The following is a 56098-nucleotide window of genomic DNA, read 5'->3' on the forward strand; positions in this document are numbered from 1 at the left end:
CTGGTTCACTTGGACAGTCGCTGCCATCGTTCCAGGCCTTGTGCATCTTTCACTCCTTCCTTATGTCATTTATAAAATTTATCCACCTCACATTAAAAAATCCCCAGATGCGGTAATTCACGCCCAAGACAAGCTCAAAGAAATGGGGGATCTCAAGTCTGAAGAGTGGATCATGTTGGTTACATTTTTAATGGCGCTTTTATTCTGGATGTTTTCTGAAAGCTGGGGGATTGAGGCTACAACCACGGCTATTTTTGGAATTTCCATTCTTTTGTTTACAGGCGTTCTTGATTGGAAGGATGTCATCAAAGAGCACAGCGCTTGGGAAACCATGCTTTGGTTTGCTCCCCTTTTGATGATGGCCACATTTTTAACAAAATTTGGAATGATGAGTTGGTTTTCTGATCAAATGCAGGCTTCTGTTTCAGGATTTCATTGGGGGCAAGCTTTTATCATATTATCCCTGGTTTACTTTTATTCTCACTACGGCTTTGCAAGTATTACCGCCCGCGTCACAGCTTTATACAGCGCTTTTTTAGTAACCATGATCGCACTCGGTACGCCCCCAATGCTCGCCGCCATGAGTCTTGCGATATTGTCCAATTTGGCGGGAACTCTCACTCATTTTGGGACAGGTTCTGCTCCGATATTTTTTGGAGCAGGCTATGTGAGTGTGGGGGACTGGTGGCGTCTTAGTTTTATCTTAAGCCTTCTTGGGCTCACCGTTTGGGGCATTGTGGGTGGCATTTGGTGGAAAGTTTTGGGGTATTGGTAAGGGTTATTTCGTTAAAAAATTTTCAAGGAAAAACTTGACGCATTGAATTGTAAATTCTATGTAAATTTTATCTTAGAAAACTTATATTGATGTTTAATTATGAAAAAATTTAATTATTTTATATTTTCAACTCTTCTTCTTTCCTCGGCTGTTACATACGCAGCTCCTCCGGAAGGGGATTTGGATGTTGCGATTATTGGCGGTGGATTTTCCGGTTTATCCGCGGCAATCAAAATCAAAAAAGATACAAAAAATTTCGTTATTTTTGAAGGAAGGGACAGGCTGGGCGGTCGCGCTTGGACTCAAATAATCAATGAAAAACCTTTTGATTGTGGCGCTGAGTATGTTGATAAAAAAGAACAAAATGAAATGTGGCAATTGATTAAACGATATGGGGTCAAGACCACGGATGTACGTTTACAAGACGAGATTAAATTTTTGGTGGGGGGTGAGGCAAAAGCATTATCTGAAATGAAGTCCGCAATTGACTCTCTTGAGGAAAAATTACATTCAAAATTAAAATCGATTCGTAATGAAGATTATTCTGAACTTAAAAATGGAGAATATATCTCCACAAATCTTTTTCAAGCCCTTGATCTTAATGAAAATGAAAAAGGAATTTTAAATGCTCTGATTCAGGATGAAAGTGGAATTAATGGTGACGAAGCTCCTTTAACATCTATTTCCGCATGGGCTGAAAAACTCAAAGAGTATAAGTCAATCACAACTGCAAAAAAATGGTTTAATCCATTGCTGTCTTTATACCATGAACAATCTCGTATTGAGGGGGGCACGAAAACGCTTGTTCAGGAAATGGCAAAGGAGATTGGTCAAGACGATCATATCGTAACAGGCAACCCTTTAAAGCAAATCGTTTGGCAGTCAGATGAGAAGCTTTTTAATATGACATTCCAAGACAATTCTACACGACGTGCAAAATCTGTTCTCATGACAATTCCATTTTCAGTTCTTTCGGAAAATACAATTTTGGAAGATACATCTCTTGGAATCACCAACGAGATGAGAAAATACATTGATTCGATGGTCTATGGAACGAATAGCAAGGTTATCGTTCCTGTCTCAACACCCTTAAAATTAACATATGGGATCGATCTCAATGGACCCACTGCTTGGGCCAATGCAAATCAAGACATGCATATTTTATTGGGTGGCACACCTGGAAAGAATGTCACACAAGAATCTGCCTCAATTCATATCGGTCGCTTTTTAACTGCTACCGGAAAAATAATGCCGCAAGGGCAACAGGCGACAGTGATCAACTGGTCTCAAGACCCATTTTCAAAAGGAAGTTATCGAGCTTGGAAATCAGGCGTTACTTTTAGTGAGTTTGACCACCCAAGTCCATTGGATAAAAATCTGAATGCCTTTTCAACCTCACTTTTTGAGAAAAAAATTCCATTGATATTTGCTGGTGAACATATGGTTTATAGAGGTGGTGGTACCATGAATAGTGCCGTAAAAACTGGATTTGCAACTGCGGATCTTATGAGCCAATTTTTAAAGAAAAAATAAAATGTTCAGTTAAATTGCTGCTAAAAAAGCCCCGCTCTTGAGGAGGGTTTTTTTATGTCCTCCTCACCAATTTTCCACTCTCGGTTTTATCACGGTACAAGAGAGTGTATTATCTTTGATATTGCGCTGAATGTAAGCGTCATAGGACCCGCATCTTTTAGGTGTGAGGAAAATAGGACAAGGTTGACTCCGTAAAACAACTACGGAGATGAAAATGATGAAGGAGAAAAGGACGGAGCAACGTCAAACGCGAGATGAAAGATCCGCAGGGAAGCTGAAATATTGGGAAGAGCAGATCGAGAGCTGGCGTAAGAGCGGATTGAGTCAGGAAAAATTTTGTACGGCTGGAGGACTGAGTTATTCGTCCTTTAAGTATTGGTTTCCCCGCGTGGGAAGAAGGCTATTTGAGGGGTCATCGGTCGGGCGCTTTGTGGCGACTGCTGTGGTGGGGCACGAGAGTCCAGAAACATTAGATTTATTTGAGAGTCCTGCCCTTCAAGCAGAGGCTCGCCAAGCTCCCGTGCCCCTTGAGATTCGCTTTATGTCCGGGGAGAGGATTGAGATTGTGCCGGGATTTGATGGGATTACGCTTCAGCGTGTAATTGCAATACTGCGGAGTTGCCATGTTTGAGCAGACGCGAGGGGAGATTCTGTTTTATTCCGCCCCGATGGACATGAGAAAATCGATTGATGGACTTGCGGCTTACGTGGCCTCTAGCTTAGGTCGTGTGCCGTGTGACGGAACGATGTATGTTTTTTGCAACCGGACCCTGACCAAGATGAAGATCTTGTATTGGGAGACGAATGGATTTTGTCTTTGGTACAAACGCCTTGAAAAAGAGAGGTTTCAGGTGAGTTTGAGGGGAGATGTTTTGGAGTTGACCTCCCAGCAATTGAGATGGCTGCAAGAGGGTCTCAATTATCAAAAGCTCAAAGGCCATAAGGCGGTCCATTTTCAAGAATTTTCCTGAGGTTTTTACCTGAAAAAACTCAGAAATACATTGACGTTTTAGGGGGTTTTGGGTAGAGTTCCTCATGAAAAATGAGCCCCAAACTTCACTCAAAATCTCCTCTGTTTTCGACGCTGTGGCGCTCTATAAAAACTTGCAAAAATCAGAAAAAGACAAGGCTATTCTAGCCACACAAAATGAACATCTGGTGCAAGAGGTTGATCGACTGACTCATTTATTGCTTCAGATGAAACAAAGCAAGTTTGGGCGGAGCTCTGAGAAGATCAAGTTCGAGGAATTTCCCAAGCTCCCCGGGTTTGAAAACGTCTTTGATGAGGTTTACGAAGAGCCGCCTTTAGAAGCAGAAAAGGCTGGGGCTGAAAGTGAAACAGAGAATGACTCTGGAAAGGACAAATCCTCCTCGACTCTTCTCAAAAAAGGACGTCGTCCGTTGCCGGCTCATCTGCCGCGCGAACGTGTCATCCATGATATTGCTGGTGATAAAATCTGCACCTGTGGACATCCGTTGCATCAGATGGGCGAGGAGATCTCTGAGCAGCTGGATTACGTTCCCGCACAGTTAAAAGTCATTCAAAACGTGCGCTTGAAGTATGCCTGTAAATCTTGCACCGAAGGGGTGCGTGTGGCTGAAGTGCCCAATGCGCCTCTTCTCAAAAGCATGGCATCTGCGAATCTATTGGCCCACATCATCGTCTCCAAGTACCAAGATCATCTACCCCTTTATCGACAATCTCAGATGTGGGAGCGGTTTGAAGTTGACTTAGGTCGGGCCACGATGAGCCGTTGGATTCTTCAAATAGGTGATCTCTTGAGCCCTTTAAAAGAGCTTTTAAGATCTGAGATTCTCAAGGAGACTTATGTACGGGCAGATGAAACGCGGGCTCAAGTTTTAAAGGAATGTGACCGCAAGGCGCAAACGCAATCCTATATGTGGGTGTATATGACCGGGTCGTCATCTCATCACGCCATTTCTTATGAATACACGCCCACACGCAAAGGTGAAAATGCCAAAGAATTCCTGAAGGGTTTTAAAGGTTACCTTCATACGGATGGGTATGGTGGTTACAAAGCCTTGGCGCAAAGTCAAGACATCACGGCTGTGGGATGTTGGGCCCATGCGCGGCGCAAGTTTGCGGACATTATTAAAAGTACAGGCAACACCACGGGCAAATCTGCCGAGGCGCTCACCATCATCAGAAGCCTTTATAAAATTGAAAAAGACGCCAAAGAGGCTCAATACCCGCCCGATAAGATCCAAAAGCTCCGACAAGAAAAAGCCAAGCCCATCCTTGAGAAATTCAAGGTCTTGCTTAAGGAGCACAAAAAAGTGATTGTTCCCAAAAGTCCCTTGGGGCAAGCGGTTGGCTATGTTTTAAGGCAATGGGGCCCCTTGACAGAATACCTCAATGATGGCCGCTTGGATATTGACAACAACATGGCAGGACGCGCCATCCGTCCATTTGCTGTGGGCCGAAAAAACTGGCTTTTTATGGGCAATGTCAAAGGTGCCCACGCCTCAGCTGTCATCTATTCCCTCATTGAGACCTGCAAAGCCAATGGCGTCAATGCTTTTGACTATTTCCGCTACGTCCTCGCCAACATCAATTCCACACCTGAAAATAATTATTCCCACCTCCTCCCCTGGAATCTTAAGTATTCCCTTTCTAATTTACACCAATAAGACGCTTACAGTTTATCCGGCGATTGCCAAGCGGGCGCGCCTTGAAAATGCCGAGATTCATTGGGGAGATGAGGCGGGTTTTCGTTCCGATCATCAGACGGGCACAACTTATAGCCCCAAGGGTCAGACGCCTGTGATTTCAGGAACGGGAAAACGATTTCGAATCAATATGATCTCGAGCGTCACGAATCAGGGCACGTTGCGGTTTATGCTTTTTGAGGAGAATTTTACGCGAGAGGTTTTTCTTAATTTTCTCAAAAGGTTAATCAAGTCTTCCAAGAAAAAAGTGTTTCTGGCTTTGAATTTAGAAATCGTGATTATTTTTTTGTGGGAATATCAGTTATGAGGACATGACTCGGTAATTGTTAAGATTCCATCACAGTTCTGAACTTGAAGACTCAACGCTTTCCATAGGTCAGATACTGATCCTGCTGGAGTATGGAAATTACTCAAATTAAGACTTGAGTCAGCATTTTGTTGATTTTTGTTTTACATTCACAGTTCAAAAAACTATCGGATCTAATATGACAATTTTACATGTAATTAAAAAACTCTTGTTATTGATAGGGACAGGATTAGGATTTGTAGCTTGCAAAGCAACTGCTCCAAAAACAAGAGATCCTAAGGTTAGAAACCTTGCAAAGTGTGCATAATTTATTTCTCCTTGTTGTCTTTTATGCCATTTTTATTGGAAAGTAAATTCAAAAGACATTTTGGCAAAAAACGTATCGGATCTTGGGAAAAAACTAGAACCGGGAATCTGGCAGGGCCACCTCATGAAAATTTTTGAGTGAGGATATTGGAAAGGATGTTGTCATCCCAACCGGCCATTTTTCTAAGCCTTTTAATAGACTGACGCTTCATTTTATCTTTGGTAAGCTGTAAAAGATTTAAAGCCATATGTCGAATAATAGCCATAACTTGAGGGGCGTTTTCTTTCCTGATGCGAGATTGATCTTCTCCAAAAGACATGTCTAAAACCCAATGAAGATTATTTTCTATCTCCCAATGACTTCGAATAGCCCCCAGGACCTTCTGAGGAGTTTCTTGGAGAGAAGAGATATAATATCGTGTTTCGTAAGTGGTTTTATCTTTGGTTTCTCGTTTAGAATCAATACGAATGATACTATGAATTGAGCTCCAATGAGGATGCCGCTCTCGCAGCCAGGCCACATCATGTGTGACCCAACATTGCCTTGTCTCAAGGCGGCCATGACCTTTATCGTAATCCTTAAAAGAGCTGATATTGTTAATTGTTTTCAATTCGCTATCACTCAAGCAGGTTGTTACATCTTCGCAAAGAGTTCCCTGATTTCCTTTTAAAGAAAAAATATAGTTTCCCTCTTTCTGAATGATTTGATCGGCAATGTCATATTGACATCCCATTGCATCAATGGTGACTGTTGTTCCTCTCAGGTCTAACCATTCCAAAAGCTTAGGAATCGCTGTGATTTCATTGCTTTTTTCTGAGACTTTTTCCTGCGCTAACACCAATCTGGCTTCTGACGCATAAGCGCTAACCATATGTAACATATCAGTTCCCTCATCAAAGCTATGCCGTGATGATTTTCCATCGATAGCAATAACTTTCTTTTGCATTTGAGATTTAAGACTTTCGACCCAACTTCGAAACAGCTCTTGAAATTCCTTGGGATCTATTGCTCTAAAAAATCGACGATAGGTATCATCGCTGGGAATTCCGTTCTTGTAAGGTAAGAATTGACGAAGGTAGTCAATCTTTGCCTTTCCAAAGTCTTCAACATCCTGCCATCCTTCTGCTCCAGATATTACAGCGCACAGAGTGACAAGGCGTATTTCTGACATTGTGTAGTCTCGATTACGCTCAGACCTTGGATCTTCTATATCTTTAAAATGATCTAAAAAACTAATTTCAACTTCTATTCCCATTTCTACCTCCTGTTTTTTTGAGGTAGGCTCTCATTTTTTCTATCTCTTAGCTATTTTTTTTTCATGAGGTGGCCCTGATTTCGGCCCCCCCAAGCGTGTCGCTTTCAAAAATCATCCCATATATTAAGGGAAAAAGTAGTAGAAAGCGGCTACAAGAATTTGAACACCTTAGGAAGAGATACTGGGGTCAATATTTGTGGGCAAGAGGATATTTTGCTGTAACTGTAGGGAATGTGAATGCAGAGGATGTTCAAAAATATTTAGCAAATTACGTAGATATATGAGGAGCTGATGTTTAGTCCCATGTGATGGTTTAGATTAATGGTAAACTTTTCAGGATTTTGTAAGATGAATAATGTCTGTAGGGTTAACCCTTTGATAGTTTTAGTCTTTTGCAAGTATAAGCATGATGAAGTTGTAAATGTTTTCAATTGATCGGAGATTCATAGAGATATGTTTAACGTAGCATCTTTTAGAGTCCATTCATTCGTTCAACCTGGCCATTTGTCCATGGATGGTCACTTTAGTGAGACGATGTTCTATTCCATGCTCATAGCAGACACGATAAATATATGCGCGAAAACATTCTACTTTACTCCTATTCGTAAATTGAATGCCATTATCAGTCAGAATCGTATGTATTTTGTGGACGACTGAATCACATTTTTCAAGAATTCAGCAGCAATCATCTTTGTTTTTTGGCATGAAGCTCAGATAAGCAAATTTACATGTAGATCAATGGCAAACAGACTTCTTCTGTGGAAACCGAATATCAATGTGAAGTAACCAATGGGGTATTTTTTGAACTTTTCTTAGGTTATCTTATCTACCTCGCAAACGGCTAATGCAGCGCTGCAAGCAACATGTAAGGAAGAACGAGTTAAATGAGGAATACTGCTTTCAAAGCCTACAAGGGAATCGTCCAAAGGAATAAGACATGTTTGGAAAAGCTACGATGATGGCTTATCTTGACTTAAAGAGGTGGAATAGGCCTGCCCCATACGAAATCTCACATAACTCGCTTCTTCCACTTAGCAATGGTTTTAGGGTTTAAGTCAAATTACAGTCGTGCTATGCTCTATTTTGTATTGTTCAAGACGCCCAGTCGTGCGGGCGCTCCTGTAATAGTCATAGGGCCTCTTAGATGGTATTTTGAAATAATACCATCACACTATGGATAAACATCAATGCCTTACGTCGAAAAATGCTGCATCATCTCATACATCATATCAAATTATTGCCGCTATATGTTGAAAAGAGGCCCACTTCGCGCCTCTTTATTCAAATAGGCGACAATTTTATCCAAATTTCTCCGGCATTTCCCAAAGCTGCTTATTCCCTTTGGCTGGATGAAGATGGTCCACGGAAAGCCTGAGAATGAGCAGTTGATAATGAGGTGTTATCCTCACCCATGTGGATGGATCGGAAGCGAGATATTTCAAGACGAATTTGATTTTCTTCAGTTGCAAGTTCGTTTTTGTGATATCCAGAGTTCCTGTTCAGCAGTGAGTTTATGTGGGAGCAATGTGCAAGGGATTCCTGTTTGGAAATGATGTAGCCATGGTAACGGCCCGTGAAGACAATGTGGGGATTAAACGATCCCAACAGCTTCTCAGAGTCAGTCAGAAGAACGTGTTTTTTCGTTCTGTATCTCGTTCCTTGAAGTTCAGAGCATTCGAATTCAAAGACTTTGGCATTGGGATAATATTCCTTTGTTTTTCGCAGAGGTACGAAAGCCTTTCTTCAGGATCTTCAGGGCCACGTTCACAAACAAGCTCGCATCGAATGTTCTTTGAATGCCTTATAGAGGTTTCGTATATCTTCTCCAATCGACAGAACCGGTTGAACAAACGATTTGGAAAGGTTGGACGGAACGCATACTGGGGTACAGATACCCAAGTCAGGCGCCAAGCTTGTGATCAAGTCCCAAACAGACTTGACGAGTGCCCATCGCGGCACTTTCAAGAAGATGAGAGAGTCTTTAAGACTATGGTGAGTCCAGAATCGCTGCATTGTCTTCATGGTCTTGATCTTTGTTTGAAGGCCGTTGAGACATGACGAAATCTTTTCTACAGCTCGTCATGTAGTGGGACAAAGTGGTTTAGGAAGGGAGACCTCCACCACCTACGAGAGGATCAAGCAACTTGTCTTGAAAGCGACCCACACTTATCTGTCGTTGATGCGGTATTATCCTCAACAAAGTGCATCTCGAAGTCTACCCAGCATAACTCCTGAGAGCCTGTCCGATATTGCCGAGGAGGCCGATGAAAGAACTTTTCGTTTGTCCGTATTCCTTGCACTTCTTATAGCCTTTTTTTATCACCAGATCTCACGCTTGCTCCAATCCTGCAGAGAAGTCTATCACCTGTAGACAAGGCCGATAGAGCATCAATCATTGGCGTATGTGATGAAACAATCCGGAATCTTGAGTATCCTCAATTCTTTGGGAAGGAGCGTCGTTGAGGTTTAGAAGGCCTCGGCAGGAGTTTCTGCAAGAAGCATGTTTGTAGCCAAACGTCATCAGCTACCGCGTTAGAAGCTTAAGTATCATAATCGAACGTTTTATGCAGCGAGTTTGGTGGAAAGAACAAAACCCGTAGGCAGTTGGGTCTTCATACAGAAATAAGGATTGGGTAACAATGTGTGGGAATCTTGTCACCTCTTGCTGAGTTGGATCCATTCATCTTGTTTGAGGAATTTTGCAACTCTGAGTTTGTCCAAGGTAAGTATGAGTCGGATAAGGATAGGTGCAGATAAACGTAGGATTCTGAGACTCAGTCCGTTGTATTTCTATTCCAAAGAATGTGTGTGCAGTGAAGAAATGTTATCTTTGGGGTTTTGTATGTTCGAGAAGATCCAGAGTCGATCAATCGCAAAACTGAGTTTTTGGATTAATGCGTATTTGTGGACTTTACCGGAATTGGTCCCTTTGTCTGAAAACTCAGCTCTCCTCTTCCTCCCGAATCCCCAATGTTTGCAATGTTTTCAATGTTTGCAATGTTTGCAATGACCAGAAAATGGCTTGCTGGTACGCCCGATCTTGTCGCGCTCTTTCTTGTAATGCGGAAAGTCCCGCCGCAAGACTTCCTGAAAACTTTTGAGACTCGAGCTTTTGCAAATAAGCGTCCAGTAAAAGACTCTGTTCTTTGAGGCTTTGCTCATAAGCGCAGGCAACATCTTGAAAAGTTTGCCACGCTTCAAGCTGTTTTTGTCTGGTCTCAGACGGCTTGGATGATGATGAAGTGAGAGAGGTGGTCACAATTGACTCCTAAAGTTGCTGAAGGTTGATAAAGGATAACGTCTTTGTCCTCCCGCTGTTCTTTCGGGAACAAGGCGACTCTCTTTTTCCCATCGCCTTAATATGCCATTTGACACTCCAAGAATACGACTGGCTTCTCTGATACTCAATAACTTATCCATAATTGGATAACTATATACAAGTTTAGATAGGTTTTAAAGAGCAGTTGTAGGAGCAATTTGAAAATGTCCGGTTAAGCAATTTAGAAATGTCCGGATTTGTCCTTAAGTTTTATGCTGATGCAGTCAGCAAGCAGGAGGATGAATGGAGACATTGTATAGCGAGGCCGAGATGGAAAAACTAAAGATATTGGATGACATAAAACGAGGTCTGCTGCGCCAAGGTGAAGGTGCGGCAGAGTTAGGTTTGAGTGCTCGGCAAGTGAGGCGTTTGCAGGCGAGAATTTCTGTTGAGGGACCTTCCGGGATTAAACGGCGTGCTATATCGGGCAGTAATCGTGCGCATTCAGAGGGCTTCAAAGCCAGAGTTCTTGAGGCAGTTCGGAATCGTTATGCGGATTTTGGTCCGACGCTAGCCAGCGAGAAACTGTTGGAGAATGAGGGGCTTAAGATCAACAAAGAAACTCTGCGACAATGGATGATAGCCGATGCATTATGGAGCGGGAAAATTCGGAAAAGCTCGCCTCTGCATCAATCCCGTCAGCGCCGCTCGTGCTTTGGTGAGCTTGTACAGATTGATGGGTCGCACCATGATTGGTTTGAGGGACGGCGTGCAAAGTGTTGTTTGCTCGTCTTTGTAGACGATGCCACCAGCCGCATCGTATCTATGCGATTTGAAGAATCGGAGACCACTGCCGGCTATTTCCGAGCCATGGAATCACACCTCGAGCAGCATGGTCTGCCTCTGGCCTATTATAGTGACCGGCACAGCATTTTTAAAACAACGCGCACAACTGACGGATATTACCAAGCTACTGAGCTGCATCGCGCCATGAAAGATTTAGGAATTGAGTTGATTTGCGCTTACTCACCCCAAGCCAAGGGCCGTGTCGAGCGGGCGAATCAAACGCTGCAAGATCGCTTAATCAAAGAGATGCGTTTGAGAGGTATCTGCGATATTGCGACTGCCAATGCCTATTTGCCGGCGTTTATCGAGAAGTATAACCAAAAGTTCGCCGTTGATGCGGCAAACCCGAAAGATCTGCACCGTGACGTACCTATCGACGCGCAAAGGTTGCGACGAATTTTATCTCATCACGTCACGCGCAAGCTTTCAAAAAACCTTGAATTCTCTTTGGAAGGGCAGGCCTATCAAGTTCAAGTGCCTGGAAAAGGCTATCGCTACCAGAATAAAAAAGTCACAATTTATCAACATTATACGGGGGCAATAGAGGTGATGCTTGGAGAAGAAGTCTTAAGCGTGATGGCGCTGGATAGGGTGACAAGGGGGCCCATTCTAGCTGATCGTAAGGACTTAGATCATGTTTTTGACCAGGAAATCTTCCCCAAAATAAACCCAGACTTCTTATTACCCACAGGGTCCACAGCCCCAAGTCTCTCTTGCGCTTGAGAGCGCGAGAGAGGGCTATGGACTTGTGGATAATAATTCAACTCAAAGCGGACATTTCTAAATTGCCTTGACAGGTTTTAAAGAGCAGTTATTAACCCCTAGACACGGCTCTCTTCTCGTTTCAAGCTTGAATTCACTCTCTGAACCCGTAAAGGATATCCGCTATGCTGAGCAAGTTTCTCGATCCTAAAAACGACATTGCCTTTAAAAAAATATTTGGCACCCCTAAAAACAAAGATATTCTCATTCATTTTCTTAATGATATGATCGTCTTTAAAGGCGGCAAACCCATTGTCGAGGTCACATTCCTCAAAACTCTGCAAGATCCCGAGGCCATGGCTAAAAAAACAAGCCTTGTGGATGTTCTCTGTGAAGATCAAGATCATAACACTTACATCGTCGAGATGCAGGTCGCCCAACATCAAGGTTTTGAAAAGCGGGCCCAATACTACGCAGCCAAAGCCTACACCAGTCAAATGGAACGCGGTGGCATTTATGAAAACCTGAAAGAGGTCATCTTTATCGCCATTGCCAACTTTACCATGTTTCCCGAGAAAGCCGCTTATAAATCCGATCATGTCATCTTTGATCGCGAGAATGGTCAGCATGATCTGAAGGACTTCTCATTCACGTTTCTTGAGCTGACAAAGTTTACCAAGACCAAAGATCAACTCCAAACCATGATCGACAAATGGGCGTACTACTTTAAGCATGCCGAGGCCACGCCTGAGCAAGAGATTCACACGATCTTCGCACATGACGCCATTATCTTAAGAGCTTATGAGGAACTCGATCGGTTCCATTGGCCAGAAGATGATCTGCGCGCTTATGACGCTGTCATCAAACATGAAATGGATTATCAGGCCTCCCTCGATTTTAAGTTCGCAAAAGGGCTTGAAAAGGGCCGTGAAGAGGGTATCGAAAAGGGCCGTGAAGAGGGTATCGAAAAAAGGAATCTAGAAATCGCTAAAAAGATGCTGAAAAACGGTCTCGCGCTCTCGTTGATTGGGGAGATGACAGGTTTGGACGAAAAAAGACTGTCAGATCTCAGAGCAGAATTGGACGCTGAGTCTCAGGCCCAGTCAAAGAGCCGAAGCTGACCCGAAGGCGCTGGGAGCTTTTCCAGTCGGAGGACGAGATCTGACATCTCATTGAGTGTTTTCTGAAGCTTTCCTTCGACATCTTCTGTTTTTAAAAAGAGCGCAAGATCGTCTTCAAGAGAGGTTGGAAAGAGTTGTTTTTCAAGAGACTCTCTGACAAAGGAGTCCCATAAGATCCGTGTCAAAAAATCAAATGACTCCCAAGGTGCAGGACTCTCATTGCGGATCAAAACCGGATGGCTCTGCTTTTCCTGATGCTGGCAAAACGCTTCAAACAGGACTTCTTTTTCTGAAACGCTCAACGTCTTTTCACGCGCAAAGATCTGACGGCTTCTTGATCTTAAGAGTTCAGCTTTTTTATCCTCTTGAAGAGTCATGAGATGGTCCCTGCGATCGAGCAGCGTGCGGTAATGCAACTCCAGCTGAAGACGTTCGTGGGCCGCATTTGACAAGGGAATCATGATTTCAGATTCCCTCCAAAACACCTTCGCGCAAGAGCGCACAATGTAGCTGAATCGTCAGATCTTCATATGTCCACCACTCATCCAGATGCGCGACTGCACAGTGAAACCGTCGAGCATATTCTTTCACTTGAGGATCTTTTTGACGAATGGCCTCTTGATACCGGTGCCATTCCGGCGTTTTCTCAGCCGCGGCATGATAAGCGGCCTCCGCACGATCACACCTCAGCTCCAGTTGCGTAATACTCATGGACCTTGTGGGTTCTTTTTCTAAAAGCTTTTCCTGTCTTTTTGTGAGCATCGTGGACTCCTCCCGGGTTCCTATTTAAACAGAATCAAGAGTCCCGCAAAGATCAGGAGCGCCGTTACCACATCACTGAATATCACGTGTCTTAAAGCTGCGTTTTACATCTCTCATTTCGCGCTTTTTTAAGATCAAAGATTCCGTGCAGTCAACACCTTCCGTCTCACGAAACATATCATTCCTTTTTGCATGACACAGAATAAAGCTTACGCGTTTGTAACCGAAAACTCGATAAAGATTCGATTACAATCAAACCTTTATTTTTTATGTGTTTATGACTATTTTTGTTTTGTAACCGATGTCTTATTTTTTACGGTTACAATTTTTGAGAAATATTTATAAAAGGGCTTTGAAGGATGTTTTATGAATTGTAACCGTTGTAACCGTATATATTATAATATTATATGGAAAATTTTTATTTTTACACGGTCACTCATCAAGTTTTTTAATATTTTTTCTTTTCTATAACTCTTATCTCTCGTCACGGTTACAACGGTTACAGATGCAAAAGCAGCCCTCAACACAGCAGAAAAGCTGAAAAAAATGTAACCGAGACGATCCGATCCTGGCAGTTACAAAAACAAAAACAGTCATCTACATAAAAAATAAGATTTGGCTGTAATCGAATCTTTGTCAGGTTTTTCAGTTACAAAAATCTGTTAAAACCAAAAAAAGCATACAATCTCGTGTTGCAAGGGTTTTTGTTTTATAACCGTTCGTTTTGAAGTGCTTACAACTTTATATTAGGATTAATCTTGTAGCTTCGCGTGAAATTTAAACCAAACTTTTCATTCACTTGTGTCGTATAACGATCTTTAAAGGGAGAAATCAGGATTTCTTTCTTTATGAAACGAAAGTGCCATTTTGTCGGCTCCTTTCAGCACTTCATCGTCCATCACATCCGGTAAAAATACAGTAGTATGTTCTCTTTCCGTTTTTTTCTTTAATCGAATCGGCACGCTTTGAAATCGGACGTGAGGTAAAAGATGTGTCTTTAAATGCTTCTGCTTCAAAACGATCCGATTCTTGATAAATGGAGATGTCACAGGTCTTTTCTCCACTTTTGGTAATTCATGGGGCAGGGTGCCTCCACGCGGTCTTCAATCCAGCTTTCAAGAGAGATCCCATCATCTCAAAGAGAGCACTTCCAGAGGCATTCCATGGCAAAATACCAGATCGATACAGTACTCGCCAATCGACATAAAAGTTCTCGCCCACACTGAATCTGCCCATCCGAGGTCTCGGTGACTTTCAAAGGGCTTCAAGATGCCTCTCTTTCCAAAAACGGATGTCTCATGAATCTTCATCTCAGTCTCTTCATGATCGGCTGTTGTCAGATGATGCAAAGCGCTTCCAGACATACGCCATAATGACGGTGGACAGCCTTTAGATGCAACACAAACTGATCCGGCGTTCAAACTCATGCGTATTAAAAGCACCTCACATCCAGCATCGCCTCTGCTCAATACACCTGACAGACTGTCCGGCGGTCTTTTCTTTTTTGACGTTCCTTAAATTGGTCTCAAACGGAATCTCACCTCCACTTAAAGACAGTTCTAAAACATGGCCATTATTTTCCGTTTTTAGCAGTTTGTTAGCTCTGTTTTGGTTTCTCCATTAGACAACATATAGGCCATGTTAACTGCGCATCCATACCAATAACTCATCAATCAAGAACGATTGCATCAATTCCAGCCGTATCGGAGGAACAAACATTTCAATCTTTAGCTGAGGGCTTTCTCATATTTTTTACAAAAAAAGGACTGCCGCCATTCAAGTACGTGAAATCTCAAAACGTCAGGGCGCCGTGAATACAATAGACGTGTTGCCAAAACAATTTTGTGAAAATCTACGAAGAATTCTGCTGCAAGCTTTCAGAGCATGAAAAATTACGCAAGTCCTAATGATAATGGAAATTTGCAGATCTGGGTCAATTCGAAGAACAAACGCCCAACCATTAGTGATTTGTCTCGGACATTGCATCGCTTAGAAAGCGCAAAGCTCCCCGTTGGTGAATGAGTTTCCCTCAATCCCAGATCCCAGCGTGACTCAGCCTATTTTCTGCTGGCTTGGTATTTTTCAGGCTCTGTGAACAAATTTCAACATAACCATATAAGCGTTGCCACAAAATTTTAAAAAGACATAAACACGTCTGTTGTTTTATCAAAGCGAGAAAATATCAAATCTGAAGTAGCACTGTTTTCCAAAAGAAGCACTCAGATGTCGTTGTAAGCATGTTTATCATAATCTCTGGGGTTTCGGTTTGAACGGGCATGGAACTCTTAACTTTGCATCTCTTTCTTCAAGCCACTCACAAACTGATTACTGTCATATCCTTTATCAGCGATGATTCCAGCATCTTCAGTGAGGGTGCAGCTTGCGTGATATCGTGTCTTTGCCCAGACGTGAGTGTAGAATTTCAGGGGTTTGCCAAGAGCGCCATTGCATGAATCTTGGTTGTAAATCACCTCTACTGCGACCCTAAAGCCTGATCCTCTCTACACTATCTTTACATATCCTGATGCACAAGCGTGACGCGAACGGATTGCATCAATCATGCAGATTCAAGTCTGGTTCTTTCTTACCCAATGCTCAAGGAAGCCACCCTGATCGCTCAAAGCTTAAAACGTCTATGAATTAATATAATATCCATACTGTTTGGGCAGTAAACGCCATTGACACCCTGTGCGACATATATACCAAATCCTTCAATAGATTTCCGTAGGCTGATTCATCTTTTGTGTGAGCCTTTTATACTGTTCAAAAAACAAAATAGTTTTCATGTCTGATCTTCAATGTAATAATTCATTCGGTAGATTTCTGTGTCGTTTAAACAGAGGAATGTTACCACCCCAGAAAAATATATATATTTATCAAAAATTTTGTTCACAGAGCCTAAAAACTCCTAACAAAGATTGGAGAGAGACTTGCAAATGCGATCTGTTTTCACAAAAGTCGCTCGTGAGTCTATTGTGCAGGAGAATGTTCATAACATTACGTTCTCAATAGATGAGCCCAAAGGCGCGTCTTGTACAATCGCCGGTGAACTCACTCTCTCAGTCCTGTCTCACACCAGAAGGTTATGGGGAGCTATGGAGTTTTCTATCATGACGACGCCAAATGACAACGACTCAGTAGTTCAAGTCTTTCGTCATTTGAGAAAACTCTGATTTGCAGCCAACTCCATGACTCTTGTAAACTCCTGCATAGAGTTTTAGGCAACAGCAAGGATTTGATGCCATCCTCCACACTCAACGATGAGCTGGCGCCCGTTGTTTCAAGCCGATCTGATCATTTCGCTCCCTCATCATGCAAAATATCAAAGGCAGTTTTGGGATACAGACCATCTGTACAAAAGACATTCCATAGTGCGGGGAAGAAGACCGCCCGTGAGCGTTTGTTTTGGCCAGCAACCATTGTAGGTAAAACCATGCGTGCGCTGTTGAGACGTCTATGCATTTGACTGGACACTATCCGGAGTGGTGGGAAGGATACCGTTTTGCGGAACATATTCAAGCTTGGGTTGTGGGTCCTTCGTGGGAGATCACAGGACAGCTTACAAAAGCAGTATTATCTGGGCGACACTCTCCGCAAGATCACGAGGTCTCGTGATCACTCACTGATCATCAAAGAAGACGGTATTGATGGAAATTCCCGAGGCCATCGCGCTCTCGTGCGTCATCGGACAGGCGGCATCTCAATCGTCTTTAAATCTTGATCAGGCACTGGACAAGTTTTCAGGCACTTTCGTAAGCATTGATTCATCTCGATGAAGAACTGGAGATTACAATCCTCAGTGTGCGATGCGAATTATGAGCACGCGCCTCAATACGGAATGATGATGATTTCGATGACGCCGCACAAAAGTCATCAAGAGACTTTGGATCGGTTCCAGGTGGACAATGGCAAATCCGGTATAGTTTCCAAAAACAAGCGCTTTTATCTTCAAGCGGGCTGGGAGGATGCACTGCATCTGAAGGCCCAAGAAAAAGAAGATTACATCAGTGGATCCAGTGATACTCAGATTGAAATCCGTACCCAAGGCACGCCGCGCACAGGCAGCGGACAAGTCTTTCGAGAATCGGAATCTCTCTATACACAAAGCGCACCTCGGTATGATGTGATGTCAACCTCATCCAGCATCTTCATTCCACCATCTTGTCAAATTCTTTATGGCGTACAGATGGCGGAATCCTCTTCAGGCACCTGGGGCATGGTTCTTGTCATCAAAGATCCTCAAGGCGTCATCATAGTGGTGAGCGACTATAAAGGATCCGATCAGCGCTTTGATGACCATGCGCAACGGCTCAAATCTCAACTGCCGTCCAGCTATGTCGGTGCCATTCCAGGTTTTGTATCTGTGCCAGATCATGAGGAAGAACGGTATCGTCTTTTAGAACAGTTGAGTCAGAACCATCATTTACGACTACAAGGCATGGAACCTCTCGCATCACGCGAATACGTGATTGATCAAATCCGCAAGATGATGAAAGAGGGCACTTTTAAGATTGTGTCCTTTGAAAAAGATGAAAAGCGTTATGGATGTGTGAATCTCATGAACGAGATCCGCAAGTATTCTCGAGATTTGAAAGGACGCATCATCGCGAGAAATGACCAATGCATCGAAGCTCTTTTGAGTGTGATGAACATTCTTTTGCATCATCAAAATATGGTGCAGACGGGAAGTGAATTGTGTGACGAGATGCCCCAATGGGACTACCGAAGATTCCGACACTTAAGAGACCGCCCCGCGTTGTATTTGCCACCTTATAAAGAGTGAGAACCAAAGAGGACATGATCTCCAGTCGCTCGTGTTCGCAGCTGTCTTTCTATCATCGTTGATGAATTGCTATCACGAGTTCATCCTGAACCTCAGATTCGACAAACCTGCATCTCTTGAAAAACTCAGTCATTTTATCATGTTTTCTTGAGAAGCGCGCCTAATTTGATCTTTCAAATCCTATTTGCTAAATTTTAAGTCAGGACTCTCTCGTGGTGAGAGAGGCACTTTTTAAGGGCAAGCTTATCATGGAAAAAAATCATCATCAGAACATCGGCGCAAAACAGCATTTTCAAGAGAAAACTGCTGCGTTTTGTGCTGCGCATTTTTTAAGGAATTTCCAATGGACTGAGAAAACACTTTGTGCAGAGCACAAAAGAAAGACTGAGAACAGCAATTTGCGTTTGAAGTTTGAGGATTGTGTGGAGGCTGCCTTCATTTCTGAAAACAGCCACACAGAATATTTGAAAATAATCAACACATCTACAGTCTCAAATGAGATGTGCGTCAAGGACAGCGACAGGAGGAGCGTTAAGCGCTTATATCCATATGCGCAAGACAAAAGCAGCTTTGTGCAGTCCTTCTTGAGCGCAGTCCAAGACCTTGAAACAGATGTGTTGATCCAAAGGAACAAGGAGAACACATATGTCTCAAATTTCCAAAAGAATATCACAAGGCTATAGCTGTACGGAAGCAGAATTTTTAAAGATTATTTCCCACCTGAGAGGCACTCAACAAGGCGCGGGATCTCACGCGCATGGCAACTGGAGCGTCCATTGTCCAGCACACGATGATCAAAAGCGCAGTGCGTCATTCAAATGGGAATCACCGGACAAACTCATTACCAAGTGCTTTGCGGGCTGTTCGCATCAGGCCATTATGGAAGCGCTTTTCGTGCAAGGTCTTGTCTCTGAAAGAATGTCCTCAAAAGACAAACCTTCCAAACCGGAGACCTCTTCATTCCAGGTCACACCTGCGCGTCTCAAGGCGCTCTGGGAAGCATGTGAAGTGAACACGGCCAGATCACCGGTGGAAGAGTATCTCACGCGTCGCATTCCAAACCTTGCTTTTCTGCCATCATGTGAATCAGTTCGATATCATTCCGCACTCCTGCATCGAGAAAGCGGCAAGGAGTTACCTGCCATGGTGTCTCGCGTGCAGTTTCAAAAGAGCGATCGTATCGCTATTCATCGGACGTGGCTGGATCCTAACACACACCAAAAAGCAGACGTGTCCAATCCTAAAATGATGATGGGCAGTGTGAAGGGCGGGGCTGTTCACTTAAGCTCTCACTCCAATCCAGAGATTTTAGCGATCGGCGAAGGCATTGAGACTATGCTGAGCTTCCATCATATGACAGGCATTTCGAGCTGGGCAGCGCTTTCAGCGAGCAATCTGGGTGTATGTGAGCTGCCCGCTTTGCCGAATGCACGAGTTCTGGTTATTGCCATTGATAATGACAAGAATGATGCCAGCCTCAAGAATGCAAGACGTCTTCAATCCAGAGCTTTGGCAGAAGGCAGGGTTGCTATTATCGTGAGACCGCCTCGTACTCTCATAAGTGAGCATTCAAAAGAAGGCACCGAAGAAAGCATTCAGGAGACCGCCTTTCAATTCAAGGACTTCAATGACATCGTCGCTCAACAAGATTGGCAAAGCCGAACTCTTGCCCACTGGATTGAATCACAGGATGGAGACGACATTTCTTGGATAGTTGAAAAGACCAATGATGTTGAGCGCATTTGTGAAAAGTTCTTGGAGGAACACACATCTATTTCAACACACTCCTCAATTGAAAGTGCTCATCAATCGCTGAGCTTTGATGAAGCCTTTGATCACATTCAAAACACGCGGCACAACATCTGTCTTCTGGGTGCAGGTGGTACTGGTAAAAGCACCTTGATCCAAAAACTGATGTCGGAAGGAGCTCTTTCCGGTCACACTGTACTCTTGGCACCGACAGGTCTTGCGGCACTCAATATTGGGGGTGAGACCATCCATAAGTTTTTCCATTTCTCTCCCGATATTACGCCGCATACGGTACGTGTTTCGAAAGACAAAATCTACCGAGAGATTGACACCATCATCATTGATGAGGTTTCGATGCTCAGAGCCGATCTCCTCGATGTGATTGATATCTTTCTCAAGAAGAATGGCAAGAGCAACACCAAACCATTTGGTGGTGTTCGCATGATCTTGTGTGGGGATTTCTTCCAGCTTCCGCCTGTGCTCAAGGATATTGATGTGAAAGAGTTTCAGGAGGGCGGATACAAAACGACGTATGCCTTTGGCGCGCGTTCTTTTGAAGGTATCGAATGTATTGAGATGAATCATGTCTTTCGTCAGAAGGATGAAGCGTTTTTGAATCTTCTGAAAAAGATCCGATGTGCGGATATTGAGCCTTGTGATCTGGCGCCTTTAAATGCGCGCGTTCAGGATCCCGAGATCTTCCTGCAAGAAGGGCTTGCGCCGTTGCTCACAACCACCAACAAAAAAGCGGACTCTTTCAATCAGGAAAAACTGGAGAGCATTGACGCATCAGCCTTTGTTTATGAAGCCAAACTCAAAAACTGGGACGGTCATGCAGAGCCTGCGCCACAAAACCTCATCTTGAAGACAGGTGCGCTGGTGATGTTTCTCAACAACGATCCCGCAGGCAGATGGGTGAATGGGACGTTTGGTGTGGTGAGCGATCTTTCAAAGTCTTCTATCACCGTGAAGATTGGAGAAACTGAAGTTGATGTCGAAAGACATACGTGGGAACGCAAATCAACGCGACTTCATAAAAAAGAGATCCAGCGCAAGACAGAAGGTGAGTTTACTCAATATCCACTCCAGTTGGCATGGAGTATCACCATTCACAAAAGTCAGGGACAGACGTTTGATCGTGTAGTGATTGACTGGGACAAGGGAACCTTTGCCGATGGACAAGCCTATGTGGCTCTGAGCCGGTGTCGGACGCTTGAAGGGATTTGTTTTCAGAGCTCGACATGGCCGGAGCATCTTTCTGTTTCAGAGGATGTGATCACATTTATGTCAGAAGCCAGAGAGACAGAGACGATTCAAAGCCATTCCCTGTCCTTTGAAGGCACTATTCACGATCAGGATGAAACGCTCTACTCTCATCAGGAAGACGAGAGTGACGTTGTAGATGAGGACAAACGCTTCAAAGTCAATGAGTACGGGATTTTTACTCGTGAATCAGGGAGTGCGCACTGGGTACAAATCCACGGGCATCCCTTACGGTTGCAATCGCGATTCCAGATGGAGGATGGGAGCGGATGCGGAAAGATCTTTGAGTTTGAAAATAAACCGTTTGGAAAGAAGAACTTTGTGCTTTTTGATCGTATGATTAACACAAGAGATTCCATTGAGATCCAAGAGGGACTCAGAGATCTGGGATACAAAACACCGCAAGATCCGGCGCAGATGAAGCTTTTGGTGCAGTTTTTAGATGCATGGGACACGCCTCACGTACTGACGCTCTCTGAAAAGACAGGTTGGGTGGGCCAGAAAAGCTTTATTTTAAATGGAAGATCTTATGGTGAGGAGACGGAGAGCTATATTTTCAAACCACGATCTTTTGCGATACCGCAGTATGAGATGAAAGGCACTCTTGAGGGATGGAAACAAGAGGTGGGGGTCTATTGTGAAGGCAACAGTCGTCTCATGCTCTATGTGATTGCCGCCCTCAGTGCCCCGTTTTTGAAGATCACCCATCGTCAAGGGTTTGGTGTGCACTTGTATGGCACATCGTCCGTTGGCAAGACAACAACATTGGAAGTGGCAAGCAGTGTGTTTGGCAGCAAGATCCACACATGGCGCACGACGGATAATGCGGCAGAAACGTTAGTCCTGCAATCGAATGATGCACCGTTCTTGATTGATGAGTTGGGACAGGCGGATGCGGGCAGTGCGTATAACATGGCCTATATGTTGTCTAATGGAGAAACCAAAAACAGAGCTAACAAACTGGGCAAAAACGGAAATACGGCTGTGAGTTTTAGAACTGTCTTTTTAAGTGGAGGTGAGATTCCGTTTGAGACCAAATTTAAGGAACGTCAAAAAGAAAAGACCGCCGGACAGTCTGTCAGGTGTATTGAGTTGAGAGCAGATGCTGGATGTGATAAAGGTGCTTTTAATACGGTGCATGAGTTTGGAACGCCGGATCAGTTTGTGTTGCATCTTAAAGAAGCCGTCCACCGTCATTATGGCGTGGCGTCTGAAGCGCTTTTGCATCATCTGACAACAGCCGATCATGAAGAGATCGAGATGAAGATTCGCGAGGACATCCGTTTTTGGAAAGAGAGGCATCTTGAAGCCCTTTTGAAAGTCACCGAGACCTCGGATGGGCAGATCTTGCGTGTGGGCGAGAACTTTGCGTTTCTGGCGTCGATTGGCGAGTACTGTATCGATCTGGGTATTTTGCCATGGAATGCCGGAAGTGCCTTTGAGATGATGGGATCTCTCTTTGAAAGCTGGATTGAAGACCGCGGAGGCACCCTGCCCCATGAATTACTGCAAGTGGAGAAAAGACTCAGACTTCTCATTTATCAAGAATCGGATCGTTTTGAAGCAGAAGATGAAGACATGACCTTTACCTCACGTCCGATTTCAAAGCGTGCCGGGATTCGATTGAAGAAAAAATCTGAAGAGAAAACATACTACTGTATTTTTACGGATGTGATGGACGATGAAGTGCTGAAAGGAGCCGACAAAAAAATGGCACTTTCGTTTCTCATAAAGAAAGAAATCCTGATTTCTCCTTTAAAAGATCGTTATACGACACAAGTGAGAATGAAAAGCTTTGGTTTAAATTCTCACGCGGGAAGCTACAAGATTAATCCTAATATGTTGTAAGCACTTCAAAACGAACGGTTACAAAAACAAAACCCTTGCAACACGAGAGTTTGTAAGGGTTTTTTTATGGTTTTAACAGATTTTTGTAACCGAAAACTCGATAAAGATTCGATTACAGTCAAATCTTTATTTTTTATGTGTTTATGACTGTTTTTTGTTTTTTGTAACCGCTTGTAATCGGACGTCTCGGTTACATTTTTTTTCAGCTTTTCTGCTGTGTTGAGGGCTGTTTTTGCATCTGTAACCGTTGTAACCGTGATTTGAGAGATAAGAGTTATAGAAAAGAAAAAAATATTAAAAACTTGATGAGTGACCGTGTAAAAAATAAAAAAATTTTCCATATAATATTATAAATATATACGGTTACAACGGTTACAATTCATAAAACATCCTTCAAAGCCTTATAAATACTCAAAAAAATTGTAACCGTAAAAAAATAAGACATCGGTTACAAAAAACAAAAAATAGTCATAAACACATAAAAAATAAAGGTTTGACTGTAATCGAATCTTTATCGAGTTTTCGGTTACAAAACGCGTAAGCTTTATTCTGTGTCATGCAAAAAGGAATGATATGTTTCGTGAGACGGAAGGTGTTTTCGACTGCACGGAATCTTTTGATCTTAAAAAAAAAGCAAGGAAATGAGAGGGATGTAAACGTGTTTTTAAGACACGTGATATTCAAAGGGATCTGATGGAGGGCGTCTTGGGAAAGTCAGAGTATATTTTCCAATTGACAGGCTCTCCTCTTTAAGAGGAAAGTTCTACAGTGGGATTGACTCATGGAGACATCAATCCGCACTGTAGAGATGAGAAGATTTATCTAAAATGTCGATGTGGTGACTTCGACACCTTGAAAACAGACCGGCAAGAGTTGTTTTCAAGCCAATATTTCTTCTCGATGTTCGGAAAGGCTCTGAACATAAGAGGACTTTACAGGACTCTGATGAGAAGATCAAATCACGGGGGACGCCAGAAAAGGCCTTCCCCTTTTTTGTTGTGGCAACTCCAAAAGGCTAGGAATCTCTTGGAGTTGGAAGAGTCTCTGTTTCTTTTTAAAGCCTTCATTTTGGGTAGAATCCTTGTGCGTCTCTTGAGGTCTCTTGTGTGGATAATTTTCGATTGACAGGCGAAAGAGGATCTATACACTAAAACAAGAACGAAACATACGCGATATAAGATGTCAGGAGGTCCTGATGGCACCTACAAAAAAAGAGCCGACAAAGACAGTTCGCAAAACTCAAAAGGCGAAGACGACAACGCCTGCGCTCAAGACCAAGGGCGCGAAGATGCTCACACTGTCTCTTGAGAATCTCGCCTTTCTCAAAACCATCCAAGGACAATCTCTTTTTGTAGATACGCTTTTAGATCGCTGTCGCACACAAGAAACTTTATCAGGATCTCAGCGCACAGCTGAACTTGTGGATCGGTATTACGCTCTGACAGGTGTTCTCCCTGAAAAGGCCTATCAGAAATTTCTGCAAAAACGCATTGCTCTTTTAGAGAAGAATCGGACGCAAATGAAATCCCCGTCTTTGGCCGGTAGTCATCTCTCGGGCTCCGCTTTTCTAAAGCTTGATCAGGCCTTAGAACACCTTCAAGCAGAGAACGCCACAAAAGACCTCAAACAGGCTGTCACCTATGGTGTGATGTTTCGGATGACGGGCTGCAATCAACAAACGATCCGCAATTGGTTCCAGGCGAGAAAACAAGATATTGCAGCTTATCACAAGAGTCTCGGCGTGGAGGATCCTGGGATTCATAATCGTCAGGTGGCCGTTGTGGAACGCGTGCGGCGTGCCCAAGCTTTACGCGAGAGCCGCACCTCCCAAGAAGATAACTCACAAGGCGAGACCGTATCATGTCAGAAACTTCCTTTGTCTCCCCTTTAAGCTATTTACCGCCCAATCAGTTTCAAGTGTTTGAGAGAGATCTTAGAGCTATCTCAACCTCTGAAGAGCAGATCTTGGCCCTGGTGCACAAGACCCAAGAGCGATTGCGCCGTGAATATCCTAATCTCAAGAGTCTCAGGCGTATTTTGACGCATTACCGCAACATTTGTCGCAAAGTGCTCTCAGGGGATCTCCTGAGAGGAGCACTGGGAGTTCTGAATCTCAAAGATCAGGAGATTGTGTTTTTAAACACGAATTATATAGAGACGGTGGCGCAAGAACACCGCAACTTGCGTCCTCTTCAGAATTATCTGGAGATGATCAAACATGCCGAAGATCTGCTCATTACCCGTCGTCCTTTGGATTGGGTCTTGGGATTGTGTTTTTTAACAGGACGCAGAGCCGCTGAGATTGGATCGACCGCGTGTTTTGGCGTTGTGGACGCCGATCACGTTCGGTTTTCAGGTCAGCTGAAGACCAAGACGCGAGAATCTCGTCCTTATGTCATTCCGGTTTTGACGCATTCAAAACGTATCACGGAGACCTTGGCGACTTTACGCAAAGAAAAGCCACGCTGGTTAGATGATCCTCGTTACTTTAAAGACAACACGTCCTCACCTTTATCTCAAAAGGTGAAAAAGCAGTTTGGGGAGTTCATTTTAAATCCCCGTGTGAAAGATCTTCGGGCAGCCTATGCGGAGGTGGCTTATCACCGGTTTGGATCTGAGGAGATTGCAAAATCTCGTTTCTTTTCAGATATTTTGGGTCATGGAGAAAACGATATTGTCACAGGCCAATCTTATCTGGACTTTTATCTGGCGTCTTGATTTTACAGATATCTCCGCAAGTTCTAAACTGTCGCACAAGACAAAGTAAGGTTGCAATCTGATGAGGTTCAAAAAACGACGCAAACGCATCACCCAGGCTCCGTCATTGATATTGACGCCTTGGGCTTTTGAGGAGAAGAGTCGACCGCTCTTACAAACTTATCCAAACCTAACCATATTTTACTAAAGTTACGCATGGTGTTGTATTCCTGATTCAACGCAGGTAGTTTCACTTATTTGACGAGCAAATGAGCCAGAGCTTCCCACTCCACAGGCATAAGTTTCGGGCGAGCTGCCCGTACATAAACGTTGTAAATTAAGGGCTGCATTCACATCTCTGTCATGAGATTGGTTGCAATGTGGACACGTCCAATGTCTCTCCGACAACTTTAAATCCGCATAAACACATCCGCAGCTATGGCAGAGCTTGCTTGACGGAAAGAACCGATCAGCAACAAAAATTTGAGCATTATAGAGACCTGCCTTATATTCCAATTGACGCCTGAATTCATAAAAAGACTGATCTAAAATATGTCGAGCTAATTTTCTGTTCGCTGACATACCTTTGACATTTAGGTTTTCAATGCCAATTTCATGATGATTCAGGACAATATCGGTTGTTGCCTTATGGAGATAATCACGTCTGATATTAGCGATTCGGGCGTGAAGACGTGCCAGTTTTTGAGTATGCTTTTTAAAATTCATACTCTTTTTATCTTTACGAGATAGCTGTCGAGAAGATCGTTTTAACTTCTTCAGCAAAGCGGTATGTGCCTTTGCTCCCTCAACAACCATGCCATTGGATAAAGTTGCCAGTTTTGTAATACCCAAATCCACACCCACAATACCTTGGTTCTTGCGTACATGAGGCAGTTTGTCTATTTCAACACTGATGGATGCAAACCATCGGTCTGCAACTCTTGAGATCGTCAAGGATTTTATTTGTCCTTGAAATCTCAAATTCTCTGTTATTTTGACCCATCCCAAACAAGGAATTTGAATCTTTTTACCTGTCACACGAATGGCAGACTCTCCTTTTTGGGGCGGACCATTGTCCGCTCTAAAGCTATCCCTGATTCCTTTCTTTTTAAACTTGGGATATCCTCCCTGTTTGCGGAAAAAGCGGTTAAAAGCTGATCCTAAATTTTTGATGGCTTGTTGAGGGGCATTTTTAGTGACCTCTTGCATCCAAGGATATTCTTCCGCCTTACAAGCATTGAGAAGTTTACGCAGGCTTATTTCTGTAGGCTTCTCACCATTCTGGTATTGTTTCTTCCATTGATCTAAAGCCCAATTATAAGCAAAGCGTGCAACACCGCAGGCTTTTCTAAAATAAGTCGCCTGCTTATTATTTGGCTTCAATTCTACTTTATGAACTAACAGCATCGTAGGCTTCTTTCAGACCTTCCAATAATTTCTTGTTCTTTTTACTTCTCGCACCATACAATCTGGCCGAAAAAACAGTGATAATTTCCAACACATCTTTGGCGAGTTCCTCTTCAAAAGAGGGTTCTTTCCCTTGATTGATAATCACAACTTCTACCTGATTCATCTCACAAATGGAAAAGATTAATTCTGCTCCAAATCTTAACAGCCTGTCTTTATGGGTTAAAACCAATCGACCTGCTTCTCTGTCTAAAATGGCACTAATCAGGATCTTCAGACCCTTTTTGTTGTAATTCATACCACTGCCAAGATCCGCAATGGTCTCAAACTTCCAACCTTGAGCTGCACAATACATCTCAAGGACTTGTTTTTGTCTTTCCAAATCCTGCCGTTGATCGTGACTGGAAACACGAGCATAGCAAAGCGTTTTTCTATCTATCTTTTCAGTGCGAACAAGATGAGGGCGCAAGGCAGATAAAGGATAACGTCTTTGTCCTCCCGCTGTTCTTTCGGGAACAAGGCGACTCTCTTTTTCCCATCGCCTTAATGTGCCATTTGACACTCCAAGAATACGACTGGCTTCTCTGATACTCAATAACTTATCCATAATTGGATAACTATATACAAGTTTAGATAGGTTTTAAAGAGCAGTTATTAACCCGTATTGAGAGGCGCGTGTGCTCATAATTCGCATCGCACACTCCTCGAGGATTCTGTAATCTCCAGGTTCTTCATCGAGATGAATCACGTTTACGAAAGTGCCTGAAAACTTGTCCAGTGCCTGATCGTAAGATTTAAAGACGAGATTAGAGATGCCGCCTGAACGATGACGCACGAGAGCGGTGCTGATGGCCTCGGGAATTCCACTCAATACCGTCTTCTTGATGATCAGTGAGTGATCAATGAGACCCGTGATCTTGCGGAGAGTGTCGCCCAGATAATACTGCTTTTGTAAGCTGTCTCGTGTGATCTCCCGCGAAGGACCCACAACCCAAGCTTGAATAGGTTCCGCAAAACGGTATCCTTCCCACCATTCGGGATAGTGTCCAGTCAAATGCATAGACGTCTCAACAGCGCACGCATAGGTTTTACCTACACGGTTGCCGGCCAAAAACAAACGCTCACGGGCGGTCTTCCCCGCACTATGGAATGTCTTTTGTACAGGATGTGGTCTGTATCCCAAAAACTGCCTTTGATATTCTTGCGCGATGAGGGCGCGAAAATGATCAGGATCGGCTTGAAACAATCGCGCCAGCTCATCGTTGAGGTGTGGAGGATGCATATCAAATCCTTGCTGTTGCCTAAAACTCTATGCAGGAGTTTACAAGAGTCATGGAGTTGGCTGCAAATCAGAGGCTTTCCTTAAATGTGACGAAAAGACTTGAACTATTTTTGAGTCGTTGTCATTTGGCGTCGTCATGGATAGAAAACTCATAGCTCTCATAACTTTCTGGTGTGAGACAGACTGGAGAGAGTGAGTTCACCGGTTGATTGTACAAGACGCGCTCGCGGCTCATCTATTGAGAACGTAATGTTATGAACATTCTCTTGCACAATAGACTCACGAGTGATGCACTTTTGTGAAAAAACAGATCGCATTTGCAAGTCTCTCCAATCTTTGCTTTGTGAGTGTTTTTAGAAAATGCATCGCTCGTGCAGAAAATAGGCCGAGTCACGCGATCTGGGATTGAGGAAACTCATTCACCAAACGGGGAGCTTTGAGTGCCTCTAAGCGATGCAATGTCCGAGACAAATCACTCAACAGTTGGGCGTTTGTTCTTCGAATTGACTCCAGATCTGCAATGACATCATTGAGCTGACGTGTTGTGGTTTGAGAATTGGAAGCGATGTTACGGTTGAAATGGTTGCCGTTCTGGCGTAAAGACAGGTTAGTCATTTGCAGCTCTCCTTCAAGAGTTGTGAGTGATGAGTGGCGTTGGGAAATTACTAGTTTCCTAATGCCACGCTGAGGTTACGATCTGATCCGCGCGACAGTCAACACAAAAAATCACGACACTCGAAAAAAGTGAGAGAAACAGAGCCTTTGCGAGGCTTTAAGTGACCGAAATCCTCAAAAATGATAGGTCAAAAAGTGCTATCTGCTCAAAACCTTGTCAAGTTTTTATCCGCCTTTGAGACGTTAAGTCGGCCATACTATCGAGATGGAAAAATTCGGATGACTTTTTTGCGCACCTTCGCTAGAGTGAAGTCTCATATTTTTATATTTCTTTGTTAAGCCTTATATGTAAATGAAACTTCAGCCCTCTTGAAAAAGAGGGTTATTTTTTTGCGTCGATCGCAATTCAGCAGATATCTTGTGATGAGCCTCAAATTGAGGTAAACAGAAACAGTATAACTTTTAATGGAGACACTCATGACCAAAATTCAATTCGCATTCGTAACTTTACTTTCTGCTGTTGCAGCTCAAAATCTGTCTGCTGTTGATCTTAAGGTGATTAACGATACCGGTTCACCCGTTAATGTGTTTGTCAGAGGGCGAGATGCATCAACATTTTATCTGGAAACAGTTCCTCAAAACACAACTCATCACGTTGCGGTTTCTTCAGAAAAACTGGAAAATAAGCCAATATTTGAAGTGATTTCCGCTAAGAATGATACCAATATTCCAGACTGGAAACTCTTGAGTGGAACGTGTTTCAATCTTGATTCTACTAAAGATCATACAATTCTGATTGAAAACAGCACATTAGGAATTGCAACCAGCTGCAAGATTGTTGAATAACCGATTTGTTAAAGCGAGGTATTTTTCTCCCAACTTTAGCTTCTAGAAATGGGAGCTTTTTTGTTGTCGACATTTTTAAAATGAGAGTTTTAAGTTAGCAGCTAGTTAGCGTCACTTTTTTAGCTGACTACTATATTTTTCTTCGTAGAGGCTTAACGCTTTTTCTAAGATCTCAACAAGAAGAACGCCTTCATGAAGTGCCAACTGACGAATTCTCTCATCCCAATCAGGTGTCACGCGCGTTGCAAACTGCACCGTTCGTTTTGTGCGACGTGCACTTCGTCCATCAATACGTCCATCACGTTTTCTTTTTAATTGAGAATCTGAAATAGCCAACACTGGCAAAGGAGCGATCTCTGGAGCTGTTAAATTGTGACTCGCTTCTTGCAATGGAGGTGGTTCCCCCAATATTGAGTGACGTTGAGTTATCTTTTTGAGTTTCGAGACATCAGCCATATGTAGGAATCCTATCTATTAATGATTGAATCAAAGCATTAGATTGTTTGTTGAGTTTAGAATAATAGGTTTCAGTAATCGCCTTTCCTCCATTTTGTGCCTGACGATAAGCAGGTCTATCTCGTAGAAAGCCCTCTAGCACGTGATATCCAGCTTTCTCTAGATATCTACGAGCAGAGCTTTCCTCAGCTGCAGTACCAACTCGATTGAGAGAAAACACCAAACGTTCATGAGGTATGCTTTCATTGATCAAGGCATGAAACTCGCGCACAGCAGGAACAAGATCATCTCGGGATGTCCCGGACGGTTGCACAATCAAATTAGCTGCGCTTGCTATTTCAAGCGTGGCCTGACTCGTGCGAGCAGGTCCATCAATGATCAAAAGATCAAAACCTTCACTCGCCGCCAAAGCGTGAGATGAACTTGAAAACGCTTCCACAGAAATCGTTGGCTCAATCCCTCGAGAAAGTCGCAAACGATGCCAATCGACAGAAGTTCCTTGTTGAGTATCCAAATCCGCTATCTTGACATTGACCCCGCCAAACGTGGCCTCACGTGCTAATGCGCGCGCCAGAGTTGACTTTCCAACTCCTCCCTTCTGCGAAACAAATGCGACGATTACCGTCATGCGACAGACTCCCAGTTGATAAAAACTAAAATCTATTTATAAGATATCCGCTATATAAATCAACTATAACATCTAGCGGCTAGGTTTTGAACCTCAGCTCTTCATAAACCGCTGAGAATTGAAACTCAGAGTCAATCTGCCCAGAAGCTGCGAAGTATTCTAGCGCGTTTCGGGTGTCTTAGCTTTCGTAATGCCTTCGCTTCGATCTGACGTATACGTTCCCGTGTCACACCAAAGATAGCACCCACCTCTTCAAGAGTATAACTGGTGTCCATCCCAATCCCAAACCGCATCCGCATGATTCTTTCCTCTCGCGGGTTGAGAACTTCAAATATCCGTGTTGTGGCCTCTTTTAAGTTTGTCGCAATCACGCCTTCCAAAGGATCTTTGGCATTGGTGTCTTCAATGATATCTCGCAAATATCCTTCTTCTCCTGATCCAATGGGCGTATCGAGACTGACAGGCCCTTTTTCAATTGCCAAAATTTCCTGAATATGTGAGAGAGATCCTTCAATTTTTTGAGCCAGCTCCTCAGGCGTTGGATTGCGACCCAGCTCTTGAAACAGGGAATGTGAGACTTTCCTGATCTGAGAAATCTTGCTTTCCACATGAACAGGAATCCGGATCGTTCGCACTTTGTCCTGAATCGCACGAGTTATGTGCTGTCGAATCCACCATGTTCCATAAGTCGAGAACTTATGCCCCCGGCGATAGTCAAACTTATCGACAGCCTTCATCAAACCAAGGTTTCCCTCTTGGATCAGATCTAAAAAGGACATCCCGCGATTCATATATTTTTTGACAATCGAGATCACCAACCGCAGGTTGCCTTCGATCATTGCTTTTTTCGCGCGCATCATGTCGCGTTCGCCTTTTTGCACTCTTCTCACGATGTGAGTGAATTGGGCAAGAGGTATCCTCAACTCGATTTCAAGAGATTCCAGCGCTTGGCGGAGAGAGACCACTTTTTCTCTCCGATCCTCAAGTGGCTTGTTCTCTGCGCTGGATGGTCCGTCAACAGGCTCAATGTGCAGGGAGTCACGCGGGTCCTCCTCCGCAGAGACAACAGGAGAAGCAGATATGGCGTCTCTACCTTCTGTCAGCGTGAGCAGCTGACCTTCAAGGTCCATCCGTCTGCGATTGAAGACATCTAGTTGATCTTTCAACTGCGCAATCCGATCTGACCTTAAATGAAGACTCTCACAGAGTCTGATCAGTTCGGCTTTGTGCGGTGTCTCCGGTATAGAAGACGGTGAATTGTTTTGAAAAGATCCTGGTTGATATGGATCGTGAAAGGCATTGTGATACGTTTCTTCAATCTTGCTCAAGATCTCCAGTGTCACAAATCCTAAAGACTGATGAAGGGTGCGATAGGGAAGTGTCGTCTCTTCAGTCTCCGTGTCCGTATCTGATGCCTCATCCTCATCACCAGCATCGGGAGCGGGTTCGGTGTCCTCAGGATTGAACTCATCCTCCTCCTCATCTTCAGATAACGGTTTAGGCCGCGCCGCCTCTACATCAATGAAGCTTTGAAGAAAGATTTTCTGATTTTTCAGTTCCTCACCCCAAGCGATAATTTGACGAATCGTCAAAGGCCACTCATAGAGCGCGTGTTCCATCATCTCCCGTCCTTGGATAATCTCTTGACTGAGTTCTATTTCTTGAGATTGTGAGAGCAGACCCAAGCGACCCATCTCATTCAAGTAAAGACGCACGGGATCCTCCGCAGCAACCGCTCTTTTGCGATGAGATGTGTCCTCATCATCGGCTCTGTCAAAACCACTGCCATCTTCTCTGGGCTCTCTTTCCTCAACCTCAACGCCCATGTCAGAGAGTGCCACCAACACCTCCTCTAAGGGAACAGAAGGGGCGCGCCGGGAGACAATCTTGGCCACATCTCTCTCCTGAATGACACCACCCGTATCCGCGCGTCTGATTAATTTTTCCATCTCTGAAGACGACAACACTTGTGTCACAAGATCTATCGTCTCTTCGGCTTCTGAGCTCAGATCCGTCTCAGTTTGCGTGATTGTTTCGTCTTGAACATCGTGCCTGTTTGTCATTACTGCACACCTCCGCTGACCTGTACCTCTTCCAGCAATGGAATGAGGTTTTTGTATCCCCACCTCAGGTAATCAACTATCTCATCTGAGGAGATCATAAACCAGTCCACACGTCTGGAGCGGTTAATAGCATTTTCGATCTCTTGAAACGAAACCGCCTCCAAAACACGCTGCGGTTTCCAACCGTAAGCAAAACGGAGTAACGGCGTTTCGGTTTTGGCTTGAATCTCATAGAGCTGCTTGAAATACGAATGATTGTCTTTTGTCATCAGCTCCACCGTATCTTTAAAAACGCACTGATGAATCTCGTGCTTTTGTCTCTCTGTCAATCCAAAAAGCTTTCGGTCATTTTCAAAAAAGACTTTGGCAAGCGGTGTGTCTTGATGCGCAAAGGCTTCAAGATCGACCTCTCGATTGTCTGCACTGACGCACGCGCAAATCAAGTCCCAGTTGAGTTGATTGATGTCTTCCAAGACTTCCTCAATCTTTTGTGTTGCAATCACATTCGCGCTATAGATCACTGTCATATCCTGGAGCCACTGAACTCCTTTTCTATCCTCGTAATCAGGAAAATAGTCTTGATAATCCACGAGTTACGCAGTTTGCAGGAGAAGAGAGAAGAGATAAGGTGAGAGGGAATATTTATTAAATGAGAAGAAATGATGTCTCGACACAAATGCACAAAATCACTTTATCGTTCATTTTTACAAGCCAGCAGTGTGCGCTATTCAGGGTTGGCACTTTCGGAGGTGTCACCGATTCCATTGTCGCATGACAGCGTCAATCGATGGTTGAGTTCTAGTGCATTGCGTCCGAGCGGAGTGTGGAATCTTACTCAATCTCTTATTAACAAGAAAGAACCTTGTTTTTTAGTATGTGACGATACAATTTTGGATAAAAATCGGAGCGAGAAGATAGAGCTTGTGCATTATCAGTATTCTGGGAATGCCCATGATGTTATTGCGGGGATAGGTCTTGTCAATTTGGTATGGCATGGCCTGAGGAGTCATGACTCTATTCCTGTTGATTATCGTATTTATGATAAAGCCAGCGATGGCAAAAGCAAGAATGACCATTTCAGGGAAATGTTAAAGCTGGCTCAAGACAGAGGGATAAATCCGGATGACGTGGTTGCAGACGCTTGGTACTCGAGCTTGAATAATCTGAAGGCCATTGAATCCATAGGCTGGACATGGGTGATGGGGTTGAAGAAAAACAGGAAAGTGAATCGTGGAGAAACTCTTGAAAAGCTGGACATTCCAGATGAAGGACTGAAAGTTCACTTACGCGGATATGGATGGATTACTGTTTTCCGGTTTGTTGCCAAAAACGGTCGCACGGATTATATCGGAACCAATAGGGATAATCCCTCTCGTGATCATATTGAACTGGTCATGAAATCGCGTTGGAAAATCGAAGTTTATCATCGGGAATTAAAGCAAACATGCGGTCTTGAACGCTGTCAGTCTCGCACGGGACGAGCCCAAAGAAATCATATATTTCTTGCCATTTCGGCTTGGATTCAAAGATTTAAAAGACGACTTGCTGGAGGCTTCTCTTTTTATCAGCAGCAGTGGGATGTTATTAAGCATGATATCTCTAGAGAAATAACAAAACTCATGTCTTTCGCTTAGATTCCCACCCTTTTGCTGCAAACTGCGTAACTCGTGTAATCATATTGTGCTTTCAATTCTTCAAGAATTGCCTCATTTCGCTGGATTTCTGTCCTGAGCTCTGAGATTTCTGCCCAGATCTCAAGATCTTTAGCGGCCATGCCAGAGGCTGCTGGACTTGAGCGTGTACTCGATTCTGGTTTAATCATGTTTTTCACCTGGCGAGACTCCTTTCGGCTTTATTTGCGCTCTGAGCGATGAAATGGCGTTTCTTGGTGGGGGAGGAGGTGACTTCACCAAAAACCGCTCTTAAATCGCAAAATATCGAGAGAGTGATCATGTTATGCCTCATACCCTGCGCCGGTGTTGTCTTGAGAACACGTTGCTTCCTCCTCATAGTCGCTCAAAGCGTCTCGCGTGCCATACTCTTGGGCAATCCACTCCTCATCAAAGAGCGCTTGTCGGGTCTCAAAATGGTCGTCTTCACAGGGATCTCTGAACTCTTCCCATCTCTCGTCTTCAAATGTGACGTCGTCTTCTGGTCGAAGGTCTTCGGAATCAACCTGATCTTCCAGTGGGATTTCAGTTTCTTGAGAGGATACTGTCTCAGCGGAGGCGTTCTCTTGGCATGAGTGGAGAGAAGAGGATGCAGCATCTGCCTTTGCGCAATCCATCCGGCCTAACGCCTCTTGCTGGACATTGAGAACCTCAAGGGCATTTGTGATCTCAGCCAATCGCGCCTCCACACGTTCTTCGAGAAGCTTTCGTTGGACAGCCTCATCGATATCCTCTGGAAACAAGCGTGGTCTTGCAAAGTCCGCCAAGGTCGACTCCCACATCAAACGATCCAAAAGACTCAAGCCTTGCCAGGGCGTCTGACAATCCGAAGTTTCAATCTTTTGACCTTGTGCTTCTTGGGCCTTCACAAACTCAGGAAACAGTTTCGTTTTGTCCTCTTCACTGGTCTCGGCAACGGCTTTTCTGAGCGCCGCTTCGCGAGATTCCTGAATCTCGGCAGGGAGCTCCTCTTTGCGGCTCAAAAGGGCTTGTCGTTGGTCGATCAGTTCCTTGTGACGGGTCTCTATTTGGAGCTCTGCTTCTGTTTTAGGAATGACACGATGGGTTAATAACTTCTCTTTAAAACCTATCTAAACTTGTATATAGTTATCCAATTATGGATAAGTTATTGAGTATCAGAGAAGCCAGTCGTATTCTTGGAGTGTCAAATGGCACATTAAGGCGATGGGAAAAAGAGAGTCGCCTTGTTCCCGAAAGAACAGCGGGAGGACAAAGACGTTATCCTTTATCTGCCTTGCGCCCTCATCTTGTTCGCACTGAAAAGATAGATAGAAAAACGCTTTGCTATGCTCGTGTTTCCAGTCACGATCAACGGCAGGATTTGGAAAGACAAAAACAAGTCCTTGAGATGTATTGTGCAGCTCAAGGTTGGAAGTTTGAGACCATTGCGGATCTTGGCAGTGGTATGAATTACAACAAAAAGGGTCTGAAGATCCTGATTAGTGCCATTTTAGACAGAGAAGCAGGTCGATTGGTTTTAACCCATAAAGACAGGCTGTTAAGATTTGGAGCAGAATTAATCTTTTCCATTTGTGAGATGAATCAGGTAGAAGTTGTGATTATCAATCAAGGGAAAGAACCCTCTTTTGAAGAGGAACTCGCCAAAGATGTGTTGGAAATTATCACTGTTTTTTCGGCCAGATTGTATGGTGCGAGAAGTAAAAAGAACAAGAAATTATTGGAAGGTCTGAAAGAAGCCTACGATGCTGTTAGTTCATAAAGTAGAATTGAAGCCAAATAATAAGCAGGCGACTTATTTTAGAAAAGCCTGCGGTGTTGCACGCTTTGCTTATAATTGGGCTTTAGATCAATGGAAGAAACAATACCAGAATGGTGAGAAGCCTACAGAAATAAGCCTGCGTAAACTTCTCAATGCTTGTAAGGCGGAAGAATATCCTTGGATGCAAGAGGTCACTAAAAATGCCCCTCAACAAGCCATCAAAAATTTAGGATCAGCTTTTAACCGCTTTTTCCGCAAACAGGGAGGATATCCCAAGTTTAAAAAGAAAGGAATCAGGGATAGCTTTAGAGCGGACAATGGTCCGCCCCAAAAAGGAGAGTCTGCCATTCGTGTGACAGGTAAAAAGATTCAAATTCCTTGTTTGGGATGGGTCAAAATAACAGAGAATTTGAGATTTCAAGGACAAATAAAATCCTTGACGATCTCAAGAGTTGCAGACCGATGGTTTGCATCCATCAGTGTTGAAATAGACAAACTGCCTCATGTACGCAAGAACCAAGGTATTGTGGGTGTGGATTTGGGTATTACAAAACTGGCAACTTTATCCAATGGCATGGTTGTTGAGGGAGCAAAGGCACATACCGCTTTGCTGAAGAAGTTAAAACGATCTTCTCGACAGCTATCTCGTAAAGATAAAAAGAGTATGAATTTTAAAAAGCATACTCAAAAACTGGCACGTCTTCACGCCCGAATCGCTAATATCAGACGTGATTATCTCCATAAGGCAACAACCGATATTGTCCTGAATCATCATGAAATTGGCATTGAAAACCTAAATGTCAAAGGTATGTCAGCGAACAGAAAATTAGCTCGACATATTTTAGATCAGTCTTTTTATGAATTCAGGCGTCAATTGGAATATAAGGCAGGTCTCTATAATGCTCAAATTTTTGTTGCTGATCGGTTCTTTCCGTCAAGCAAGCTCTGCCATAGCTGCGGATGTGTTTATGCGGATTTAAAGTTGTCGGAGAGACATTGGACGTGTCCACATTGCAACCAATCTCATGACAGAGATGTGAATGCAGCCCTTAATTTACAACGTTTATGTACGGGCAGCTCGCCCGAAACTTATGCCTGTGGAGTGGGAAGCTCTGGCTCATTTGCTCGTCAAATAAGTGAAACTACCTGCGTTGAATCAGGAATACAACACCATGCGTAACTTTAGTAAAATATGGTTAGGTTTGGATAAGTTTGTAAGAGCGGTGTCGATGATACTGAAGCTGATGTCGGAAATCCGTAAGATTGCTCTTGTGTGTTTTGATCTGACACGGTCTGTCTCCTCGTGTTGTTTTCAACGGTTTCAAAAGTTTTGATTGTCTTCATCGCGATATCAAGTCACTTTTTTAACAAAGCGCATATTTTTTGTCTTGAGTGGTGTCACTCTCACATCTCTTTTGATCAATCAGAGACAGAAAACTCATTGGAGTACACACTTCAAAAACTGACACCTCATATGCTGAGGGGATGTACGTCAGTCCCAAGATTTCATGTAAAGCTTTGCGAAACTCAATGTTTTCCCAAGAATTAACGCTAATTGCGTCTTGAGTTGCATGAAAATTGATTGTCATTTTTTGAGTCAGCATCTCAGGAGTTCCTTTCTCAGAGGTTGCAATAGCTTTCGGAGTGTCTTCAGGTGCAGTCGCAGAAGTGTCTTGTGCAACGTCGCCCAGTGCCATGCCACGATACTGCAGAGCAAGTTCTGCGAGTTCTTGCTCAACCTCCCGCAATCGATCTGCCGTTTTTTCTTCAAGAAGCTGCCGTTCAACCTCTTCCGTCACGTCGCCTTGAAACAGCGATTTTGAGATCCATTGAGACAAAAATGAAGTCCACAACAAACCATCCAGATAACTCAGCTGATCCCAAGGCGTCGGGTTGGTTTCCGTTTGCAGCGAATTTCCCTTTTGGTTTTCGTCTTCAACAAACATCAAAAACACATCCGCTTTTTGGGCGTCAGTGAACTCACAAACGGCTTGTCTCAAAAGCGCTTCTCTCGCGTAGAGGATTTCTGACGTCAATGTGTCCTTGCGGTTGATCAAAGTCGCGTGTTGTTCTCTCAGTTGGTGTTGTCTGAACTCAATGCGTTGCTGTTTTTGGTATGTCCCTATCATCATAAACGAAACCTTTTTTGTTCAGGATGTTTTCGAGGTTTTCAGACTTCAAAACCCATGACAGATAAGCCCCATTCCATTTGGAGCCGCCTTCTCCCATGAGATATTTTGAGCGTGCAATGCGAATGCAAATTGCGCCCCACTTTTCAAGGTCTCCGCTACAATAAGTGTTGAGTGTCGCTTCCATACGTTGCGCGAGATCTTTTGTGATGGTTTGACTATCTCCTTCTCCTATCGGTTTTCCGACCCAGGTCTTCCAAATGGAAAGCATGCTTTTGCCGATTTCTGAGAGTGTGTAGATTTGTTCTTCTGGTTTTTTGTCTTTCCGCGCTGAGTTGGCATGACGTGCGGTGACGGTTTCCGTGTCGTTTCTCCTTCTTGCGAGCTCTTCAGACTTGACGTTTGGTTTGTCGGTTGAAAGTGTAACGGATGTTTGTGCCGCGTTGCTGCCCTGTGTTTCGTCAGACCCAGTGGGGCTATCCTCTCTTAAGATAAGATTGTTATTAAAGACTGTATATAAAGGACTGGCCAATTCGGACTCTGCGTAATGGCCATTTTGGCCGTTACAGGGATTTTCCTGGTTTTGCGAGGCGTCGGAAGGATACTTGAGCTTCCGAGAAAAGGGCGAGACTTTTGTCTCTTCAATGGGCAATTGTCGCGTTCTTGGAAACACCACATCGGCCACAGGATCGTTCCGAAAATAATGTGTCAGATTTGTATCGCGATCATAATAACTGAGATAGAGTTTGCCTCGAAAAAGATTCCCTCTTTTAAGAGCCTCAAAATAAGCAGATTTGCTGGTGTATTTCACACCGACTTTGGCAAACTCACGATTAAATTTCTTGCGGCGCATATGCACCTCTTCGCACATCGAGTCACCTTCTCGATATAATGGATGATGTGGTGCTGGTTCCGAGAATTTGTGAAACGTATTGCGTCTCAAGAACCGTTGCTCAAGATAAGTACACAGCAGAGCAGTATCATTTCTCAATATTTTGGCCATATCAAAGTTGAAGTTCCCCGATTTGGGAGAAATTTGTGTTGGATTAATGTCTTCATGAGTGCTCCACAGGCGCGGAGTTTGACGTTTTGGCTTTTCATTGAGAGACAGGATCTCTCGGCAACGCTCCGCAACAGCGGCTTTAAAATTAGAAACGGTCGGAAGTGACTGTGTTTCGAGCATTCTTATTCTCCTCTAAGTTGAGGTTCAGAATGCTGTGGGTCTTTGAAAAGTGAGAGAAAGCCTCGGATGCAACACACATAACATCTCCAGCGACTTTTTGCTGAAAAATATTATTGTATTTGTTTTGCATTCGAGATATCCTTCTCTCACTAATTCAAAAGCTGGATCGCATTCTGAACTAGGATTTAATGGTTAAAGAGGCGAAAGCCTCTTTTTCCATGTTTGGGTTAAAGTTAAGATGAATCTTAACAAAAAATTTAACATTGAGTATTCGCCAAACATTTACATTTTACAAGTTATATTTCGAGTTCCATGGGATTGAATAGAGGAAGTCCTTTTTGTGTTTGATTCAATTGCGAACTCTCTAAAAATAAGATTGCATTTTTCTGATATGAGTTTTATACATTTTTAGTGTGTATTCAGTATTTTATTAAAACTGAAAAGATATCAAAATGATTATTGTTGTCGGTGGCATTAAAGGTGGTTCTGGTAAAACAACTATTGCCACAAATCTTGCTATCATCAAGGCTTTGAATGGATCGGATCTGTTGTTAATAGATGCTGATGACCAAGAAACGGCCACAGACTTTTCAATTTTGCGTAATGATGTGGCTGCTGCAAGGCCACGCTATACCAATATTAAACTCACAGGGGCGGCCGTCCGTACAGAAACGCAGCAACTCTGCCAAAAATACAAAGATATCATTATTGATACCGGCGGTCGTGATACCTCGAGTCAAAGAGCAGCATTGTCTGTAGCAGATATCGTTTTGATTCCGTTTGTTCCTCGATCTTTTGATATTTGGACATTGGGACAGATTGAAACGATTATTACAGAAATGAAATTAAGTAATCCCTCATTGCGTGCTTATAGTTTTCTCAATCGAGCAGATCCAAGAAGCCAAGACAATGCAGGAGCCGCTCAATTGCTTCAAGAGAATACCTCTTTGCACTTTATTGATACACCCTTGATAGCCAGAAAAGCATTTGGGAACGCCTCTGCTCAAGGGCTGTCTGTTGTTGAGATTGTTCCTTCAGATAGTAAGGCTCTTGATGAGATAATGAATCTATATAGATATATATATGATATCAAATCAAAATAAAAAAAGCATTAAATTCATGGAGATTTAATCATGGCAATTGTAGGTAAACCAGAAAAAAAATCAGCATCGGAAAAAGATATTTTTGATCTTATTAACAGAGGAGGCAGTGTTTCTACGCAAGCAAAATCAAGCGCAGATTTAGAGTTAAAAGAAAAACAACTCTCTTTAAGAGTGCCGCTTCCCCTCATAGACAAGATCGCCACAAGTATTAAAAAACGGACAATTCGAATTCCAAGACACACTTGGATTCTTGAGGCAATTATAGAAAAGCTTTCTAAAGAAGAAGAGGCAAAGAATAATATGAAACCCTAGCTCAAATCGCAAAATATCGCGATTAAAGGCTATTTGGCGTCGTTAGTTTTCGTCTGGTTTACACCTCAGCATTTAGTTCATCCACAAAGCTCTTGCTGGGCTTAACCCGGAGACGCTTCTTAGCGGGGATATCCAATAGCTCGCCAGTCCTTGGATTTCTGGCCTTTCGGGACTTGGAGGTCACCATCTCCAACTTGAGGAACTCTTTGATCATCACAGTCTCGCCGGCTTGAATGTGCTCTTTGGTCTTTTTCAAAAACTGCTCGATCACAATGTGCACAAGAGATTTGCTGACTTTACCGCTCGAGAAAAATCCTGCGACTTCCTCAATTAGGTCGGGTAGATGAATCGTCATGGGGATCTCCTTCTCGTCAAATGCAATTGTTGCTTGATGTTTCTCACAAAAGCGCCTGAACAATCAACTGATTTTTTTCTGATTTTTACGCTCCAATGGTCACGCTTTTACTTCTGGGCATCGGCCTTCAGGCAGTCAGCCATGGTCTTCTGGTCGGATGCCTTTTTAGCGTTTGTCCTCTGAGTTGTGATCCGCTCTCGTGCGGGCACTGACAACACTTGTGTCTTTGAGCGTTTTGGCAAGTCGATTCAGACGATGATGAATGATGCCTTCTTTGGCAACGGGCGTCATGAGGATGGTTGCAAAGTCTGGATTCTGCAATGCTTTCTGGAGGACTTCCTCACGAATATTCCTCTTGTTCTCGCCCAGATGTGCGGTCATGAGATCAACGACTTTTCCGCCTAAGGGCAGCTTGCGAAAGGCCTTTTTAAAAAGAGCTACAGGCAGCATCTGATAGGCTTCAAAGGTGGGGAGAGTTCTGGCTTTTGTGGTGATCTCGTCGGTCAGTCGTTTGGCATTCTCGAGCGTGTCGATCTTGTTGCGCAACTGAGGGTAGAGCGTGAAAATGCCTGGGTGATCCTTGCGGTATTTGAGAAGACGTCGTGTGCTGACCTCACCGGTTTCACTATCGAGAATGGTCTCCAACAGATCTCCGTGGATGTAGCGTTCCAGCTGTCGTCGGATCTTGGCCTTGGGATTGTGTTTGAAGATCTCCATGAGATCCTGTGCCGTTTGTTCGGATTTGAGGGATGACGTAATCACCTTTTCTGGCAATTCTGCATCAGCGAGTTTGTAGCGACCTGTCCGCGGATCCTTGGCAACCAGTGCTCCAAAAATAGGATGATTCCGAATGGCGTTGAGCGGTTGTGATAATTTGGCGTAAGTCTCACGGTAATGGCGTCCAACAGGCACCGATTCGAGATCCTGTGTGAGAGCGCGCTTGACGTCTTGGAGCTCTCTGGCTTTGGCAAGAGATCCTGAGCTTGCGGCGGTCTCGATCTCATCGCCGAGCCATTGCAGTGTTTTGTCGATTTCAAGAGGAGAAGGATTGCGATTGCGGTGAGGGAGTGAGTGTTGCGCTGCAATCTCGGGATTCCCGCCGGAGCTCAGAAACGCATCCCAGAACTCTCTTTCCTGTCTGTTTTGAGGGGGCAGGCCATTGGTATTGGAGACCAGTTCTTTTTTGACTTTTGCCAGTGAAGCGCGGGTCGATCCCTTGGCGGAGGCGAGTTTGTGATCAAGGACTGATTGGGCGTTTTCAGGTGCAATACGTGTTGTTGAGGTTTCAAGATCGCGATAGAGAGGGGCGGTGGCTTTCGTGCGACGCTGCTTGTGCTGATCGATGGTGCCTGTCAGATACTGCCTGTCAGATACTGCCTCAGCGCAGAACCTGTCTCGCTGGCATTGGAGGTTGCGTCTTGCAAGGGTTGGAGTGCGCGCGGCACAGAAATCTCTTGTGCACGGGAACGCATGACATCTGGAGATGAGATCTCTCCGCCCAAAAGCTCTTGTCTTAAAAGCGATCCGATGTCCTGTTCTGCACTCTTTTTGTCAACAACCTCTCGAAATGCAGGTGAGACTGCCCATTGTGCGCCTTTCCCGACGTTTCTTGCAGAGCCTGTGAGTGCTCTTTTGGCCAGTGGCGCTCCGTAGGCCGCTGTCAGATCAGCCACAAGTGGTGAGACGTCCTGCGTTTGAAGCCCTCCAGAAACTGTCCCAAGACCCGCATCGCGCAAGGCTTCCTTTCCAGCCGTCTTCAGCACTTGAGGCAGGATCTTGGTTGCGGCTTTTGTGGCTGTGGCAGCTGGACCCATCATGGGAAGCGGTGTCGCAAGGCCAGACCCCACCCAGTTACCGGCAGTTCTTGCGGTATAGGCCAGTGGGGAGAGCGATGCTCTGGCATGTTCCCGCTCTTCCATCAGTTGCTGCTGGGCGGCATCCAGCACGCTCTGATGAGACGCAAAATCATCTCGGCCTGTCATGCGATCGGAAGAATGCAAGATCATGCTCGCATCAGGATCCGACTTCGCAAAAGCAAGTCCCATCTCCTTGATTCCTTCACCAACACCGCTGCCAAAGGCTTTGACGGTATCCCAAAGATCCGTTTGAGGCTTTTGACGACTTGCGATTCTGGCCTCAAGCTCTGCTTTCCGCCGGAGCAACGCTTGCTTGTCTGAGGATGCGACTGGCGTGGATGTTGACGTTTGAGATGATGTCCCAGAAATTGGCGCAGCAGAAGACGGAGAGGATGTTGATCTTGTCCGAATCCGCGCCTCGAGTGCGGCCTTGCGTTTGAGCAACGCCTCTTTTGAGGCTTTCATTGGTTGAGGTGTGGTCATGAGGTGTTACTCCATTTGTGCCAATTGCGCATTGATGGCATCAAGTTCGGCCTGATCAGGATCGATGTCAAAACCAGCGTCTTCTGACTCTTGGTTGGATCTATGAGACGTGTCCGGGCCTGCCATCTCCTCGAGATCCCAGGGCGACAAGGCACGTCCCGTCTGAAGAGCCAGCGTTGCCGCCCGTTCGTATTTTAAAACCTCACGCTCAATATCCCTGAGCTTGAGATCAAACGAATCTGCACGCTGATTGAGGTCTGGAAGAATTTCTTTGTCATCAAAATGTTTGCGCAGACCGTCTGAAAGAACGCCTCCTTTAAGTTTTCTTTCCATCTCCACTTTGAATCTGCCAATTTTACCTTGAAGAGCCTCGCGTTTGGCGGTTTGTTTTTTCAATTGTGGATTCCCTGTTATCGTTCCCATCAAATCGCCGGCCTTGTTCGCCACTTCTCCAAGCCAGTAAGGAGCCTGAGGATCAATGAAATCATCTTTTGAGAGTTCTCTGAAGTCATTCCAGCTGGATCTTATCGATTTGAGTTCACTCAAGACATGTCCGAAGTTCTTGCGATCCCGCACATATTGGGAATGTTCCTGTTTGGTTGCAATCGCCGGCAGTGTGTCAAGGCCGGGCATCTGAGCCAGAAGTTCTGGACTGACTGAACCACTGCCATAGGACATTCCCTTGGCCATTCGTCTCCAGTTGGCCTCTTGCGCCAGATTGTGCCTGTGTTTTTCCTCTTGCTCGTCTCTCCACTTGTTTTGCTGCGCTTCCATCTCAAGGATTTTGCGGTTATATTCCCGGAGTGCCGCGTGGTCTTCCATGAACGCCTTGAGATCCTCCATGTTTTGATTGCGCTTTTTGTCGAGGTGTCCTGTATAGGAAGACATGGCCTCAGGAATATTTTGAGAAAGCGCGCCCAGCGTGCCCCGGATTCCGGAGCCATAACCTGTCTTCGACATTCCTGAAAAAAGACGCATCAGTCCCATGCCCATGCTCTGTCGCTGATCGTCTTCTGATATGCTTGTGAGGTCTCTGACGGAGCGCATGCCTTCCCTTGCACCATCATAAAGACTGCCCACGCCGCCAAACCCTTGAACATCTCTTGCAGGCTGTGAGGGAATATTCCCGAGCGCGCCCACGCCTTGAAGGTGGTCACCACCCTGAAGTCCACCACCTTGCAGCAGCATCAGCATCTGGGGCGTCATCATGAGAGCCTCCCGAGTGCACTGACGCCTCTCATGTGTCGGGATCCCTGACGCTTCTTTTTGCGCTTGATGAGACCGCCGCTTTTAAAGCCACCAGCCAGCTTGGCGCCATAGAGCGTTCCGGCTAAAGATCCCAGTTGTCCGAGAGTGTTGAGCTGTGGTGGTTGCGGAGATTGAGTGTAAGACGCTGTGTTTTGAGGTGCTGGGAATCCATGGACTAACGCGCCGTGCTGATTGAGCTGTTCACGCGGATAATTGAGTTTGCGCAGGTAATCGTTATAAGCCATGTCTTTTCCTTGTTGATTTAAGGCTTGCTGCTGGAGTCCCTGTTGTCCCAGAGTGGCCACATCGGTCAGATGTCCCGCATGGTGCATGCGTCCCAGTTGTGAGAAACCGGATCCTGTATGCAGCATTCGTTCCTGATCACGGGCAAAGTTCTGACCGGCTTGATCATAGCCGCGATAGAGGATCTCGTTTTGCTGGTGGGCCATTTGTTTTTGAAGATCAAGACCCATTTGATTGGCCAAGGCGTGATGGCGCCCAGAGCCCATCTGACCTTTTGAGACGAACTGCGACTCAATTGCGGGCAGCATGTTGTCTTTAAAATGTTTGAGTCCCGACTCTGTCGCTTGATCGGCTACAAGACGCGTATAGGGATTCATGTAACTGGCCGCCTGCGTTGGAAACCGCTGTTGCGAGGTGTCATACGCAGATTGAGAGCGTGTCAGCCATGGCTTGTAAGTTCCCGTTTCTCGACCCATTTGAAAGGCACTTTGAGAATCAGGATGCCAGTCCTCAAGTCGTGATCCCGAATAGGGTGTATAAGCGGCGAGAGCTTCTTGTTCTGAGAGTTCTCCGAGCTTTTTGTAAAGCGACTCCAGCCAAGGAGGGAGTGTTTGGTTTTGTAATTGAATTCCAATGGGCATTAGATTCTCCTTTGAAAGTAGTGACCGAGTGAGAGCGCTTGCGGCGGATGCGACTTCCGGTTTTTGTGCGCACGCACGTTTTCGATAAAGGCGTTGAAGTGACGCGCGCCTGCCATCGAGTTACCATCTCCAATGTCGCTGACAACATCAGCAGGAATGACATACTCGCCTTCGGAAAGAAGAGCGGGGACATCGTCTTCTTGACCGTCGCTGTCGCCCATCAGATATCCGCCATCGGCATAACGCGAGATGTAACCACCGTGTGCCAATTGCCAAGGACTGTCGTCTTCAAAGGCTTCTTCTTCTGGGTCAAACCCAGGTCGATAAGTGGGAGAGAATGGCTTATATTTACGCTTGAGCGGCGTGAGATTGGCCGTTGGGAACTGATCAGGTCGCCATTGGGGCGCAGAAGAAGCTGCAACGGCTTCCGCAAGACTTTGAGGGCCTTGAGGCTTTTCACGACGGCCCAATGTGCCAACAACAGCCGTGCCCAAGAGTGCTGTGCCGAGGGGATCGCGACCCAGCATGGTTTTGACGCCGCCGAGAAGACTCCCAACACCGCCCATAAGAGAAGAACTTCCACCAGTTGGCGACAGACCCATCTTCTTGAGATAAATGGCATTTTGGATCTGATCCTGCGGGGAACTGCTGCCTTGAGTGAGTGTTTCCAGATCAGGATTCCACGCCGGAGATGCCGTTGCGGATGGCGCTGTGCCACGATTGGCCACTTGTGCACCTGTAGCTCCACCGAGCAAAGCGGAGACACCTTGCTTGAGCACATTAACGCTTTGCCCAAATCCCTGTCCCATGCCAGAGACCACACCGCCCAGTCCTTGGCCAGCGACGAGAGCTTTTCCGCCTTCAACAAGCGCCGGTCCTCCAAAAAATCCACCGATGCCGCCCACAACAGGACCCACCTTGCGGTTTTGAGGTCCCAGTGATCCACCGAGGGAGCCACCTATGGCGCCGCCTACGGGGCCGCCGATCAGAGTTCCTCCAATTGAACCGACAACGGGCCCTATGACTTTTTTGACGGGTGCTGGCACCCATTTAAAGGCTTTCTTGAGACGTTTTTTCCACCCATATTCTGGAAGACCGGTCATGGGATTGCGCGAGCCCCGACCGCCTAAAGCCTTCAGGAGTGCGGCCTCTTGCGGATTGATATGCGCGAGAATCGTGTCGCCATCTCGACCTGCCGATCGCAAGAGACTGCCGACACCTTCAAGGACGTATCGCGGGACGTAGCCACCTTTGGCGTACGTTTGGGGACTCCAGGCGTTTTCGTCATCTTCCCGCATGGGGATGGAGTCTTGAGAGCCATCGTCCCAGCTCATGTCGTCGCCTTCAATGGACGGGAGATAGGTTGGCGCTATTGGATTCAGCGGATGCGGCGTGTCATAAAAATAAGGATTCCATTGTGTCATTACGTTATTCCTTTACAAGTTCGAGTTATTGGCAAGGCTCATTTCACAAGCATTGACCCAAAGATCGCGCGTTTCAAATCCGAGAGGCGACGGACATCCGGCTTTCTCGAAAGACAGTTCCTGCACCAGCTGTGCGCCCCAAGACCTCCAGTCCTCTTCCGACAACAGCTGCGGGATATCGTCATGGGGAAAGGCCGTGACCATAAGAGCGGCCCAGCGCTCCAGCGTCATGCCATTGGAAAGGAGATTTTGAGAGGCTGCGAGTGTCATCAGGCGCGTCCTTCTCCAAAGTCGAGTGTGAGCAAGATCTTTCCCATCTCGTAAGTGTCATCCACATCTTCACAAGAGAACCTGAGACGCATCTCGCGACCTTGCGCGCGCAGATCCAGTTTGTCTGTTTGAGGTGCAATCACGGAGTGTTTGGACGTTTGTGTGAGGCCTTGTGCATAATCGCGCGATAAGATTTCGAGTTTTAAGGTGCCGGTCATCTTAAAATCTGGTTCAAGACGCGAGAGGAGAACCTGACGATCGAGACCCATCCATTGGCCATTGGGACCCACACCACACCAGCTGAGATCGCCGGTTGTAAAATGAGAGGGAATACCTTTTTGGTCGCCATTATTCCAGAGCTGGCACCAACCATATTCGTGTTGCCAGAGCGGATACCCGCCACCTTCATTCACAGAAGACGCCCAGACAGGATGGGCAAACACCTGCTCAAAATACCCGCAACATCTGGGAATAACACAAGAATACCACGTCTTCTCTCTCAGGTTAAAAATGACGGCCTCCGTCACGTGGGTTTCGGATCCTCGCGGAAAGAACCACCAGATCTCACCATATTGCGGGACTTTGGTCGCCCAGACCTGCTGCCGGTGCGCCATGTTGACACCTTGCTCGTGAGTTGAGACATAAAACCAGTCGAGATTTAAAGGATTGGGGATTTCTTGCACGACACCGTTGTACATCAAGAACCGATCGACACCTGTCCAGAAAAACAGACCGTCATACTCAATGACGCTTTGACTGGAGAGAATGGAGCTTTCGCTCGTGACCGTATCAAACCGGAAGTTGGGTTTGCCGTCAGCATCGGGATGGAAAGTCACGCGCAAGAGACTATCCAGACTCCAGAGGAGACCGGCCGGACTTGCGGTGCCACCTCGAGCGGGAAGACCTTTGACAATTTTCCGGTTCGTGACAACGGCAAAGTTTGCATCCGGAAACACCCGCGGATCCGTGGCGTCTGACCACTGCACAAGACCGCCATTGCCAAATACCATGAGATAAGGACCTAGAGTTACAATACCGCCTGCGGTGACAATAGGTTTTCCGGAGACGGTGGTTAATGGCACCAGCGGCTCTTGTGAAAAGAGCTTGCCGATATAGACTGGCGTTTCTTGAGAGCTCGCAATGGACGAGAGGTTAGGAGGTCCTGAGGCGATCAGCCATTCGGTCCCATCGCTTTGTGTGAGAAGCGTTGCAAACTGCCAGAGTGTGTCTGCGCTTCTCACAAACTCACGCGGTGTTCGGTCTTTCAGATCTGAGGTTTTGAGACCCGATCCGTTCATCGTAAAAGTCTGAATGCCGTGACTGTCACCCAAAACCACAAGAAAAGACTCTTCTTGAGGAACGATCAGCAGTCCTGACGGCGGACGGGTGAGAGATACAATCTCTTGATATCCGCCCATCTTGCGGGGAAGCCCGCGCTGAAACCGGCACCATTGACCGTCGGTATAATGGGAAGAGGCAAAGGTTGTGCCATCTTTCTTAATACCTGGAAGGCTGGTGAGAGGATAGATGCGACTGGCCATGATTTAGTCCGCCTGATTGTCGGCCGCTCTGTCGACTTGTCGTGCGGCATCTTCTTGATTGAGACTGGCGATGCCACGCGCGTACGCACTTTCCCAAACGGGAATCCGCTGATCCGTCATGACAAAGGGAGTGGCTTCGAGGAGAATCGCATAGAGCAAAACGTCGGGCGCAAAGTCAGTGAGCCAGTTGGTTTGTTGAGTGTCTGAAAGCGGAACCGGGAGCTCCATATAGGCATATTCAAACTTGTAAGGCTGATCGGGCGCGGGACTTAAGAGCAAGCTGGCGTAGTTATAATCTCCATAAAACTGAGGTTGTGCGGGACCGCGGATGGCCGACGACCACATGCGCAAGAGTTCATAATTGCGAAACTCAAGCTGACGGTACCGATCCTGCTCGTCCCAGATGCCAAAGGAAAGACTGCGTCTCCACCGTGCAGGCTTGTTGAAGACGGCCTGATTTGGCTCAAGTGTTCCACTAATGTAAGTCTCAAGACCAATGGTATGCGCTTCTCGACAGATGCGTTGCTCGGCCTGATTGATGAAGTTGGGCAATTGATCAAAGACTTGCTCATTCTGGGTGCTGAGATAGGTCATGATCTGGCCAGGTGCCTCCCGTGTACCGACCAGTGTGTGCCAGGTCATCGTGCTCATGCTTTGACCTCAGCCGAGGTGACGGCAAACCATTTACCGGAGGCGTAGACTTCAAGTGTGTTTGTATCTGTATTGAGACCGACCGATCCTGGAAGAGGATTTTGCGGTCTGGTTTTTGTTGTCCACTGCGGCAGCGTCGTTTGGGCATTGAGTGACACCACGGTTTGCGAGAGAGCCAGCGGTGAAGAATGTCCTTTGCCGTCCTCAACACCGCTCGGATCCGTCTCAGGCAGACCTTGTCCCTTGTTAGTGACGGTCAGAAGATCGCCGTAAGTGTCAGCTGGCGTTTTGCCGGTTAAGTTTGTCATGTCTGAGTCTCCAACGTTAAGCGCCAAAGTAAGTGTTGCGTAAGGCTATCTCACGCGTGCTGTTGGGCAGAGCCTCTACGGCCTCTTGGGCACGACCCCAGCCTGTGACTGTGGCGTGAATTTCGGGTGAAGGTTTGGGATGTCCGAGAGGATCTTCTTCCCAAGGAAATCCCTGAAACTCCCAATTCCCTAGCCATTGTCGCTCCCAAGGAATGGGTGCCACCACGGGAGGTCTTGGAAAGGCGACTGGAATCGGATCAGGACCCAGCTCTGGGGATTGGCCTTGGGGATTGGGGATATCGAGAAACGGTTTTCCGACCCAAAGACCTGTCCACACGAGAGAATTGCCCGCCCAGCGCATTTGTTTTTTGAGATCCTTGCGATTAAAGAGAAAGCCTGAGCGATCACAAATGCCCATGGCTTCCGGCTTGAGAGGATTGACACGGGCATAACGCCCCGTGGGCTTTACCATGTCATGCCCTCCTGCCAGGTGACGCCCAGTCGCAAGGGAACGTCTTCTGTATCTTCTTCAAGCGCTTTTTGCAGTGTTTTCTCGTAAATGGCTTCCAGCTCACCGATGCGATAGGGCGCGACTTTTGAGGCGAGATAAAAAGCGAGTCCTGCCATGGCTGGCTCCCAGAAACGAGAGGGCAGCGGAATGCTCTCGTCCAGTCTCTCCACCCTGTCCATCATTATCGATGTGCTGAGAATCAGCTTGTGCTCCGCGATGGGTGCCGGCCAGACATAGACTTTGGGTTTGATGAGTCTGTCCAAGTAATAACAGGTGGGCAGTCCCCGCTGCCGTTTGTTGGGCAGGCTCATCCATTCCTGTCGTGACAAAGGACTCATGACGGTGTCTTCCTCGATCCCGATCGTCAGCTCTCGCCGTAATAACGCTTCCAAGACATTGCACGTATTGGGATCGAGAGAATATTCGACTTGAAGAGGAAAGAGCGGTAACTCTTGCTCGCGCACCGTCCAGAGATTGAGTCCTCGGTTCATCCAAGACGTCAACATGACGTTCAAGCTCCGAATGGCGGATTTGACTTGTTGGGCTGTGATAAGCTCTGGCAAAATCCCGAGGCGCTCATACGCTTCTTCGATAATAGCCATAACGGGAATGGTTTGTTCCATGGGACGCTCTCCTTGACTGATCTCACTTCAACTTTAACTCTATTCTTCCATCCAGCTTCAATTAATGCCTTGCTGCACGAAGGTGGCACTCACGGTATCGTCTGGAGAGGCATTTTCAATCTGAAGGCCCACATAGCGCAAAGGTCCCGCAATCCCTGTCCAGAGAGAAGAGTCCGCCTGCTTGGTTTGTTGGACAGGTGTGCCAAACGTAAACAGTTTGGGATTTGAAACCTGATTGAGATCCTCGAGTGTTCCCACCATCTGCCAGGTGATTTTGGAGTCTACTTTTTTCTTGAAATCTGTTGAGAGGCTCATGGCCGGATAAGGACTTTGGAAGTTAAACAAAAACCAGCCGAGAATGCCTTTTGCGCCAAGAGAGACTGAAAGGTCTTTAGCAGTTTTATTGAGAACTTGAATACTGGTGAGACTGGAAAAAAGTTGTTTTGTCTCAACAGTTTGATCCTTGGCGGGACCTTTGAGAGCTTCTTCAACAATTTGTCCATTCAAAAGACCCTGTACAAGAATTTCTAAACCGGCGCCGTCTTTGGAAGAAGAGAACGCAAGCGTTCTTGAAAATCCTGGGAAACAGCCGCTCATCTGCTGAAAGTCGGGCGTCAATTGCAGATAAGCATTTTGTTGAACTGTTTGCCGCTCCGCAATGGTGGCGAAGGTCGCCGCAGGCCAGATGTAAGTTTGAGGAAGTGCCATAGTATTCTCTCTTAAAGTTGTAGAAAGGTTGTTTTAATATGATCGTTGGGTTCAGCTTCAAAAATATTGAGACACACAAATCGAAAAGGGCCGCGAATGCCCGTCCAGAGATGAGAATGATGCTGAAGATCATGAGAGCGACCAATGGGACTGAGGATACTCTCCACATCCTTGACGTTTGCAGGATCTTCCAAAGTCCCCATCAGTTGCCATGCACATTGACTGCCATCTTGTTTGCTCATGAGTGTTTGCATCGAAAAATTGCTCAAAGGCTGAAACCATCCAAGCCTTCCGCGAGACCCGAGACCTATAGAAATATCTTTTGCGGGTGCGCCTGACAGCGTGATGGAATTAAGACAAGAAAAAGCTGAAATCGTCTCAACAGTATTGGCGTGAGGACCGGTGACTTCGATTTTGAGAGGTTTGCCATTCACAATCCCTTGAATGGCAATCTTGGAGAGCGTGCAGTTATGAGGAGATGAGATCAAAAGCGTACGCACGAAATGTGGAAAAGGGATTTTGGGTTTGTAAAGGGTGCCAAACTGAAAGGCCTGCCCAGGCATCACGTTTTGTTTAGGGCACACAGAATCCGCGCCCGATTGTGGCCACAAGAAGCTTTGAAGTTGTGCCATGATTACTTTCCTGTTGTTTGAATGGTTGAGAGTTCCAGTTGAATCGAGGTCAATTCAGATTCAAGTAGCGCTTTTTGTGCATTGAGATTTGCGAGCTCCTGCGCCTTGGTCATCTCTTGATTTTGTGCGGTTGCGTCTGTGACGGAAGGTGTCGCAGGTTGTGCAATCGGATAAAGAGAACTTGCTGTTGACATCTCATGGTGAGTTGAAATCGGAATAGAAATCACTGGCTCTACGCTTGGATAAACAGTCTCAAGATCTGATCCGATCTCACTCGCAGCAATAGCATAAGATTCTGGCAACTCTCCATTCATCTGAGCGGGCACTAGTGTCAAGGGAGGTGGGAGATCCAAATCCTGTGTGAGGACGGCTTTCCAGCGACCTTGAGAAAATACAACTAACTGATCGCCTTCTGGGTTATAAGCCAGCATGCCATTGACACCGAATGAAACGTCATGCGATGTGGCATATTGAATCTGACTGAGCATAATCCGGGTGAGACGCGGCAAAAGCAGCGTCCCATCATCAGCTTGGATCTCGACAATGACCGCCCGACTGCCGCAAGGACGCGGTGTGATATCATCAGATACTAAAAGCGCATTCAATGTTGTGGGATTGCGAGTGTTCATGGAAGCATTCCTTTCTGTCTCAATGATTTAAATGCCCTTTGAGCCGTAAATGGCACGGAAGTTGGAGCATCCAAAGGAATAACGCTCTGTGGCTTTAGCCATGACATTATCGGTGAGGAAGTCCGTAAACATATCCGTCTCATAAGGCTGACGCTCAAAATGCTTCATGCCATTATCGGCGTCTGTTAGCACAAACCAAGCCTTAGCATTGGTCAGGAATTGGTTGACGGTATATCCCTCAGGCAACACCGACATGCTCACAATCGGGTTGATGGCGTTGTTACTCGTTGCGGGTGAATATTGAGACTTGAGCAGCACTTCTGCAACGAACTGCAACTGAGGAGGAACCACAAGTTTGCGAGGCTTTGTCATCTGAATGAGACCGGCTTGATCCTTAAACTGTTGGATCGCAATAATCGCACTTTCAAGAGAGGCCTCATTGAGATCAGCAGGAACTGAGGGACAGTTGGCCACAACACCGGTATCAATAGGATGCTGGGTGCTCAAAAGCGGTTGACCGTCGCCTAATGGAAAGTTCGTTTCAAATCCATTATTCAAAACGCTTGCGGCCAGAATTTCTTTGGTTTGTTCCATGGATCGCTTTAATGACCGCGCTTGTTGAGGAAACTGTGCCTTATAGAGGTTATCGGCAATAGCATTCTTGGTGATCTGAAATCCAATCGAGATCGTTTTGTGGTAATAGTTGGTTTGAAAGCGTTGACCCATGCTATCAAGCTCTGTGGGCGCACCTTCGCCGCGAACAGTTGCAAGACCCAGCATTTTCATTTCGATGTCAGTTTCGAAATCTTTCTGAGAATTGTGGGTTTTAAAGATCTGCGAATACTGAGGCGGATAAGCGGGGGACTCTCCGAAGACGGAACGCAGCCCGGGACGCAAAAGATTGGCAATGGCGCCTGTGTTAATCATGATTTTGTTTCTCCTTTAATTAGTTTTAGGTTGGAAGTTTGGATTCCAGCCGACGATGACGTTGTTGAAGGGCAGACCTGGCGCATTACCAGGCATTGGCACGAAGTCGAGGATGATAATGGGACAGTTGACAAAACCAGCATCTGTTGAGGATTTAATCGTTGCGGCATCGAGATAAACGCCGGACTGACCGGTCTCAATCGAGCCTGTTGTCGGATTGGCGGAGATATCTTGCCCATTGACTTGGTTAAAAGCCTTTCCATCAATCGCCCATTGGGCACCCGATCCGATCTGCTCCTGCTTGACAGTGGCGTTTTTATAGTCTCCCCCTGCTGATGAAGACACCTGGATATTCCAAGTGGCATTGGGATCGTTAATGACCCAGGCATTCGCTGGACTTGCCACTTTCGTTTGCGTGTTCGCAGGCCAATAGGGAGATTTAGAAGGGCCCATGACGTTGGGATCGGTACTCCACCATTCACATCCCTGAAAGACACCAATGGGAAGACCGGTAATATTCGATTGACCGTTGGCTTTCATGGAACTTGTCGCCGGCACGAGATATCCGGCGTCCAGAAATACGGGATCGCCTGTAAAGATGGATGCAGTCATGCCACTTTTAATCGGATACTGGATGATTTGTCCTGTGAAGCTTGCGGCGGTTTTAGAACCTGAGGACTTAAAGCCCTGCGGTTTGTTTTGTCCATATGACATCGTGTGTTCTCCTGATGTATAGAGGTTAATGGTTTGTCGTGAATTGTTTTAAAATTGGTTGTGCGCGCTTTACCCTCCCAAATACACAATGACTGAGAAGGAAAACATATAAACTTGATCCGCGCTCATCCCCTTGTCTTTGCGTGTCCAAATGTTGCAGCGTAATGTTTTGGGAGTCTTCTCATAAATAATAGGATAGAGCACGGCGTTCTCTATTAGGTTGGGTGCGATTTCAAGCGTGACAGACGTGATGAAATGTGCGTGTGGAGCCGCCTCTATAAACACCAAGACGTATTGAGAGTCAGTGCCGCTGACTTTGGTGGCATTTTGAAAGTTAAAGCCATTTAAAAGCGTGCCAGAATAGTCAAAAACACCCATGGCAAAGGGAACCATGCGGCCTGAGTTCTCGAGTTGAGCGACACCGACAGACTTGTCTGCAAGCTGGAGGCTTGTAATGGTTTTATTGGCAATTTGAGCATGGGTTATGGTTTGGTTTTGTAATTGAAGTCCAGAGATGGTGGTATTTAGTAGTTTAGAACCACTCAGGCTGGTATTCTCCTGGGCGTTCCAGACATTGGTGAAGGGCCGAAAGCCCGTGCCGAGTTCACTGCTGCCTGAAAGGACAGAGAGTTTGTTGCCAGAATTGCCCACGGGCGCCAGTTCAATGCCACCTTTGCCGTTATCAATCACCGCTCCTGCTATTGTGGTGCCTTTGAGCGTATCGAGAGGAAGAGATCCTTTGGGGATGGCATCACCTGTGATGGGTTGCTTGACTGTCAGTGCCTGAATGGTGGCATTGCCGGCCATGAGTGTGTTCACGGCCAAAGGATCTCTAAGAGCAATCGTGGGATTGCCGTTGTATCCTTGAGGATCTGTGACTGAGATCTGATTGCCGCCTTGAAGCGTGCGCGTGAGCCAGTTGCCGTCTTTGAGGATTGCAAGCCCATTGCCAGCGATTTTTACAAGACTTTTGAGAAGACCGCCTAGCTGGAACTTCAAAG

General features: G+C 45.5%; 58 protein-coding genes and 1 pseudogene (1 of these 59 cut by a window edge). 22 read left to right on the forward strand and 37 right to left on the reverse strand.

What is annotated here, in order from left to right:
* The 6 genes from Bealeia2_RS09370 to Bealeia2_RS09395 form a co-directional block, all read left to right on the forward strand.
* On the forward strand, window positions 1-775 hold a 775-nt coding region (locus Bealeia2_RS09370), incomplete at its 5' end, for a DASS family sodium-coupled anion symporter (RefSeq protein WP_331256766.1).
* A 99-nt stretch (window positions 776-874) separates the two neighbouring features.
* A complete protein-coding gene (locus tag Bealeia2_RS09375) occupies window positions 875-2308 on the forward strand; it encodes a flavin monoamine oxidase family protein (RefSeq protein ID WP_331255534.1) in 1434 nt (477 codons plus the stop codon).
* 214 nt (window positions 2309-2522) lie between these two features.
* Entirely contained in the window at window positions 2523-2939 is a 417-nt protein-coding gene (tnpA, locus tag Bealeia2_RS09380; RefSeq protein ID WP_331255535.1) for an IS66 family insertion sequence element accessory protein TnpA, read from the forward strand.
* The gene (gene tnpB, locus Bealeia2_RS09385; RefSeq protein WP_331255536.1) at window positions 2932-3279 is read left to right on the forward strand and encodes an IS66 family insertion sequence element accessory protein TnpB; all 348 of its coding nucleotides are present in this window, start codon (window positions 2932-2934) and stop codon (window positions 3277-3279) included. Before tnpA (Bealeia2_RS09380) ends, tnpB begins: the two co-directional genes overlap by 8 nt.
* Window positions 3280-3343: 64 nt before the next feature.
* On the forward strand, window positions 3344-4960 hold the full coding sequence (tnpC, locus tag Bealeia2_RS09390; protein WP_331255562.1) for an IS66 family transposase: 1617 nt from the start codon (window positions 3344-3346) through the stop codon (window positions 4958-4960).
* On the forward strand, window positions 4845-5306 hold the full coding sequence (locus tag Bealeia2_RS09395; protein ID WP_331256767.1) for a transposase: 462 nt from the start codon (window positions 4845-4847) through the stop codon (window positions 5304-5306). The genes tnpC and Bealeia2_RS09395 overlap by 116 nt, the downstream gene beginning before the upstream one ends.
* A gap of 428 nt (window positions 5307-5734) precedes the next feature.
* On the opposite strand, the gene Bealeia2_RS09400 is transcribed toward Bealeia2_RS09395, so the two are convergent.
* On the reverse strand, window positions 5735-6868 hold the full coding sequence (locus tag Bealeia2_RS09400; RefSeq protein WP_331255183.1) for an ISAs1 family transposase: 1134 nt from the start codon (window positions 6866-6868) through the stop codon (window positions 5735-5737).
* A 68-nt stretch (window positions 6869-6936) separates the two neighbouring features.
* On the opposite strand from Bealeia2_RS09400, the gene tnpA (Bealeia2_RS09405) reads away from it, so the two are divergent.
* Entirely contained in the window at window positions 6937-7152 is a 216-nt protein-coding gene (gene tnpA, locus Bealeia2_RS09405) for an IS200/IS605 family transposase (RefSeq protein ID WP_331256768.1), read from the forward strand.
* A 2657-nt stretch (window positions 7153-9809) separates the two neighbouring features.
* Here tnpA (Bealeia2_RS09405) and Bealeia2_RS09415 read toward each other — a convergent pair.
* Together Bealeia2_RS09415 and Bealeia2_RS09420 are read right to left on the reverse strand one after the other, a co-directional pair.
* Window positions 9810-10127: a hypothetical protein gene (locus tag Bealeia2_RS09415; protein WP_331256769.1), complete on the reverse strand. Its 318-nt coding sequence runs from the start codon at window positions 10125-10127 to the stop codon at window positions 9810-9812.
* Window positions 10124-10288, reverse strand: coding sequence for a MerR family DNA-binding transcriptional regulator (locus tag Bealeia2_RS09420; protein WP_331256770.1), 165 nt, complete (start codon window positions 10286-10288; stop codon window positions 10124-10126). The genes Bealeia2_RS09415 and Bealeia2_RS09420 overlap by 4 nt, the downstream gene beginning before the upstream one ends.
* 169 nt (window positions 10289-10457) lie before the next feature.
* Between Bealeia2_RS09420 and Bealeia2_RS09425 the strand changes: the two genes are divergently transcribed.
* Entirely contained in the window at window positions 10458-11696 is a 1239-nt protein-coding gene (locus Bealeia2_RS09425; RefSeq protein WP_422388042.1) for an ISNCY family transposase, read from the forward strand.
* Between the two features lie 164 nt (window positions 11697-11860).
* The gene (locus tag Bealeia2_RS09430) at window positions 11861-12796 is read left to right on the forward strand and encodes an Rpn family recombination-promoting nuclease/putative transposase (protein WP_331256771.1); all 936 of its coding nucleotides are present in this window, start codon (window positions 11861-11863) and stop codon (window positions 12794-12796) included.
* Here the strand turns inward: Bealeia2_RS09430 and Bealeia2_RS09435 are convergent.
* The 3 genes from Bealeia2_RS09435 to Bealeia2_RS09445 all read right to left on the reverse strand — a co-directional run bounded on the left by Bealeia2_RS09435 (window position 12769) and on the right by Bealeia2_RS09445 (window position 14520).
* Window positions 12769-13257, reverse strand: coding sequence for a hypothetical protein (locus Bealeia2_RS09435; RefSeq protein ID WP_331256772.1), 489 nt, complete (start codon window positions 13255-13257; stop codon window positions 12769-12771). The two genes, Bealeia2_RS09430 and Bealeia2_RS09435, sit on opposite strands and share 28 nt — an antisense overlap.
* Window positions 13258-13261: 4 nt before the next feature.
* Window positions 13262-13558: a hypothetical protein gene (locus Bealeia2_RS09440; protein WP_331256773.1), complete on the reverse strand. Its 297-nt coding sequence runs from the start codon at window positions 13556-13558 to the stop codon at window positions 13262-13264.
* A gap of 818 nt (window positions 13559-14376) precedes the next feature.
* A complete protein-coding gene (locus Bealeia2_RS09445; protein WP_331256774.1) occupies window positions 14377-14520 on the reverse strand; it encodes a hypothetical protein in 144 nt (47 codons plus the stop codon).
* Between the two features lie 922 nt (window positions 14521-15442).
* Here Bealeia2_RS09445 and Bealeia2_RS09450 point away from each other — a divergent pair.
* Window positions 15443-15580: a hypothetical protein gene (locus Bealeia2_RS09450; protein ID WP_331256775.1), complete on the forward strand. Its 138-nt coding sequence runs from the start codon at window positions 15443-15445 to the stop codon at window positions 15578-15580.
* A gap of 113 nt (window positions 15581-15693) precedes the next feature.
* Here Bealeia2_RS09450 and Bealeia2_RS10635 read toward each other — a convergent pair.
* Window positions 15694-16325: pseudogene (locus tag Bealeia2_RS10635) on the reverse strand (transposase).
* An 880-nt stretch (window positions 16326-17205) separates the two neighbouring features.
* Between Bealeia2_RS10635 and Bealeia2_RS09455 the strand changes: the two are divergent.
* The 6 genes from Bealeia2_RS09455 to Bealeia2_RS09480 all read left to right on the forward strand — a co-directional run bounded on the left by Bealeia2_RS09455 (window position 17206) and on the right by Bealeia2_RS09480 (window position 25919).
* Window positions 17206-17334 carry a hypothetical protein gene (locus Bealeia2_RS09455; RefSeq protein ID WP_331256776.1) on the forward strand — a complete coding sequence of 43 codons (129 nt, stop codon included), beginning with the start codon at window positions 17206-17208 and terminating at the stop codon, window positions 17332-17334.
* The gene (locus tag Bealeia2_RS09460) at window positions 17331-18341 is read left to right on the forward strand and encodes a hypothetical protein (protein WP_331256777.1); all 1011 of its coding nucleotides are present in this window, start codon (window positions 17331-17333) and stop codon (window positions 18339-18341) included. The genes Bealeia2_RS09455 and Bealeia2_RS09460 overlap by 4 nt, the downstream gene beginning before the upstream one ends.
* Before the next feature lie 248 nt (window positions 18342-18589).
* On the forward strand, window positions 18590-19024 hold the full coding sequence (locus Bealeia2_RS09465; protein WP_331256778.1) for a hypothetical protein: 435 nt from the start codon (window positions 18590-18592) through the stop codon (window positions 19022-19024).
* Entirely contained in the window at window positions 18987-23201 is a 4215-nt protein-coding gene (locus tag Bealeia2_RS09470) for a DUF927 domain-containing protein (RefSeq protein ID WP_331256779.1), read from the forward strand. Before Bealeia2_RS09465 ends, Bealeia2_RS09470 begins: the two co-directional genes overlap by 38 nt.
* A gap of 1195 nt (window positions 23202-24396) precedes the next feature.
* A complete protein-coding gene (locus Bealeia2_RS09475) occupies window positions 24397-25092 on the forward strand; it encodes a hypothetical protein (RefSeq protein WP_331256780.1) in 696 nt (231 codons plus the stop codon).
* Window positions 25062-25919, forward strand: a complete 858-nt coding sequence (locus tag Bealeia2_RS09480) for a protelomerase family protein (protein ID WP_331256781.1) — start codon at window positions 25062-25064, stop codon at window positions 25917-25919. Before Bealeia2_RS09475 ends, Bealeia2_RS09480 begins: the two co-directional genes overlap by 31 nt.
* A gap of 189 nt (window positions 25920-26108) precedes the next feature.
* Here the strand turns inward: Bealeia2_RS09480 and Bealeia2_RS09485 are convergent, their stop codons facing one another.
* The 4 genes from Bealeia2_RS09485 to Bealeia2_RS09500 all read right to left on the reverse strand — a co-directional run bounded on the left by Bealeia2_RS09485 (window position 26109) and on the right by Bealeia2_RS09500 (window position 29202).
* Entirely contained in the window at window positions 26109-27305 is a 1197-nt protein-coding gene (locus Bealeia2_RS09485) for an RNA-guided endonuclease InsQ/TnpB family protein (RefSeq protein ID WP_331255280.1), read from the reverse strand.
* On the reverse strand, window positions 27289-27912 hold the full coding sequence (locus Bealeia2_RS09490; RefSeq protein WP_331255279.1) for an IS607 family transposase: 624 nt from the start codon (window positions 27910-27912) through the stop codon (window positions 27289-27291). Before Bealeia2_RS09490 ends, Bealeia2_RS09485 begins: the two co-directional genes overlap by 17 nt.
* 33 nt (window positions 27913-27945) lie before the next feature.
* Window positions 27946-28587, reverse strand: a complete 642-nt coding sequence (locus Bealeia2_RS09495; RefSeq protein ID WP_331256782.1) for a terminase large subunit domain-containing protein — start codon at window positions 28585-28587, stop codon at window positions 27946-27948.
* 390 nt (window positions 28588-28977) lie between these two features.
* Complete coding sequence (locus tag Bealeia2_RS09500; RefSeq protein ID WP_331256783.1) at window positions 28978-29202, reverse strand: hypothetical protein; 225 nt, start codon at window positions 29200-29202, stop codon at window positions 28978-28980.
* A 477-nt stretch (window positions 29203-29679) separates the two neighbouring features.
* Between Bealeia2_RS09500 and Bealeia2_RS09505 the strand changes: the two genes are divergently transcribed.
* The gene (locus Bealeia2_RS09505; RefSeq protein ID WP_331256784.1) at window positions 29680-30048 is read left to right on the forward strand and encodes a hypothetical protein; all 369 of its coding nucleotides are present in this window, start codon (window positions 29680-29682) and stop codon (window positions 30046-30048) included.
* 111 nt (window positions 30049-30159) lie between these two features.
* Here Bealeia2_RS09505 and Bealeia2_RS09510 read toward each other — a convergent pair whose 3' ends face one another.
* The 4 genes from Bealeia2_RS09510 to Bealeia2_RS09525 form a co-directional block, all read right to left on the reverse strand.
* Window positions 30160-30504 carry a hypothetical protein gene (locus Bealeia2_RS09510; RefSeq protein ID WP_331256785.1) on the reverse strand — a complete coding sequence of 115 codons (345 nt, stop codon included), beginning with the start codon at window positions 30502-30504 and terminating at the stop codon, window positions 30160-30162.
* On the reverse strand, window positions 30497-31132 hold the full coding sequence (locus tag Bealeia2_RS09515) for a ParA family protein (RefSeq protein ID WP_331256786.1): 636 nt from the start codon (window positions 31130-31132) through the stop codon (window positions 30497-30499). The genes Bealeia2_RS09510 and Bealeia2_RS09515 overlap by 8 nt, the downstream gene beginning before the upstream one ends.
* A gap of 131 nt (window positions 31133-31263) precedes the next feature.
* Window positions 31264-33195, reverse strand: a complete 1932-nt coding sequence (gene rpoD / locus Bealeia2_RS09520; RefSeq protein ID WP_331256787.1) for an RNA polymerase sigma factor RpoD — start codon at window positions 33193-33195, stop codon at window positions 31264-31266.
* Complete coding sequence (locus tag Bealeia2_RS09525) at window positions 33195-33785, reverse strand: hypothetical protein (protein WP_331256788.1); 591 nt, start codon at window positions 33783-33785, stop codon at window positions 33195-33197. The genes rpoD and Bealeia2_RS09525 overlap by 1 nt, the downstream gene beginning before the upstream one ends.
* Before the next feature lie 72 nt (window positions 33786-33857).
* Between Bealeia2_RS09525 and Bealeia2_RS09530 the strand changes: the two genes are divergently transcribed.
* Window positions 33858-34829: an IS701 family transposase gene (locus tag Bealeia2_RS09530; RefSeq protein WP_422388038.1), complete on the forward strand. Its 972-nt coding sequence runs from the start codon at window positions 33858-33860 to the stop codon at window positions 34827-34829.
* On the opposite strand, the gene Bealeia2_RS09535 is transcribed toward Bealeia2_RS09530, so the two are convergent.
* Both Bealeia2_RS09535 and Bealeia2_RS09540 read right to left on the reverse strand, forming a co-directional pair.
* Entirely contained in the window at window positions 34826-35026 is a 201-nt protein-coding gene (locus Bealeia2_RS09535; RefSeq protein ID WP_331256789.1) for a hypothetical protein, read from the reverse strand. The genes Bealeia2_RS09530 and Bealeia2_RS09535 overlap by 4 nt on opposite strands.
* A gap of 123 nt (window positions 35027-35149) precedes the next feature.
* Entirely contained in the window at window positions 35150-35848 is a 699-nt protein-coding gene (locus Bealeia2_RS09540; protein ID WP_331256790.1) for a hypothetical protein, read from the reverse strand.
* A 134-nt stretch (window positions 35849-35982) separates the two neighbouring features.
* On the opposite strand from Bealeia2_RS09540, the gene Bealeia2_RS09545 reads away from it, so the two are divergent.
* Complete coding sequence (locus Bealeia2_RS09545; RefSeq protein ID WP_331255279.1) at window positions 35983-36606, forward strand: IS607 family transposase; 624 nt, start codon at window positions 35983-35985, stop codon at window positions 36604-36606.
* Complete coding sequence (locus Bealeia2_RS09550; protein ID WP_331255280.1) at window positions 36590-37786, forward strand: RNA-guided endonuclease InsQ/TnpB family protein; 1197 nt, start codon at window positions 36590-36592, stop codon at window positions 37784-37786. Before Bealeia2_RS09545 ends, Bealeia2_RS09550 begins: the two co-directional genes overlap by 17 nt.
* A gap of 184 nt (window positions 37787-37970) precedes the next feature.
* On the opposite strand, the gene Bealeia2_RS09555 is transcribed toward Bealeia2_RS09550, so the two are convergent.
* Both Bealeia2_RS09555 and Bealeia2_RS09560 read right to left on the reverse strand, forming a co-directional pair.
* Complete coding sequence (locus Bealeia2_RS09555) at window positions 37971-38738, reverse strand: hypothetical protein (protein ID WP_331256791.1); 768 nt, start codon at window positions 38736-38738, stop codon at window positions 37971-37973.
* Window positions 38701-39918 (reverse strand): hypothetical protein, encoded by a 1218-nt coding sequence (locus Bealeia2_RS09560; RefSeq protein WP_331256792.1) that lies wholly within the window; start codon window positions 39916-39918, stop codon window positions 38701-38703. The genes Bealeia2_RS09555 and Bealeia2_RS09560 overlap by 38 nt, the downstream gene beginning before the upstream one ends.
* A 452-nt stretch (window positions 39919-40370) precedes the next feature.
* Between Bealeia2_RS09560 and Bealeia2_RS09565 the strand changes: the two genes are divergently transcribed.
* Together Bealeia2_RS09565 and Bealeia2_RS09570 are read left to right on the forward strand one after the other, a co-directional pair.
* Window positions 40371-41021, forward strand: coding sequence for an AAA family ATPase (locus Bealeia2_RS09565; protein ID WP_331256793.1), 651 nt, complete (start codon window positions 40371-40373; stop codon window positions 41019-41021).
* 30 nt (window positions 41022-41051) lie between these two features.
* Window positions 41052-41333 (forward strand): hypothetical protein, encoded by a 282-nt coding sequence (locus tag Bealeia2_RS09570; protein ID WP_331256794.1) that lies wholly within the window; start codon window positions 41052-41054, stop codon window positions 41331-41333.
* Between the two features lie 58 nt (window positions 41334-41391).
* On the opposite strand, the gene Bealeia2_RS09575 is transcribed toward Bealeia2_RS09570, so the two are convergent.
* The 18 genes from Bealeia2_RS09575 to Bealeia2_RS09660 all read right to left on the reverse strand — a co-directional run.
* Window positions 41392-41688: an HU family DNA-binding protein gene (locus Bealeia2_RS09575; protein ID WP_331256795.1), complete on the reverse strand. Its 297-nt coding sequence runs from the start codon at window positions 41686-41688 to the stop codon at window positions 41392-41394.
* Between the two features lie 165 nt (window positions 41689-41853).
* Complete coding sequence (locus Bealeia2_RS09580) at window positions 41854-42600, reverse strand: hypothetical protein (protein ID WP_331256796.1); 747 nt, start codon at window positions 42598-42600, stop codon at window positions 41854-41856.
* A 440-nt stretch (window positions 42601-43040) separates the two neighbouring features.
* Window positions 43041-44027 (reverse strand): hypothetical protein, encoded by a 987-nt coding sequence (locus Bealeia2_RS09585; RefSeq protein ID WP_331256797.1) that lies wholly within the window; start codon window positions 44025-44027, stop codon window positions 43041-43043.
* 6 nt (window positions 44028-44033) lie between these two features.
* Window positions 44034-45236 carry a hypothetical protein gene (locus tag Bealeia2_RS09590; RefSeq protein WP_331256798.1) on the reverse strand — a complete coding sequence of 401 codons (1203 nt, stop codon included), beginning with the start codon at window positions 45234-45236 and terminating at the stop codon, window positions 44034-44036.
* Complete coding sequence (locus tag Bealeia2_RS09595) at window positions 45233-46159, reverse strand: hypothetical protein (protein WP_331256799.1); 927 nt, start codon at window positions 46157-46159, stop codon at window positions 45233-45235. The genes Bealeia2_RS09590 and Bealeia2_RS09595 overlap by 4 nt, the downstream gene beginning before the upstream one ends.
* Window positions 46159-47583 (reverse strand): hypothetical protein, encoded by a 1425-nt coding sequence (locus Bealeia2_RS09600; protein ID WP_331256800.1) that lies wholly within the window; start codon window positions 47581-47583, stop codon window positions 46159-46161. The genes Bealeia2_RS09595 and Bealeia2_RS09600 overlap by 1 nt, the downstream gene beginning before the upstream one ends.
* A gap of 12 nt (window positions 47584-47595) precedes the next feature.
* Window positions 47596-47853 (reverse strand): hypothetical protein, encoded by a 258-nt coding sequence (locus Bealeia2_RS09605; protein ID WP_331256801.1) that lies wholly within the window; start codon window positions 47851-47853, stop codon window positions 47596-47598.
* Complete coding sequence (locus tag Bealeia2_RS09610) at window positions 47853-49394, reverse strand: hypothetical protein (RefSeq protein WP_331256802.1); 1542 nt, start codon at window positions 49392-49394, stop codon at window positions 47853-47855. Before Bealeia2_RS09610 ends, Bealeia2_RS09605 begins: the two co-directional genes overlap by 1 nt.
* Before the next feature lie 3 nt (window positions 49395-49397).
* Complete coding sequence (locus tag Bealeia2_RS09615; protein ID WP_331256803.1) at window positions 49398-50036, reverse strand: phage adaptor protein; 639 nt, start codon at window positions 50034-50036, stop codon at window positions 49398-49400.
* Between the two features lie 5 nt (window positions 50037-50041).
* The gene (locus Bealeia2_RS09620) at window positions 50042-50353 is read right to left on the reverse strand and encodes a hypothetical protein (protein WP_331256804.1); all 312 of its coding nucleotides are present in this window, start codon (window positions 50351-50353) and stop codon (window positions 50042-50044) included.
* Window positions 50354-50369: 16 nt separating this feature from the next.
* Window positions 50370-50825, reverse strand: a complete 456-nt coding sequence (locus tag Bealeia2_RS09625) for a hypothetical protein (protein WP_331256805.1) — start codon at window positions 50823-50825, stop codon at window positions 50370-50372.
* Entirely contained in the window at window positions 50819-51487 is a 669-nt protein-coding gene (locus Bealeia2_RS09630; protein WP_331256806.1) for a hypothetical protein, read from the reverse strand. The genes Bealeia2_RS09625 and Bealeia2_RS09630 overlap by 7 nt, the downstream gene beginning before the upstream one ends.
* Window positions 51488-51544: 57 nt before the next feature.
* Window positions 51545-52195: a hypothetical protein gene (locus Bealeia2_RS09635; protein WP_331256807.1), complete on the reverse strand. Its 651-nt coding sequence runs from the start codon at window positions 52193-52195 to the stop codon at window positions 51545-51547.
* Between the two features lie 11 nt (window positions 52196-52206).
* Complete coding sequence (locus Bealeia2_RS09640) at window positions 52207-52827, reverse strand: hypothetical protein (protein WP_331256808.1); 621 nt, start codon at window positions 52825-52827, stop codon at window positions 52207-52209.
* Between the two features lie 2 nt (window positions 52828-52829).
* The gene (locus Bealeia2_RS09645) at window positions 52830-53456 is read right to left on the reverse strand and encodes a hypothetical protein (protein ID WP_331256809.1); all 627 of its coding nucleotides are present in this window, start codon (window positions 53454-53456) and stop codon (window positions 52830-52832) included.
* Between the two features lie 27 nt (window positions 53457-53483).
* Window positions 53484-54383 carry a Mu-like prophage major head subunit gpT family protein gene (locus tag Bealeia2_RS09650; RefSeq protein ID WP_331256810.1) on the reverse strand — a complete coding sequence of 300 codons (900 nt, stop codon included), beginning with the start codon at window positions 54381-54383 and terminating at the stop codon, window positions 53484-53486.
* A gap of 15 nt (window positions 54384-54398) precedes the next feature.
* A complete protein-coding gene (locus Bealeia2_RS09655; protein ID WP_331256811.1) occupies window positions 54399-54995 on the reverse strand; it encodes a hypothetical protein in 597 nt (198 codons plus the stop codon).
* 171 nt (window positions 54996-55166) lie between these two features.
* Window positions 55167-56098: the 3' portion of a hypothetical protein gene (locus tag Bealeia2_RS09660; RefSeq protein WP_331256812.1), read on the reverse strand. It continues 460 nt past the right edge of the window; the window shows 932 of its 1392 coding nt (coding positions 461-1392); its start codon lies off the right edge, out of view; the stop codon is at window positions 55167-55169.

The sequence above is a fragment of the Candidatus Bealeia paramacronuclearis genome, assembly GCF_035607555.1.
Lineage (GTDB): Bacteria > Pseudomonadota > Alphaproteobacteria > UBA9655 > UBA9655 > Bealeia > Bealeia paramacronuclearis.

What these genes read in the sequence shown, in the direction of transcription:
- Bealeia2_RS09570 (WP_331256794.1), top strand. Translation starts at nt 41,052, where the DNA reads ATGGCAATTGTAGGTAAACCAGAAAAAAAATCAGCATCGGAAAAAGAT.
- Bealeia2_RS09485 (WP_331255280.1), bottom strand. Translation starts at nt 27,305, where the DNA reads ATGCTGTTAGTTCATAAAGTAGAATTGAAGCCAAATAATAAGCAGGCG.
- Bealeia2_RS09505 (WP_331256784.1), top strand. Translation starts at nt 29,680, where the DNA reads ATGACCAAAATTCAATTCGCATTCGTAACTTTACTTTCTGCTGTTGCA.
- Bealeia2_RS09600 (WP_331256800.1), bottom strand. Translation starts at nt 47,583, where the DNA reads ATGACACAATGGAATCCTTATTTTTATGACACGCCGCATCCGCTGAAT.
- Bealeia2_RS09650 (WP_331256810.1), bottom strand. Translation starts at nt 54,383, where the DNA reads ATGATTAACACAGGCGCCATTGCCAATCTTTTGCGTCCCGGGCTGCGT.
- Bealeia2_RS09625 (WP_331256805.1), bottom strand. Translation starts at nt 50,825, where the DNA reads ATGGTAAAGCCCACGGGGCGTTATGCCCGTGTCAATCCTCTCAAGCCG.
- Bealeia2_RS09430 (WP_331256771.1), top strand. Translation starts at nt 11,861, where the DNA reads ATGCTGAGCAAGTTTCTCGATCCTAAAAACGACATTGCCTTTAAAAAA.
- Bealeia2_RS09545 (WP_331255279.1), top strand. Translation starts at nt 35,983, where the DNA reads ATGGATAAGTTATTGAGTATCAGAGAAGCCAGTCGTATTCTTGGAGTG.
- Bealeia2_RS09565 (WP_331256793.1), top strand. Translation starts at nt 40,371, where the DNA reads ATGATTATTGTTGTCGGTGGCATTAAAGGTGGTTCTGGTAAAACAACT.
- Bealeia2_RS09630 (WP_331256806.1), bottom strand. Translation starts at nt 51,487, where the DNA reads ATGGAACAAACCATTCCCGTTATGGCTATTATCGAAGAAGCGTATGAG.
- Bealeia2_RS09495 (WP_331256782.1), bottom strand. Translation starts at nt 28,587, where the DNA reads ATGCATCCTCCACACCTCAACGATGAGCTGGCGCGATTGTTTCAAGCC.
- rpoD (WP_331256787.1), bottom strand. Translation starts at nt 33,195, where the DNA reads ATGACAAACAGGCACGATGTTCAAGACGAAACAATCACGCAAACTGAG.
- Bealeia2_RS09455 (WP_331256776.1), top strand. Translation starts at nt 17,206, where the DNA reads ATGGAAATTCCCGAGGCCATCGCGCTCTCGTGCGTCATCGGACAGGCG.
- Bealeia2_RS09510 (WP_331256785.1), bottom strand. Translation starts at nt 30,504, where the DNA reads ATGGCTGATGTCTCGAAACTCAAAAAGATAACTCAACGTCACTCAATA.
- Bealeia2_RS09610 (WP_331256802.1), bottom strand. Translation starts at nt 49,394, where the DNA reads ATGGCCAGTCGCATCTATCCTCTCACCAGCCTTCCAGGTATTAAGAAA.
- Bealeia2_RS09655 (WP_331256811.1), bottom strand. Translation starts at nt 54,995, where the DNA reads ATGACTGCATCCATCTTTACAGGCGATCCCGTATTTCTGGACGCCGGA.
- Bealeia2_RS09450 (WP_331256775.1), top strand. Translation starts at nt 15,443, where the DNA reads ATGAAAAATTACGCAAGTCCTAATGATAATGGAAATTTGCAGATCTGG.
- Bealeia2_RS09590 (WP_331256798.1), bottom strand. Translation starts at nt 45,236, where the DNA reads ATGATGACGCCCCAGATGCTGATGCTGCTGCAAGGTGGTGGACTTCAG.
- Bealeia2_RS09595 (WP_331256799.1), bottom strand. Translation starts at nt 46,159, where the DNA reads ATGCCCATTGGAATTCAATTACAAAACCAAACACTCCCTCCTTGGCTG.
- Bealeia2_RS09620 (WP_331256804.1), bottom strand. Translation starts at nt 50,353, where the DNA reads ATGACAAACTTAACCGGCAAAACGCCAGCTGACACTTACGGCGATCTT.
- Bealeia2_RS09460 (WP_331256777.1), top strand. Translation starts at nt 17,331, where the DNA reads ATGAAGAACTGGAGATTACAATCCTCAGTGTGCGATGCGAATTATGAG.
- Bealeia2_RS09585 (WP_331256797.1), bottom strand. Translation starts at nt 44,027, where the DNA reads ATGACCACACCTCAACCAATGAAAGCCTCAAAAGAGGCGTTGCTCAAA.
- Bealeia2_RS09555 (WP_331256791.1), bottom strand. Translation starts at nt 38,738, where the DNA reads ATGATGATAGGGACATACCAAAAACAGCAACGCATTGAGTTCAGACAA.
- Bealeia2_RS09605 (WP_331256801.1), bottom strand. Translation starts at nt 47,853, where the DNA reads ATGACACTCGCAGCCTCTCAAAATCTCCTTTCCAATGGCATGACGCTG.
- Bealeia2_RS09425 (WP_422388042.1), top strand. Translation starts at nt 10,458, where the DNA reads ATGGAAAAACTAAAGATATTGGATGACATAAAACGAGGTCTGCTGCGC.
- Bealeia2_RS09560 (WP_331256792.1), bottom strand. Translation starts at nt 39,918, where the DNA reads ATGCTCGAAACACAGTCACTTCCGACCGTTTCTAATTTTAAAGCCGCT.
- Bealeia2_RS09500 (WP_331256783.1), bottom strand. Translation starts at nt 29,202, where the DNA reads ATGACTAACCTGTCTTTACGCCAGAACGGCAACCATTTCAACCGTAAC.
- Bealeia2_RS09635 (WP_331256807.1), bottom strand. Translation starts at nt 52,195, where the DNA reads ATGGCACTTCCTCAAACTTACATCTGGCCTGCGGCGACCTTCGCCACC.
- Bealeia2_RS09550 (WP_331255280.1), top strand. Translation starts at nt 36,590, where the DNA reads ATGCTGTTAGTTCATAAAGTAGAATTGAAGCCAAATAATAAGCAGGCG.
- Bealeia2_RS09400 (WP_331255183.1), bottom strand. Translation starts at nt 6,868, where the DNA reads ATGGGAATAGAAGTTGAAATTAGTTTTTTAGATCATTTTAAAGATATA.
- Bealeia2_RS09575 (WP_331256795.1), bottom strand. Translation starts at nt 41,688, where the DNA reads ATGACGATTCATCTACCCGACCTAATTGAGGAAGTCGCAGGATTTTTC.
- Bealeia2_RS09395 (WP_331256767.1), top strand. Translation starts at nt 4,845, where the DNA reads ATGCTTTTGACTATTTCCGCTACGTCCTCGCCAACATCAATTCCACAC.
- Bealeia2_RS09375 (WP_331255534.1), top strand. Translation starts at nt 875, where the DNA reads ATGAAAAAATTTAATTATTTTATATTTTCAACTCTTCTTCTTTCCTCG.
- tnpA (WP_331255535.1), top strand. Translation starts at nt 2,523, where the DNA reads ATGATGAAGGAGAAAAGGACGGAGCAACGTCAAACGCGAGATGAAAGA.
- Bealeia2_RS09440 (WP_331256773.1), bottom strand. Translation starts at nt 13,558, where the DNA reads ATGCTCACAAAAAGACAGGAAAAGCTTTTAGAAAAAGAACCCACAAGG.
- Bealeia2_RS09515 (WP_331256786.1), bottom strand. Translation starts at nt 31,132, where the DNA reads ATGACGGTAATCGTCGCATTTGTTTCGCAGAAGGGAGGAGTTGGAAAG.
- Bealeia2_RS09615 (WP_331256803.1), bottom strand. Translation starts at nt 50,036, where the DNA reads ATGACCTGGCACACACTGGTCGGTACACGGGAGGCACCTGGCCAGATC.
- Bealeia2_RS09420 (WP_331256770.1), bottom strand. Translation starts at nt 10,288, where the DNA reads ATGGATAAGTTATTGAGTATCAGAGAAGCCAGTCGTATTCTTGGAGTG.
- Bealeia2_RS09530 (WP_422388038.1), top strand. Translation starts at nt 33,858, where the DNA reads ATGTCTCGACACAAATGCACAAAATCACTTTATCGTTCATTTTTACAA.
- Bealeia2_RS09640 (WP_331256808.1), bottom strand. Translation starts at nt 52,827, where the DNA reads ATGGCACAACTTCAAAGCTTCTTGTGGCCACAATCGGGCGCGGATTCT.
- Bealeia2_RS09470 (WP_331256779.1), top strand. Translation starts at nt 18,987, where the DNA reads ATGTCTCAAATTTCCAAAAGAATATCACAAGGCTATAGCTGTACGGAA.
- Bealeia2_RS09465 (WP_331256778.1), top strand. Translation starts at nt 18,590, where the DNA reads ATGGAAAAAAATCATCATCAGAACATCGGCGCAAAACAGCATTTTCAA.
- Bealeia2_RS09490 (WP_331255279.1), bottom strand. Translation starts at nt 27,912, where the DNA reads ATGGATAAGTTATTGAGTATCAGAGAAGCCAGTCGTATTCTTGGAGTG.
- Bealeia2_RS09645 (WP_331256809.1), bottom strand. Translation starts at nt 53,456, where the DNA reads ATGAACACTCGCAATCCCACAACATTGAATGCGCTTTTAGTATCTGAT.
- Bealeia2_RS09475 (WP_331256780.1), top strand. Translation starts at nt 24,397, where the DNA reads ATGGCACCTACAAAAAAAGAGCCGACAAAGACAGTTCGCAAAACTCAA.
- Bealeia2_RS09435 (WP_331256772.1), bottom strand. Translation starts at nt 13,257, where the DNA reads ATGATTCCCTTGTCAAATGCGGCCCACGAACGTCTTCAGCTGGAGTTG.
- tnpC (WP_331255562.1), top strand. Translation starts at nt 3,344, where the DNA reads ATGAAAAATGAGCCCCAAACTTCACTCAAAATCTCCTCTGTTTTCGAC.
- Bealeia2_RS09480 (WP_331256781.1), top strand. Translation starts at nt 25,062, where the DNA reads ATGTCAGAAACTTCCTTTGTCTCCCCTTTAAGCTATTTACCGCCCAAT.
- tnpB (WP_331255536.1), top strand. Translation starts at nt 2,932, where the DNA reads ATGTTTGAGCAGACGCGAGGGGAGATTCTGTTTTATTCCGCCCCGATG.